Below are 57671 nucleotides of genomic sequence, written 5' to 3' on the forward strand. Positions count from 1 at the left end.
CAGAATGCTCATGGCATCAACTCCTTTCAACGTGCTTGTAGCAAAGTACTGGTGGTAAAGAACCGACCTTAAAGAACTTTGGATTCGTTTTTCAGTTTGTCGATCAGCTCGTCTACCGAGGCGACTTTGACACCGCCTTTACGCTCGGCGGGAGACTCGACTTTGAGCAGACTGACCTTGGAGGCGACCCCGACACCGTAGTCGGCGGGGGTTTTCACCTCCAGCGGCTTTTTCTTGGCCTTCATGATGTCGGGGAGCTTGGCGTAGCGCGGCTCTCTACTTTGAGCAGACTGACCTTGGAGGCGACCTCGATGCCGTAGTCGGCGGGGGTTTTCACATCCAGCGGCTTCTTCTTGGCCTTCATGATGTCGGGCAGCTTGGCGTAGCGAGGCTCGTTGAGGCGCAGGTCGGTGGTGACGATCGCCGGTAGCGTCAGTGCGATGGTTTGCAGGCCGCCGTCGATTTCACGGGTCACATGCACCTTGTCACCGTCCACTGCAACTTCCGAGGCAAAAGTGCCTTGGGGCAGACCGGTCAGCGCGGCGAGCATTTGGCCGGTCTGGTTGTTGTCGGTGTCGATGGCCTGCTTGCCCAGCACCACCAACCCCGGCTGCTCCTCTTCGACCACTTTGGCCAGCAGCTTGGCCACGGCCAGGGATTCGGCGCGCTCGTCCCGCCACTTCCGAGGCAAAGGTGCCCTGGGGCAGCCCGGTCAGCGCGGCGAGCATTTGGCCGGTCTGGTTGTTGTCGGTGTCGATGGCCTGCTTGCCCAGCACCACCAACCCCGACTGCTCTTCTTCGACCACTTTGGCCAGCAGCTTGGCTACGGCCAGAGATTCGGTACGCTCGTCGGTTTCGATATGCAGGGCGCGGTCGGCGCCCAGCGCCAGCGCCGTACGCAGCTGCTCTTGGGCGGCTTTGGGCCCTACCGTGACGGCGACGACTTCTGTCGCCACGCCCTTCTCTTTCAGGCGTACCGCCTCTTCCACGGCAATTTCGCAGAAGGGGTTCATGGCCATTTTGACGTTGGTAAGATCGACGTCCGAATGATCCGCCTTAACGCGGATTTTGACGTTATAGTCGATGACGCGTTTCACCGCGACGAGTACTTTCATAGGTTCCTCGCTTGGCTTGTCGTAAAGCCGTTACCCTGAGACGGCACCCGCCCAGCGGATACCCCTTTTTAAGATGTGTGGTGTATTGAAGACTTACCGGCAATCGCTCAACAGCGATTCGCCTGCCCCAATACAGGCGCTGCCAACAAAAAATGGCGGCGCTTTTAAATTCAATGCATAAAATTCAATCGAGCGTTTGATAGGTGCGCAATTGAAAAACCCTCCCAATTTGCCATAGCCTGCCACAAAGCGACAATACCTAATGCTTAATCATCCACTACGGCCTTAGTCGTAGCACTGAACGAGGGTTAACAAAGCATACCGTCAATAAATGCTCCTTTCACCATCGTAGGCGTGACCTGACACAGGTATTATGCCTATCATGGGGCATAACCAGAAGCAAACGACCGTTTTAAATTAAGGCCGACTTTTTATAAGCTAGTTCCCTGGAGTTAACCTTAGATTAGCTTTGTAAACGCTGGCACTTAAAGAGAATAAGGAGAAACCGGGTGGAAACTGTAGAACGCGATGTAATGGACTTTGATGTCGTCATTGTCGGTGCGGGCCCATCTGGGCTTTCCGCCGCATGCCGACTAATGCAGCAAGCCAACGAGGCTGAGCAAGAGCTCACGGTTTGCGTCGTTGAGAAAGGCTCAGAAGTTGGCGCACATATTTTATCGGGCGCGGTCTTTGAACCTCGCGCACTGGCGGAACTGTTTCCAGATTGGGAAGAGCGCGGCGCACCGCTCAATACCCCGGCGATTCGCGATGACGTTTTCTTGCTCAAAGACGCCGAAAAAGCGCAGAAAGTGCCCAACGCCTTGGTACCTAAAAGCATGCATAACACCGGCGGCGAGCTTACCCGCTATGTAATCAGTGCAGGCAATCTGTGCCGCTGGCTGGCGGAACAGGCAGAGGGCCTCGGCGTAGAAATTTTCCCAGGCTTCGCCGCTCAAGAGGTCATTATTGAGGACGGCGCCGTGCGCGGCATTCTGATTGGCGACATGGGTGTCGCCGCAGATGGCACCCCCAAAGATGGTCATATGCCGGGCATGGAACTGCGCGCCAAATACACACTGTTTGCCGAAGGCGCGCGGGGGCATTTGGGCAAGCGTTTAATCAAAGACTTCTCACTGGATGCAGGTCGCGACCCACAACACTACGGTATCGGCCTTAAAGAGCTGTGGGATGTGCCTGCCGACAAGCATGAGCCTGGGCTTGTGTTGCATGGCTCTGGCTGGCCATTAGATAAAAACGCCCACGGTGGCTGGTTTCTTTACCATGCGGAAAACCAGCAGGTGGTGGTGGGTTTGATTATGGATCTGGGCTACCAAAACCCATGGCTCTCGCCCTTCGACGAATTTCAGCGTATGAAGCACCATCCGGTACTTAGTCAGTATCTGGAGGGTGGCAAGCGCGTGGCTTATGGTGCCCGGGCAATTACCAAAGGGGGCTTTAACAGCCTGCCCAAAATGACCTTCCCCGGCGGGCTATTGATTGGCTGCAATGCGGGCACCCTCAACTTCTCCAAGATTAAAGGCCTGCATACCGCCATGAAGTCTGGCTTGGTTGCCGCGGAGAGCGTATTTGAGGCGATCAAAGGTGGCGATGAAGGTGCCCAGGAACTAACGAGCTTTACCCAGAAATGGGAAGCCAGCTGGGCCTACCAAGAGCTTAAAGAGAGCGCCAGCTTCGGCCCCGCGATCCATAAATATGGCACTGTGGGCGGCGGAGCGTATAATTTTGCTCACCAGTTGCTGGGCAACAAGCTGCCTAACGTTCACGACACCACTACCGACTATGGCGCCCTCAAGCCTGCGGATGAGTTTGAAAAGATTAACTATCCCAAGCCGGACGGCAAGCTCTCCTTCGACAAGCTTACCTCGGTGTTTCTGTCGAACACCAACCATGAAGAGGATCAACCGTGTCATTTGCGCCTGGACGATCCTGAACTACCGATCCGTGAAAACCTGCCCAAATACGCCGAGCCGGCGCAGCGCTACTGCCCGGCTGGTGTTTACGAAGTGGTGGAAGATAGCGCAGGGCAGCCACGCTTTCAGATCAATTTCCAAAACTGTGTGCACTGCAAAACTTGTGATATCAAAGACCCTGCTCAGAACATTACCTGGGTAGCTCCCGAAGGTGGCGGCGGGCCCAACTATCCTAATATGTAAAGTAGTCGGCTAAAACCTGTGCACTGCTTGCCCTACATTGGCTGTAAAAGGGTAAGCGGTGTCTGTCTGGGCTATTTCTCCCTTTGACAGCTCTCCTCTGCTGACAACGGTCTATTACTATAAAAGCCGTGAAAAGGGAGACTGGAGTGGCTGCCTATGAAATGGGACTGCTCATGAGAAGCGACCCCTTTCGCGAACACCTGCATCCCTAGACGCTTACCCAACTCAATGACCGATGACGATAACTGCTGGTCGCGACGAGTGCCTGATAAGCGCTTAACTAAAGAAGAACTTACTTTTAATGTATCGACAGGCAAAGCGTTTAAGTCAGATAAAGAAGAATACCCTGTACCAAAATCGTCAATGACTATCTTAACCCCGAGTTTTTTAATCTCGGCAAAGATACTCGCCGTACGCTGAACATCCTGCAGCAGCATGCTCTCTGTCATTTCCAACTCAAGTAGCCAGGGATCCATTCCAGTAGTGGCTAATGCCTCCTTGATACTCTCCACAAAGCTGTTGTCGTAGAATTGGCGTGCAGAAATCTTGACCGCCATCGTTAATGCGGGAAACCCTTCTTGTTGCCACAGCATGTTTTGCCTACAGGCATTTTCGAGCACCCATTGAGCGATAGGCATGGCCAAACCGCTCTCTTCAGCCAGGGGCATGAATTGGGCGGGTTCCAGCAATCCAAGCGTTGGATGCTGCCAACGAAGCAATGCCTCCATGCCAAGCGTGCTACCTACTTCGACGTCATGCTTTGACTGGAAGAACAACCTAAACTCATGACTCGCAAGCGCACGATGCAGGCCAGACTCCAAGGTTAAACGCACATCCATTTCCGCACTTAATGCATCGGTATAGAACTGGACAGTGTTTTTGCCCAGCAGCTTCGCCTGATACATCGCCATATCAGCGCTTTTCATTAATGTTTGCTCGTCAAGCCCGTCACACGGATACAGCGAGACACCAATACTTACCGAGACATGGCACTCCTGGCCCGCTAGCATAAAGGGCTCTCTGATGGCTGAAAGAATTTTTTGGGCGATGGGCTCAATCTGGTCTCGTCGACTAACCTTACTCAAAAGGATGACAAATTCATCGCCCCCTAACCGAGCGACGACATCACTTTCACGCACCGAAGTGGTCAGTCGACTTGCTGCTTCTTGCAGGAGATGGTCTCCGGCATCATGACCCAAGGTGTCATTGATTAGCTTAAAGCGGTCAAGATCCAAGAAAAGCAGCGCGAAGGATTCACTATGGCGACCGCCAAGCTTCACGGCCTGAGTAATCAAGTGGCTCAAAAAGGCTCGATTAGGCAAATCGGTTAGCGTGTCATGGAAAGCTAAGTGTTCGACCTGCTGAGCATGTGATACACGCTCTTCCATTACCCGCCGCCGCGCCCACTGAAGTTGCCAGCTCAAACGACCGAGTATAGCCAGAATGATGAGTAGCAGGCCGCTAGTCCAACCGGCCCGCTGCCAATAGTTTCGCGCAAGCTGGTGAGCTGCGGCCAACTGCTCCTGGGCAGAGAGCCCTACCACGATCGAGAGTGGAAAATCATACAGCTCGCGCACCAGTGTGTAACGCTCAACCCCTTGCCAGTGGGTCATAAAGGGCGCACTAACAGCATCCAGTGTGCTACTTTTCCAGGCTCCTATATCCATTAACTCGCCTGAATGGATCACATCTCCAGAACGCCTGACCCGTACGATGCCATCCGCACCGACGAGTGCCAGCATGCCCTGCTGGCCCAAAGACCGAACTTCATAACTGCTCACAAAGTAATTGGCATCAATAGCGATGATGACCCAGCCTGAGCCTCCCCCTTGCGCAGATTCTTGCTCAGGCCTTAATGGCCGAGTAAAGGTAATCTGGTTAGCATCCTTTTCTCCCACGGCTAAGTAATCATCGTCCAGCATTGCTTGCGCAGGAGGCGTTAGGCGCTGCCCAAGCAGCCCAGGATCAGTGGTCTCAACAACCATGCCCTGCGAATCAACAATACTGATGGTAAAAAGCAGTGCGGGAGGCAGCAGCCGCTGCTCATTTAACACACTGAGCACGCTCGAGTGATTGCTGCTATTGGCGGTAAAACGTACTAACTTCAGTGTCGTGTCAATTTCCCTGAGGGCCCTTACAACCCTTGCTTCGTAGGTGTCGGTGATTTCACCTACGGACAGCTCTGCCTGGCGCTCAATGGACATACGCTCTTTATTGACTAAAAAATAAGTACTTCCCCATATAACCAGTAACATCATAAAAGCCACGATGCTAAAGAGTACCAGTGGCTCTACAAGATGATGCGACCATCGATGAATAAAGGCTCTGGATGAGCTGACCCGGCTCGGGCCTCTTGGATCATTGAGACTACTCAATTGTCACCACTCTCAAACGCTCATCAAGAAAGGAAGGGTCTATATAGCCCAGTGCTTTTGCATCACTGACTAATCGCTCTACCACTGCGCGACTATTAGCCAGCGCTTGGGGCGGCTGCCCTCGCCCGGTAAATATCTGCCTGGCCCAGTGTGCCTTGATCTGCGCAGGGGTTTGCCCCGTGTAGCGGGTGTAGAACTCACTTCTCGCTGCCGTACCTTCAGTCAGATCCAAGGGCACCACCTGTGCTCCGTTAACTATTAGCGTGCGGCGCCCTAAATAAACATCCCTTAAATCGCTGCTGGTAAGGCGAGTAAAAGGCGCCTCGGCTGATACCACCACCAATACTTCGGCTGAAGCAGGATGATAAGTCATGCTCAACATCGCCCCCAATAAGAGGCTGATTCCGGATCCAGTTAGACGTTTAAGCATGGCCACTCTCCTTAAAACACAAAGTCGAGCGAAAGGCTGAACAGGTTAATACGTCCACCTGGGGTAAACTCGGGCTGTTGATTAATCAGCCCCCCTGATGTCCCTGAGCGCATATCGATGTGATCATATTGGGCCGTAAGAGCCATACCCGGTCTGAAATCCCAGCGTGCACCAACCGTTATGCTTTCTTGCTGTATTCCGCTGGATAGTAGCTCATTCAACATCCCGTTAAGGAGCTGGGCACCTTCTGCAAAGGGCGATGGATACAGGGCAGCATTCAGCCCAGGCTCTGACGTATTGCTGGTGACTTTTGCTCGCGCCACACCTACATACGGTGTCCACTCGGCGACACGGTAACCTAACGTCATGTAGGCTCCTTCGCTCTCCCCTAACAGAGAAGGCGACGAAGAGCGTGCCCACTCGCCCATAACAAACCATGACCCGGGGTCATAACCTAACCCTAAGCTCAGCAGGCTCGTACGCTTACCATCAACTTCGTAGCGGCTAGCAAGCTGTTCACCGGGTAGACCAAAGAGGCGGTAAACATCGAAGAATTGTGAGAGTTCATCTGCGCTTACTTTCAGTTCGCCGTAGCTGGCAAACAGGGTGGCATCCCCCCAATGAGTACGGTGAGAAACGCCCCAGGAATCGCTGGCGTCGATACTACCCGTTGAGTAATCAACGCTGCCACCACCAAAATTCAACTGCAATTCATTGGTAGTCTCCCCTACTGGGTATCGATAGCGCATATCAACACCGTCAAAATTAGCCACCGGAATTAGACGATAAACTTCTTGCGGAGGCCGCACCCATGGAGTGGCGTAATTAACTTTACGATGTTCAGAAGCCATGAATGAGCTCTGCACCATACGCCCAACGCGGAAACTAAGATTAGGGGTAATGTCGTATTGAACATTCGCCCATTCAATCTCAGGTGCGTAAGAGCCGTCATACCGCTTCTCGCTGACTACTTGAACAACCGAGGAAAGTTTAGGCGTGAGATGCAGCGTAGCTTGAAGCCCTAAGCGGCTATCAACTTCTGCGCTCCAATCATGGCTGTATCCAGCACCTTGTGAAGCAAAAGGGTCATTAACGAAGTCAGCATTTTGCTCGTCAGAGTGAACGACCCCCAGCGTGCCAAAACCATTGAATTCAAGATTAGGTAGGGAGTTATCAGCAAGCAAGGCGCCGCTTTGGGTAACGATCAAAATGGCGCAAAGCCAAGTGACTTGCCTTACCATGCTCGTTCCCTATTTCATTAGTTATATACTATGAGCTGCTGAGTATTAACTCGGTAGAAGTGTGGGTATTAAATCGGCAGGGCGATGCTAAGTCAAACAGCTCTAAAGCTTAATTTGAGTTCAAATGTGAAAGAGTGTGTACTATTAGAAAATCAATGACTTACCCAGCAAGCGTTGAGCCATTTTCGAGTAGCTCAATGGGTGCGCGGCGGGCAATGAGCCGCCTTCGCCCTGCCTGATCAAAACGCACATCAATGACCGGGTCGCTGGCGCTTCCCTCCACCGCCGCCACTTCGCCTACGCCAAATACCGCGTGATGAAGCCGTTGACCAGGGTAGAAATTTGCCTCTGCTGAATAACCCGCTTTGGACTCATCAACCTGTGCCGGCGCAAGCGCAATGTCGTCTCGCCCCAGCCGCACCAGATAGCGTTCAACCAGGCCCACCGATGTCACTTGCAGGGTCGCCGCGGGCGCACTGGTACTGGCCAAGCAGGAGGCAACCCGCATGCTATCCTGCCAGGCGCTTTCGGCAATAAAGCGACTCGGCCGGTGCACGCCCCCATCATGAAGCACTAATAGCTGCTCCTGGGCGCGGGTAATTGCCACGTAGAAGAGCCGCCGCTCCTCCTCAAGCCGCTCATCGCTGAGCGGGTTATCGCGGCTATAGTGAGGAAAGTCTTCTTCGTTAACACCGGCTACCGCTACCAGTGGCCACTCCAGCCCTTTGGCCCCGTGCACAGTGCTAATCAGCACACCACCCGCCTGATTTTCTACCGGGCGCTCAAGAAGTTCGATAAAGGCATCCGGGTCTTGCACGCTTTGCGCTTGTTCGATCAGCACGTCGAGTAAGCGTACATCCTCTTCGCCTTTATCCCGCCGCGCTGCCGCACGCTTAAGCGTTTTTTCAGCATCAATGCTTTCCACCACATGGCGTAGCAACTTAGCGGGTGGCCATGCACTCAGCTGTGGTAGCTCACAAAGCAGCAGCCAGCGCTTTTTCAGCGTGCGCCGCTGGATTGGCTTTAACGCCGTAAGCATGGGGTCATGCCGCTCGGGCCACTGCTGAGTAGTCGCCAGTTGGTGTGCCAAACGCTGAAGCCGCTCACGGGCAACGAAGGGTGTTGGTTGAGAAAGCAGCAGTAACAGCTGCTGCGGATCGCGCAGAAGATCAGGGCGACGCGACAGCTTTAAATACCCCGCCAAGGCCTGCACCAACGGCAGACGAAAAACAAAGCGATCCTCGCGCTGAAGCCGAAATGGAATCCCTGCTTGTAGCAGCGCCAGTTGAAACGGCACCGAAAGCGCCCAACTGCGTACCAGCAAACTAGCTTCGTTAAACGCTCGCCCCTGAGCCTGCCAGTCCATCAACGCATCAAGTAGCAAACGGCTCCCCTGCCCGACTGAGACGCGGGTCTCCGGGTTATTAGCCGCTGCAAGGCATAGCTGATTAGGACGCCGCTGGTTAGCGGCAATGGCATGGTTAGCAGCCAGCGCCAACGCATGACCGTGCCGGAAGGTGGTTGATAGTGGGTAATCGGTCGCTTCGCCAAAGGTGGCGGCGAAATTTTCCAGCATGGTGTCGGGCTTGGCACCGCGCCACTCGTAAATACACTGGTTGGCATCGCCAACTGCCATTACCTCGGCACGAGTGCCCACCAACACGGATAAAAGTCGCTGCTGTGCGGCGTTAATATCCTGATACTCATCAATAATGACATGGTCGAGGAACCCTTCGACGCGACCACGTAAAGCACTATCTGCTTCTAGCGCCAACAGCGGACGATAAAGCAGATCGGCATAAGTCATCACGCCTTCCGCTTCCAATAGCCTCTCTGCTTCGGCAAACGCCGCTGGGAAATAGTCGGTGTCTGGATCAAAATTCAGCCGCTCATAGAGCGCCTCTGGGGTGATCATTTCTGCTTTAACCAAGCCGCAAAAGTGGGCTAAGGTTTCTAGCCGATCCCCTTCCAGAGCAGCATCTCGGCGCTCAACGGCATCACGCAGTACATTAATACTTGCCTGACGAAGCAGCCTCTCTAATTGCCAATCGGCGGATAATAGCTGGCGCGGCGCTAGCGCCCCCCAGCGGCAGAAGCTTTGAGTCAAGCGGTGCCCCAGGGAGTGGAAGGTGCGGACATCGGGCAATGCCTGCCCGGCAGGTGCCATTGCGGCTAAACGACGCTGAAAATCATCCTTTGCTGAGCGGTTAAACATCAGCACTAAAATACGTTTTGGCGGTACACCGCTGGCCAATAGATGCAGCACCCTAGCGGCCATGGTGGTGGTTTTGCCTGCCCCGGCCACCGCTGCCACGCGCGCATGCCCGGCCTGATGATTAACAACAGCTTGCTGTTCAGCAGTTAACTTCACGGCGCCTCGCCACGTAATTCATCATCCACCTGACCCAGCGCAAACCACTGACCGGCACTCGTTAGCCCCAGTTCACTCTTGCCACCGGCCACATCACGGCTTTCAGCCGCCTCAACCAACTGGTAATAGACATTACGGTGCAAGCGGGCAGCTAGCCCAAAACGCACCGGCAGCTGTGGCACCGCCTCGCCTTGGGGGGTTGAGGTGACGGTGAGCGGATGCTCGGCATCTAAGCGAACAACGTCGTCAAACTGGGTGGTAAACCACCAGGCACCGTTACGGAAGTCAGCCTCTACCACCACCAACGGCAGGTCTTCGACCTTTATTCGCCAGCGCTCTACCGGCGTAACTAGGCAGTAACCCTCGTCATCCAGGCGCAGCAGCGTTGCCAATAGGCGTGTCACCTTGGGGCGGGCAAACGGCTGGCCTTCGTGCGACCAACTACCATCGGCGTGAATGATGATGTTCATATCGCCAGAGAGCGCAGGCTGCCACTCATCGAGTGGAGGAATAGCGCCAGTGCGCCCTTCATCTCCATTACCTTGCTGCAGCAATCGATCAATATTCATCTCACCCACCTCGCTTGAGCGTATTCAAGGCACTTCAGGCTATAGAAGCCCTGAGTGGGCCAACGCCTCTTTAACGTGTTCCGGGGCATCGGGAGCGGCGGCACGAAAAAGCTGATAAAAGTTAGCGGTCGTCTGCATGGCCACTTCATCGACACTGATACCTCGCTCCTTGGCGATGCACTCAGCTACTTGCACCACCCAGGCAGGCTCATTGGGCTTGCCGCGATGAGGAACGGGTGCTAGATAAGGGCTATCGGTCTCAATCAGCAGGCGATCCAGCGGCAGCTGACGGGCAAGTTCACGCAGCGGAGCGGCGTTTCGAAAAGTAATAATGCCCGACAGCGAGATATAAAAACCCAGCCGCACCGCCTCACGGGCCATCGCCAAGTCTTCAGTAAAACAGTGTAATACACCGCCCACCCGCGGGTCGCTATATTCACGTAGCAAGGCCAAGGTTTCCTCTTTGGCTTCGCGGGTATGAATAATCACCGGCAGTTCTAACTCACGCGCGGCGATTAAGTGACGCTTGAAGCGCTCGTGCTGAATCTCGATAGGTACGCTGTCGCGATAGTGGTAATCCAGGCCAGTTTCGCCGATTGCCACCGCACCATACTGCTCAGCGGTGTCTTTTATATCGGCAACGCTGGGTTCATTCTCACTATGGTGCAGGGGGTGCAAACCAGCGGAAATCGCCACATCGTGATGTTCGCGTGAAATGGCCGCAAGCTGCGGCATGTCTTCTAGGGTAACCGCTACAGCAAGAAATTGGCTGACATGGGCAGCGCGGGCGGCGGCCAAAGTGGCGGCAATATCGCCCCCATGGGTCTGGTCGGATAAACGATCTAAGTGACAGTGTGAATCAACAAACATACGGTTCTCAACAAATAGGTCAAAACAGATAGGCCATAACGACTGGATCAGAAAAATGGCATTCAGAGCGTGAACGATGGAGCTGCTTTATCTAATTGACCGGCAAGCAGCGCCTCAATGCGGTCACGCACGGGATAGTCCTGCTGGCTGAAGTGAAGGCCAATGCCTGGCATACGGCGGCCACTCACCCCCTCTGGAGATACCCACACCACCTGGCCGGTAATTGAAAGGCGCTCGCTTTCACCCGGCAGCGTAAGCAGCAAAAACACTTGCTGGCCAAGTGCGTAAGGGGTTTGAGTAGGTACAAAAATCCCCCCGCGATCCAGAAAAGGCATATACGCGGAAAGCAGTGTCGGAACATCCGGAACGGTAAGAGAGAGCGCTTTCTGAGCTGCCATGACGACCTCGCTGCACTGTTTTGAACAGCCGTGGGGGATTGAATAAACACCACTATGAACGCAGCAGCGCCGCCCAGCGCACCAGCCATGCTTCAAGCACTAGCTGAGGATTGGGGTTTGCCCCCACCGCCAACAACCGTCGCTGCTCGCGGGCATAATCGAGCAGGCGAAACCAATCCTGAACACGACCATTTTTCACCGCTTGGCGGTAGAGCGGTTCTAAATCAGGGTTATGCAACACCGCCGCCTCCCCAGACAAACCTAGACGAATCAGGTCTTCCAGCCAGGCGATACCGTACCACAAGATGGCATCAATCGCCTGGCGATCCAGACGGGCCGCCTCTGAAACGGGCTCGGCCCCGCGCACCAGCTGTTCGAAACTGTCGTGAATTTGATGGCGTAAAGCGCGCTCTTCGGGCGCTGCCAGCTCCACGGCGAGCAGTGGTAGCCCACCCGCTACCTGCCACCAGAAGTAGGCTTCGTCAGTGCTGCCCAATTGCTCAATCAACCAACCACGACACGCCTCAAAGGCAACGCTGGGTAGTGACCACTGCTGACAGCGCGAACGGATCGTCGCCAGCATCCGCGACGGCACGTCGGAAAGCAGAATAAACAGGGTTTTGTCACCGGGCTCTTCAAGGCTTTTGAGCAGCGCATTGGCGGCGGCAACGTTCATTGCCTCGGCGGGGGAAACCACAATCACTCGATAACCGCCCTGCTGAGCCGTTTGCGACACAAAGCGATTAACCTCGCGGATAGGGTCAATGCGGATTTGGCGCTTTCCCTCTTCTGGTGAAACCCGCAGCAGATCCGGGTGATAGCCCGATTCCAGCATCGAGCAGCTATGGCAATGGCCACAGGCTTGATCAGCGGGCGAGGCGCATAGCGTTCGGGCAATTAACGCCTCCGCTAACTGCTGCTTACCCACGCCGTGGGCGCCGTGAATTAACAACGCGTGGGGCATCCGTCCACCATCAGCCAAGCGGGTCAAATGCTGCCAGGTGGCTTGGTGCCACGGCATTACGCCGGTTAACGCCATGCCGCGACCTTTGTTAATAGGACTTGTCGGATTTGGCTTTGTACCTTATCCAGTGTGTATTGTGCATCGATCACCGCAAAGCGCTCGGGCGCTTCTTCCGCTCGTGCCAAATAGCCATCCCGCACAGCCTGGAAAAAGTCAGCCTGCTCCTGTTCAAAACGATCAAGCTGCTCATGGCGATCACGCAGGCGCGACTCTAAGCGTTGTCTTGCAGCCTCTTTGGGCATATCGAGCAGTAGGGTTAAATCGGGCGAAAGCCCCTGCTGAACAAAATTCTCCAGCACGGCGATACGCTCCTTGGGAATGCCCCGCCCCCCGCCCTGATAGGCAAAGGTGGCATCGGTAAAGCGATCACACACTACCCACGCCCCTCTTGCCAAGGCGGGGAGTATTTTTTCCGCCAAGTGCTGCGCTCGCGCGGCGAACATTAGCAGCAGCTCAGCGTCGACATGTAGCGGCTCTTGGGGTACAGGATCCAGTAACAGTGCGCGAATAGCTTCACCACGAACGGTGCCGCCCGGCTCGCGGGTACGCACCACTTCCAACCCCTGGGCCTCCAAACACTCGGCCACAAAGCCCACATTGGTGGATTTACCCACACCTTCGCCGCCTTCCAGCGTAATGAAGCGTCCACGCTTACTCATCATGCTCCCTTACAGTGGTCATCAATCATGGGTGATGTGTCATGGCGATTAGCGATTGCGGATATAGCGATTAACGGCATTGTTATGCTCCCGCAGCGTACGCGAGAAATGGTGCGTGCCATCGCCACGGGAAACGAAATAGAGCGTTTCGCCAGGCAGTGGATTCACCGCTGCCTCCAAGGAGGCACGCCCAGGCATGGCAATCGGCGTGGGCGGTATGCCGTCAATGACGTAAGTGTTATAGGGCGTGGCCTCGCGAATATCGGCGCGGGTAATTCGCCCTTCATAACGCTCCCCCATACCGTAAATAATCGTCGGGTCGGTTTGCAGGCGCATGCCCTGCTCCATGCGGCGCTTGAACACACCGGCAATTTCGCGCCGCTCCTCGGGCGCACCGGTTTCCCGCTCGATCAAGGAGGCCATAATCAGCGCTTCGTAGGGGGAGTCAATGGTTAGGTCGTCCGCGCGCTCCTCCCACACCTCTTCCAAAATGCGCTCCATCCGCTCCAATGACTGGCGCAGGATATCGACATCGCTCATACCCAGATGATAGCGATAGGTATCGGGAAAGAACCAGCCCTCGGGAAAGGTGCCTTCTCGATCGAGTAACGTCATCACCTCTGCATCGCTCAACTCCGCCGTGCGGTGGTCGAGTTTCGGCGCCGCATTGAGTAATTCGCGCATCTGCCGAAAAGACCACCCCTCAGGAATGGTCAGCGAGTAGGTAACCACCTTATTGCTACCCAGCAGTGCCATCATTTCCAGACCACTCATATTCGGCAATAGCTGATACTCGCCGGTACGCAGTTGTGGCACGCGTTCCGGCTCGACCCGCGCTAGCAAGCGAAACGCCCAAGCATCCTCCAGCACGCCCTGCTCTTCCAATTGCGCCACGACCTGATTAAAGCCCGCACCAGAGGGCACTTGGTAAAGCATTGGCTCATCGAGCGCTAGCGGTGCCTCTAATCGGCTCTGCCAATAGAAATAACCGCCTGCTGCACTTGCAGCCCCAACCACTACTAACACCAATAAAGCGGTTAATAACCGTTTCACCATGACACCTCTAAAAAATTGCAGAGCGATATCTAAACACTGGCGTTTAAACAACGCCCAATAGCTGATGTGCCAAACGCTGGAACGGGTCAGGCTGACTCAGAGGCCAGCGCTGCAGCAGTGAACCATCCGCGGCAAGCAAGGTGGTAACAGGCCATACACCCTGAACAGAGTTGGCCACCCATAGCCGCTCGACATCAACAAGTTGATGAAGCGTCAGCGACGCCTGAGCGGCGGCACCTTGGTCAAGCAATGCAGCACGCAACGTGCCAGCCACGCCGCACTGGTCAAGCAGAGGCGTTAACACTTCCCCCGCCTGTTGCCAAAAAACATTCATACTGGTGGCTTCTACCACAAGGCCTTCACTGTCGGCGAGCAATCCTTCGGCAATAGTGGCATCGACCCACTCTTGGCGGGCCAGTACGTTTTCCAGTCGATTTAGGTGCTTGATACCTGCCAACCGAGGCTGACGGGCCAGCCGCAAATCGCAAAGCCGCACTGTCACGCCTTCCTGCCAGCGCTTAACCGACGGTTGAAACGGCGTTCGACGACTGAGCAGCCGCGGCGTGATCTGATCGGGCTGGGCATAGCCACGCCCGCCGCTGCCTCGGGTCAGTATCAGCTTAAGCACTTCGAACTCAGCAGTGGGATCGCCTTGCCAGGTGGCGTCAAGGGCCTCCTGGCAGGGTAGCGGTAGCCCAAGCCGATGACAGCCTTGTGCCAGGCGCTCCTTATGATAGCGCCACAGCATAGGCTTTCCCGCCCGCAATAGCACCGTTTCAAACAGACCATCACCATACGCCAGCCCACGATCATCAAACTGCACAGATTGATCATCACATAACGTAGGCGGCAGCATCGCTAACTACACCTTCTTAAATAGCAGCGAGCCGTTGGTACCACCAAAACCGAAGGAATTTGAAAGCGCCATATCAATGCGCATATCCCTCGCAGTATGCGGCACATAGTCCAGATTGCAGCCTTCCTGCGGGTTATCCAGATTAATCGTGGGCGGCGCGACCTGATCACGAATAGCCAGAATACTAAACACCGCCTCTACCGCACCGGCGGCGCCCAACAGGTGGCCAATCATCGATTTGGTGGAGCTCACTGCCACGCTGCTTGCAGCGCCACCCAAGACGTTCTCAATGGCACGACTTTCGGCCAGATCGCCTGCCGCAGTGGAGGTACCATGGGCGTTGATGTAGTGAACCGAAGAAACGTCAACCTGGGCATCTTTAATCGCATTGCGCATGGAGAGCGCTGCGCCACGTCCATCTTCCGGCGGTGAAGTCATGTGATAAGCATCATCGCTCATACCAAAGCCCACCAGCTCGGCGTAGATATTGGCACCCCGCGCCTTGGCGTGCTCATACTCCTCAAGCACCAGCACACCGGCACCATCGGATAACACGAAACCATCACGGTCGGTATCCCAAGGGCGGCTTGCCGCTTGTGGATCGTCATTACGCGTAGAGAGCGCGCGAGCCGCAGAAAAACCACCCAGGCCCAGCGGCGTGGTGGCCATTTCAGCCCCACCACAGATCATCACGTCCGCATCGCCATAGGCGATGGTGCGTGCGCTATAACCAATATTATGAGTACCGGTGGTGCAGGCAGTCGTAATGGCAATGTTCGGGCCTCTGAAGCCGTGCTGAATCGCCATATTGCCCGAAATCATATTGATGATAGAGCCCGGCACGAAGAATGGCGATATCTTGCGAGCGCCACCTTTGTTGAGTGCGTTGTGGTTATGCTCAATCATGGGTAGGCCACCAATGCCTGAGCCGATAGCCACACCGATGCGATCGGCATTCTCTTCGGTGCACTCAATCCCCGAATCTTCTACCGCTTGGGCGCCCGCCGCCATGCCGTACTGAATAAACAGATCCATCTTGCGGGCATCTTTAGGATTCAGATACGGGCTAATATCAAAGTTTTTGATCGATCCACCAAAACGAGTGTTAAAACCGCTGGTGTCGAAATGCTCAATAGGCGTAATACCGCTTTTACCGGCCACAATGTTGGCCCACGACTCATCAACGCTATTACCCACTGGGGTCACCAGGCCTAACCCAGTTACCACTACCCTTTTCCGTGCCATCAGCTTTCCTCCAGGCATCCATGGTGACGCGACCCACTTGGGTCATTTGCTGCTTAAATTTGGTCAACAGTATAACGGAGATTGAACGTTATAAGCATTGTGGCAGCAAAGCAAAAAAGCCGTCCTGGAAAAGGACGGCTTTTAAGGCGGGTGGCTAGCACCCCACCCTGGTTCGATGCATCGACGCAGCCCTTACTGGTGGGCGTTCACGTAATCGATGGCTTCTTGAACCGTGGTGATCTTCTCAGCTTCTTCATCGGGAATTTCAGTATCGAATTCCTCTTCCAAAGCCATGACCAGCTCAACGGTGTCGAGCGAATCAGCACCCAAGTCTTCTGTAAAAGAAGAGCTGTTTTGGATGTCTTCTTCTTTAACGTTCAGGCGCTCTGCTACAACTTTCTTAACGCGCTCTTCAATAGTACTCATTAACGTACTCCAGTCGTTCACATTAGCCGTTTTTGATAACCAGCTATTTGGAAACCGCAAGCCAAAAGCTGCGGGGTAGTTTATAGACGCCCTTGGGTAGACGCAACCGCCAAGCCCAAGGCCATCAACGCATATTCATGCCGCCATTCACGTGAAGCGTCTCGCCAGTGATGTAACCGGCTGCATCACTGGTCAAAAAACCCACTGCTGCGGCGATCTCTTCCGGCGCCCCTAAACGGGCCAGCGGAATTTGCTTAAGCAGCATTTCGTGCTGTGCTTCAGGTAGCGCTTCGGTCATATCAGTCGCAATAAAGCCCGGTGCCACTGCGTTAACCGTAATCGCACGAGAGGAGACCTCACGCGCTAGCGCGCGGCTAAAACCTTCCATACCGGCCTTAGCTGCAGCATAGTTAGTTTGGCCCAGGTTGCCCATGGTTGCCACTACAGAACTAATCGACACAATACGCCCAAACCGCGCCTTGGTCATACCCCGTAAACACGCCTTGCTAACACGATAGACAGATTTCAGATTGGTATCCATGACGGAATCCCACTCATCTTCTTTCATGCGCATCAGCAGATTATCACGCGTGATACCCGCGTTGTTGACCAAAATAGTCGGCGCACCAAAGCGCTCAGTAATCGTTTTCAATACGCTATCGATACTGGTCTGGTCGGTCACGTTAAGACATAGACCTGCCCCTTCAATGCCGTGCTCTTTCAAATCGGCATCAATTTTTTCAGCGCCAGACTCACTGGTCGCGGTGCCAATGACGATACGGCCCTGGCGACCTAGCTCGCGAGCAATGGCCTGACCAATACCACGACTCGCCCCTGTTACCAGGGCAACTCTACTCTCTTGTGTCATAACGTTCTGCCTCTAACCGTGTAATCAAGCAAGGATAGTGGATTGCAATCTCTCTTGGTCACGCCTTATCAGCCAAGGTTTCACGCGCCAGCTCAAGCGCGGCTTCCAGACTGTCAGGATCATTCACCGCCAATCCCTTGCTACCCTTCACGATACGCTTATTGAGGCCAGTCAACACCTTTCCTGGCCCGCACTCAATGAACACCTCCACGCCTTGATCCGCCATGGCTTCAACACAGGCGCTCCAACGCACCGGCTGATAGAGCTGCTCGACTAGCCGCGTGCTCAATGTCGCGGTATCGGCATGGGCCTGGGCATCGACGTTTTGGATGACACTGTAGCGCGGCGCCCGCAGCTCGATAGTTTGTATCGCCTCTGCCAGGCGCTCGGCCGCAGGGCGCATCAATGCACAGTGCGACGGCACGGAAACCGGCAATGCCATGGCACGCCTGGCACCGGCCTCCTGGCAAGCAACAATAGCTCGCTCAACGGCCACTTTAGAGCCCGCTATCACCACTTGCCCAGGGGAATTGTAGTTGACCGCTGAAACAACGTCGCCCTGGGCAGCCTTTTCACAGGCGGCTTCAACCGCATCGTCTGCCAAGCCCAGGATCGCCGCCATACCGCCTTCGCCAGCAGGCACCGCCGCCTGCATGGCTTCTCCGCGCAGACGTACCAAGTTGACGCCTTCGGCAAAGCTCATGACGCCTGCGCACACCATAGCGCTGTATTCGCCCAGGCTATGGCCCGCCATAACCGTCGGCCGCGGCCCTTCCAGCTCTTGCCACACACGCCAAATGGCGACGCTGGCAGAAAGCAGCGCAGGCTGGGTACAAGCGGTTGCATTAAGCGACTCTTCGGGGCCTTCTTGGACGACTTTCCACAAATCGTAGCCCAAAGCATCCGACGCTTCCTCAAATGTCGTTCCCACCACACTATAGCGCTCGGCAAGCTCTCGCAGCATTCCAAGCTGCTGAGAGCCTTGCCCGGGAAAAATGAGGGCAAGGGGTTGAGACATGTCGTTCACCTTTGCTCTTGTAGGCATTTGCTCATATGAGCGATAGGCGAGGTTATTGGCACATCCTGATGCCACCTATAAACCCGCAAAAAAGTTAAATCGTTATTATCTGATCATGGCTGGCCTGTGCCATCGTTTTCACTTGATGGCGCTTGCCAGCGGCCTGCGATCCGCGCAGGTAAGTTATGTTCTACTTCCTGCAGGGCGCGATGAATAGCGTAGTAAAACCCATCGGCATGAGTACTGCCGTGACTTTTCACTACGATACCGCGCAACCCCAATAAACTGGCCCCGTTGTAGCGCACGGGGTCAAGCTCTTGCTTTAAGCGCTTTAACACAGGCTTGGCCAGTAGGCTTGCCAAACGACCACTTAGGCGCGACTCAAACGCCATCTGCACGCGTTCAACCAACATACTCGTCAAACCTTCGCTCGCCTTGAGGACAGCGTTGCCCACAAAGCCATCACACACCACCACATCAAGCTGGCCTTTAAACAGGTCGCCACCCTCAGCATAGCCTTGATAGTCGAAACCACTACCACTGGCATACTCACGCAGCAGACGATCAGCCTCACGTACGCTCACACTCCCCTTGGTGGCTTCAGCGCCAACGTTGAGTAGCGCCACGCGCGGCACCGCAGTGCCATCGATACACTGCGACATCGCCGCCCCCATCAGTGCAAAATCGACCAGTCGATGGGCAGGGGAATCCACGTTGGCGCCTAAGTCCAGCAAATAGCAGCGGCGCCCTTGGCGGGCTGGGATCGCGGTACTGATTGCCGGACGAGAAATCCCCTCGACCATCCCCAGTTCGCGCCTTGCCAAGGCAACAAGCGCTGCCGTATTGCCTGCGCTTACACCAGCCACAGCTTCACCCTGAGCGACGCACTGCAGCATGCGCGCCATGCTCGTTGCCTCGCCTCTGCGCAACGCCCAGGCCGCTGTTGCCCCCGGCATTACGCTATCGGGCGAATCACGCGCCACCAAACGTGACGTTGCCGCAGCCAGAGGCTGCGGCAAGCGCGAAAGCTCAGCAATAATCTGCTGACGCGGGCCAAACAGAACCAGCTCAAGACCGGGGTGTTCTAACACCGCCCTTGCGGAGCCTGCGATAATCGCATGAGGGCCTTGGTCACCCCCCATCACATCAATCGCTAAGCGCATACCGCACTGAGTCCGTTTAACCGCTTAGTAATGCAGTTGAGGCTTATACCTCAACCACTTTACGACCACGGTAGAAACCGTCTGGAGAAACGTGGTGACGCAGGTGAGTCGTACCGGTTTCTTTGTCCTGAGACAGCGTCGGAGCGGTCAGCGCATCGTGGCTGCGACGCATGCCGCGCTTGGAACGAGTTTTACGGTTCTGTTGAACTGCCATGGGGGTTTACTCCAAGGTATTTAAGGTAAAGGGTGCTTATTTTTTGCCTTTCAAGACATTCAGCACCGCGAAAGGGTTCGTCGCTGGCGCTGTATCTGACGCCGCGCCTTCTGTTTTGCTGACCAGCTGCTCCGCCGAGACATGACATTCGGCTTCATCGTGATAGACCACCTGGGGCAGGCTGAGAATCAATTCATCCTCAACTACCGTCAGAAGATCCAGCTGTTCCTTTTCCACCAGCACCGGTTCATGACTAGCAGGCAACTCGGCCGCCAAGGCTTCATCAGTGACCATTCCAAGCAGAAAGTCACTACTCACCTCTTGAGGCAGCGGCACTAGGCAGCGTCGGCAGGCAAGCGCCAACGTCGCTTGCAAGTGGCCACGAATTTCACGACGGCCTTGAGCATCGACACCAAACTCAAGCACGACATGACAGTCGCCGGTTTGGTCACCCGCTTCTTCGGCAAGACGTGGCAGCTTATCCAGCGCTACCAGGCCTTCGATTCGTTCGTGGCGGGCTGCGAGCTTATAAGGCTCCACCCGACTGGGGAGTTGTGAGGTCAACATAGGCGCGCAATGATAGGCACTCCCCCTGCTGGTGTCAAAGCTGTCGGTGTATTTCTTCATCGCTTCCTCAATAAATAACCAACATAGGCCTCGGTAAACAGCCGACATGGGCACAATTCGCAGCTTTCGCTACACTCTACTGCTTTGCCGTCCCACTAGCGCAACCACATTAGCCAGGAGTTTTCTGTGACCTCACCCGCCATGACCGAGCCCTCAAGCACCCAGTCATCAACTGCTCAGTCCTTAAATACAGAGCTGGTGCTTGCCTCAAGCTCACGCTGGCGGCGTGAGCTGCTGGATCGCCTACAACTCCCCTACCAGTGCCATTCACCGGATATTGATGAAACGCCGCATGATGGCGAAACACCACACGCACTGGTACATCGCCTAGCACTTAGCAAAGCCAACGCCGTGTCGGCTCACTTCCCCCACCACTGCATTATAGGCTCCGACCAGGTGGCGGTATTTGAAGGCGACATTCTTGGCAAACCACATACCACAGAAAAGGCCTGCGCTAACCTTACCCGCTTTTCTGGCCAGCGCGTCACCTTCCTGACCGGTTTAGCGCTACTGGATACTCGCCACCAGCGCCATCAAGTCCATGTCGAGCCCTTCGAGGTCGTGTTTCGCACTCTTAGCACGCAAGAGATCGAAAACTATGTCACCAAAGAGCAGCCGTTAGATAGCGCTGGCAGCTTTCGGATGGAAGGCCTGGGCATTGCGCTGTTTGAAAAACTGGAAGGCCGCGACCCCAACGCGCTGATCGGGCTACCGCTGATCGCGCTCTGCGACATGTTGCGCCAAGCGGGCTTGGATCCGCTTGGCGCGCCCTAGGGCCCAGGACGTGAATTGGCGATCAGAAACGAAGCGGGGTGTTAGGCGCCCTAATACCTAGCACTTCAGCGGCAACCTCGGTAAAACGCCGAGTAAAGCGCTCAAATGGATCAAGACTCGGCGTATAGTCCACCCAGTCGATGTTACCTACTTGATCGCGAGACAGCTGTTCGAGGCTACCCAACTGATCGACCAACCCTAGCTCGATGCCCTGCTCGCCACTCCAGATCAGGCCTGAGAAAATATCCGAGCTATCACTGAGCCGTTCGCCGCGACCCGCGCGGACGTCATCGATAAATTGGCGATGGGTTTGGCTCAGCACACCTTGCCAAAACGTCTCTGCATCATCGTCCAGCGGCTGGAATGGATCTAAGAAGGCCTTATTCTCTCCTGCCGTAAGCACGCGGCGCTCAACGCCAAGGCGCTCTATCGCCTCCTCAAAGCCAAAACCAGCGTAAATCACACCAATCGAGCCCACTAAGCTCACCGGCGAGGCAATAATCTCATCTGCCGCTGCAGCAATGTAATAAGCGCCGCTGGCACCGATATCCTCAATCACCGCGATAATCGGCTTATCACCCTGCTCGCGCAGGCGCATGATTTCCGCATAGATACGCTGAGACTGAACGGGGCTACCACCGGGACTATTAATGTGCAGCACCACAGCAGCAGCGCTTTCGGCATCCCAGGCTCGGTTTAACCCTTGGATGATGCGCTCCGCATTGGCTGGCGAATCGCTGGCGATTACGCCATTAACCTCAACAATGCCCAAGTGGCGTTGGGTGGGCGTTGCGACACTCGGCGAATCCCAGAACAGGCTATAAAGTGCGGCAGACAGCGCCACCAGCACAACAGCGAGAAACATCAGCCGGAAAAACAGCTTCCAGCGGCGGGTACGCCGTTGCTCGGTCAAGACACCGCCTATCCAGTGATCCATCATTTCCAGCTGCGCTAATCGCTGGCGTTCGCGCAGGGTTTCGGCATCATCACCTGGCGCTCCTGAGGTCTGCTTAGCCCCCTTACCAGGCGGAACCTCGGGCCCTTCAGTCCAGGGATCCTCCTTGAACTCGTTGGTCTGGTCACTATTAACCGGGCCATCATGACCCTCTTGCGTACCCTCTTGGCGGGTTGGATCGTCACTCATAAAATGTCCTTATAACCGATCAAAAAGCTCGTCTACGCTATGGGCAATCCACTTGGGTTCGCTCATTGCCAGGCGCTCAGGCGCATGCACCCCATAGCTTACCCCCACCCGATCCATGCCCATCGCCCTAGCCATTTCCATATCATACTCAGTATCGCCGACCATCACCGCCCGCTCGACCGGCACCGCAAGCTCAGCCAGTAACTCTGAAAGCATCTGCGGGTGCGGTTTAGAGCGGGTTTCATCCGCGGTACGGCTGGCATGAAACCACGCGCCGCTACCGGTCTCAGTAAAAATACGGTCAAGCCCGCGACGGCTTTTACCTGTTGCTACTGCTAAACGCTGTTGCTCATGCCCACGCAAACGGGCGATATGCGCTTCGACACCGCTAAAAAACGCCATTGGCGTGGTATCAGCCTGCACAAAATGGTGCGCGTAACGCTCGCGAAGCCGCTCGGCCTGAGCAGGCAATATACCTGGGCAGAGCTTGGCAATTGCCTCGGGCAGCCCCAGGCCAATAATATCTTCCACCTCAGCCGCTGTAAGCGCCCCCCACTCAGCCTCTAAAGCAGCCGCCTGCATACATGACACAATCCGCGGCACTGAGTCCATCAAGGTGCCGTCCCAATCAAATATAATTAGCTCGTACTGCATGGCAGCTCCCTGTAAAAGGCAACGCGGTGAAGAAAGAAGTTATTGACGGGCGCGCTTGAGCGCTTCTTCCAGGGCTTCTGGCAGCGGCGCTTTGACGGTAACCGGGCGGCCGTTAGTGGGCTCAGGAAAGGTCAGCGCTCGCGCATGAAGGAACAAACGCCCCAGACCTAACTGCTTGGTGAGCAGACCACTTTCACGGGTAGCGTACTTATCGTCACCTAATAACGCATGGCCTGCGTGGGCGGCATGTACGCGAATCTGGTGGGTACGGCCCGTGACCGGCTCAGCCTCTATAAGGGTTACTTTTTCGAAGGTTTCGACCACCGAAAAATGGGTGCGCGACACTTTTCCGTTGGGATCTACCCTTACCCTCCGCTCGCCGTTACCGGCATCAAAGCGGTCTAACCGAGCACTCTCATAGGTTTTCCGCGCTGGCCAGCGCCCACTGACCAAGGCCAGATAACGCTTATCCATACCGTGCTTTTTCAACGACTCGTTCAGCGTCACCAGCGCATCGCGTGACTTGGCCAGCAGCAAACAGCCCGACGTATCGCGATCCAAGCGGTGAACCAGTTCCAGAAAGCTCAGATCATCGCGCACTTGACGCAGCGCTTCTATTAAACCAATTTTAACCCCACTGCCGCCATGCACTGCCAAACCAGAAGGTTTATTAAGCACCATCCAATCGGGGCCTTCCATAATAACGCTGCCTACCAGGAGGTCGCGCAAATTATCACTGACTTCCTTCACCGCTTCGCGAGGCGCCAAACGCAGCGGCGGAACGCGTACTAAATCCCCCGCTTGCAAACGGTAATCCACCTTCACGCGTTTTTTATTAACGCGCACCTCGCCTTTACGTACGATGCGATAAATAAGCGCGCGAGGCGCCCCTTTAAGCCGCGTCATGAGAAAATTATCAATTCGCTGCCCTGCTTGCTCCGGGGCGATATCCACCCACTGCACTTCACGCCCTTCGGACATTACTACTTACTCCTGCTTAAAAACGGCATTCTAGCGTAGACCCAAGGGCATTGCGTCAATTGCTGGTCGTAGTCTTTACTGTTATATTCGAAATCGTTCACCAGCTAAGCGCAGAAAGCTGTCTTGTCTAGCGCTAGTGACTAGCTGTTCGATAGCTAATTGATTAAATTTGTTAGCAGAGAGCATCACCGCTGAGCTTGGTTAATGCGCCTGCCCGACTAACACGCAGGCCTGAACGCAAAAACGGCACCAGTGTACGCATTGCCCGTTTTCCAGTATTAAAACTGATCTTAAAAATGCAGTAACTCTGCCGCCCGTTTTTTATGCCGGCAGAGGAAAATAAGCCTTGCCCTCAACGGCAGGCAGCAACTAAACAACGCCACGTCCTGAGCAGCTCCGCCTTATTCGTCACAAGGCGATGACTGTCTCCGGGCGAAAAGTTCAACGCTGTGCCGGTGGCCGGCGTTGGTGAATCGATGAATGCCAGGTGTTGGCGGTGTCAGCAGGGCCGGATGGACGTGACAGCCACCGGAACACGTCCTGCCTCCGCCACGTACTCAACGCCCTATCGGCCGGGTTGGCGATGATGCCTTCCCGGCTTGACGCGTCAGCATTGCAATGCGCCGAGCACAAGCACGCAGCACCCAGCGATTCGCCTACGTCACCCAATAGGCAGTTCGCCGGCACGCAACGCTATGCGAGACACTATGAAACGGATGCTTATCAATGCGACCCAGCCCGAAGAGCTGCGTGTCGCTTTAGTTGATGGACAACGCCTATACGATTTAGATATCGAATCCGGCGCAAGAGAACAGAAAAAAGCCAATATCTATCGCGGTAAAATCACCCGCGTAGAGCCCTCCCTGGAAGCTGCCTTCGTTGACTACGGCGCCGACCGTCACGGCTTTTTGCCCCTCAAGGAGATCTCTCGCGAGTACTTTGTCAAAGACGTTTCCGGACGTCCGAGCATTAAAGAAGTGCTTAAAGAGGGTCAAGAGGTCATCGTCCAGGTCGATAAAGAGGAGCGTGGCAACAAAGGTGCCGCGCTAACCACCTTTGTCAGCCTGGCTGGTCGCTTTTTGGTATTGATGCCCAATAACCCGCGTGCAGGTGGCATTTCTCGCCGTATCGAAGGCGACGAGCGCAGTCAGCTCAAAGACGCCATGGGTCAGTTGACCGTGCCGGATAAAATGGGCCTGATCGTGCGCACTGCAGGCATTGGTCGCAATCCGGAAGAGCTCCAGTGGGACTTGGACTACTTGGTTCAGGTGTGGGAATCGATCACCACCGAAGCTGCCAAGCGCCCTGCCCCGTTCCTGATCTACCGTGAATCCAACGTCATCATTCGCGCCATGCGCGACTACCTACGCCAGGACATCGGCGAAGTATTGATCGACAGCCCCGAGATTCACGCCGAAGCGCTGAGCTTTATTCGCCAGGTAATGCCCTCGTACCAGCAGAAGATCAAGCTCTACGCGGACGAAGTACCGCTATTCTCGCGCTTCCAGATCGAATCACAAATCGAAACCGCCTATCAGCGCGAAGTGAAGCTGCCTTCTGGCGGCTCGATTGTGATCGATCACACCGAAGCGCTAGTCTCCATCGATATCAACTCCGCACGCGCCACCCGCGGCAGCGATATCGAAGAGACCGCCCTACAGACCAACTCTGAAGCCGCCGATGAAATCGCCCGCCAGCTGCGCCTGCGTGATATCGGCGGTTTGGTGGTTATTGACTTTATCGACATGGGACCTGCACGCAACCAGCGTGAAGTTGAAAACCGCATGCGCGATGCCCTCAAGCTGGATCGCGCACGGGTACAGATTGGGCGTATTTCACGCTTTGGCCTGATGGAAATGTCCCGCCAGCGCCTGCGTCCCTCGCTGGGAGAAACTAGTGGCGTGGTCTGCCCGCGCTGTAATGGTCAGGGCACCATTCGCGATGTTCGCTCGCTCTCCCTCTCTATCATGCGCCTGATTGAAGAAGAGGCGATGAAAGAGAATAGCGCGCAGATTCGCGCCATTCTACCGGTACCCGTGGCGACTTACCTGCTCAATGAAAAACGCAGCGTGTTGGCAGATCTTGAGTCTCGCCAGAATGTTCGTGTGGTACTGCTGCCCAATCCTGATATGGATACGCCCCACTACGACGTGCAGCGGCTGCGTGATGACCACCTGGACGAGGATGACACTCAAAGCCTATCGAGCTTTGAGCTCTCCACCGACACCGAAGTAGGCAAAGAGCCGACACCCAGCTTCGTGCCGCCCGCTCAACGCGCCGAAGCCGCCGTCAAGAGTGTCACCCACAACGCTCCCGCCCCGGCATCGCTGCAAACGGAAGAGAAGGCGCCCGCTGCAGCTCCAGCGGCCAAAGCAGCACCGGTGACCAGCGAGCAACCCAGCGTTATTGGGCGCTTTATCCGCGGCTTCGCCAAACTGCTCGGTAGCGACGAAAGCAATACCGAAGCCACGCCAGAGCCCAAGGTTGAAACACCGGCTCCGCGCAAGCCAAGCGAGCGCAAAACCAATCAGCGCAGCAGCGAGTCGCGGCAAAAATCGTCGCGTGGCGACAACGCAAGCCGTAACGAGTCGCGCAGCGATAATAGCGCCCGCCCTGAGCCAAAAGCTGAACAAAAAGCCGAGCAGCGCAGCAGCACACCGCGTCCTGCCAGTGACGACAATAGCGATAAGCGGAGCGGCCCCAGCCGTACCCGCAACCGCCGTCGCCACCCTCAGCAGGACGATGCTAACGGTCAAGAGTCAGCCAAAGCGCCTCGTAAAGAGAACCAGGCTGATAGCTCTTCCAAAGACAGCCCTAGCAAAGACAGCTCCACGAAAGAGGGCTCTAAAGAGAGCACCAGCGGCAAAAGTGCAGCGCAGAAAGAGTCGCGTCGTGATGGTGGTGACAAAAACCGCGACAGCCAGCGCGATGCAACGGCCAAGAGCCCAGAGTCCAAGAACTTAGAGACCAAGCAGGATGACGGCAAGCCGAAGCGTACGCGTAACAACCCGCGTAACCGCACGCGCACCCAGGCAATCAACCCTCAGGCAGAAGCTGAGCAGTTAAAACTGCAGGCCGAGGCTCAGAATGAAGCGTCAGCAGTAACACCAGAGCCGGCCGAAGACCCTGCGGCAGAAGAACAGGTGGGTAAAGCAGCGACAAATGACACAACGATTGCATTAGGATCGGACGCGGGGAATACCGCTGAGCCAGAAGCGGCAGCAGCCGATGCGCCTGAATCCAACGCCGAGCAAGCGGACGACGCGACGACCGCCAACCGGCCCGTGGCAGAAAACGCTAAAGCGCGCAAGTCGACGCACCAGCGCCGCCAGCCTAAAGCGACTTCACCGGCGGAGCAAACGTCAACTGCCAGCACCGTTGAGCAGGATGAGGCCGCCGCCAAGCCAAGCGAACCGGAGGCCACAGCCAGCGAAGAGCCGTCAGCGCCATCTGAGGTGACCTCAGCAACGGCCAAAGCCAACGCCGAACCAGCTGAAAGTAAGAAAACCGCCGATAGTCAGCAGCCCAGTGCTAACGAACAGGCAGCGCCTGAAGCCGTCGAACCGCCTGCGACCAACGCCGTTGATCCAGCCGCAACTATTGAAGAGGCGGCCTCCCCGGCACCTTTCAATAGTGCGGGTACGGATCAAAGCAGCGACGAGCATCAGCCCGAAGCGCCAGCTAGCACCCAAACTCGCCAGGAAGCGGCAAACCCAGATGTTGCTGAGAGTACTTCTGAGAACGCTTCTGAGAGTGTCGCCGCAGCCCCTTCAACTGAAGAGCCTGCCAACAGCGAGCCAAAGCAAGACAGCGCAGAAAAAGGTGATGAGCCTAAGAGCGTTAAAGACACAAACGCTGAAGACCGAGTCGCTGAAGAAAGGAGCATTGAAGAGAGTAGCGCTGAACCGAATAGTTCTGAAGACAGTCCTGAAAAGAGCAGCGACGAACTAGCAGCGACTGAAACGCCTGTGACTGCTCCCCCTGCAACTGAAGCAGACGCTCAGCCCACTCAACCGGTCACCAGTGAAGCACCCGCTGAAGCCGCAGTAACTGAAGAAGCGCCTAAACCCCGCCGCCGTCGCACACGGGCCCACAATGACCCGCGTGAGAAGCGCAAACAGGCGCAGCAAGACACACGCTCCGAATAGATCGTTCGCGCGTATTGCAGTAACAAAAATCCCCGCTTCGGCGGGGATTTTTGCGTTATGTGCACCTTAGAGGCAGGGCCTAGAGATTAACTAATAGAAATTAACTAATAGAGATTAACTAACAGGGATTAATTAACCGCGGCTCGGGCTCTAAACGCACCCCAAAGCGTGCCTCGACCTGGTCAGCGATATAGCTAGCTGTTTTCATTAGCCCTTGACGATCACCGCCGCCAAAGTGCACCAGCACCAACGCTTGATGCTGGTGTACTCCGAAGGCACCATCACGCATCCCTTTCAAGCCACACTGGTCGATTAACCACCCCGCCGCCAGCTTTGTTTGCCCTCCTTCCTGGGGGAAATGGGGCATAGCAGGATACTGCTGCAACAACTGCGCTGCCAGCACATCAGCTACCAGCGGATTTTTGAAGAAGCTCCCCGCGTTGGCCAGCACCTGTGGGTCGGGCAGCTTCTCGCGTCGAATACCACATACCGCTTCGGCTACCGCGAGCGGTGTGGGAGGGCTTGCTAAACGTGCGGCGAGATCGCCATACCCTAGCCGGGGTGCTGGCGTGCGTGACAAACGCAAGACTAACTGAGTGATCACAATGCTACCTGCCAACTCGCCTTTAAAAATACTCTCACGGTAACCAAAGGCGCACTCTTGCGCGCTTAGCCAATTTACCCGCCCGGTGGCAAGCTCCATTACCTGCACCGCTTGCAGCGTGTCGGCAAGCTCAACGCCGTAGGCGCCAATGTTCTGCACCGGCGCTGCACCACAACTGCCAGGGATCAGCGCCAGGTTTTCAATGCCCCACAGGCCGTGTGCAGCAGTCGCCATCACCAGCGTATGCCAATTAACTCCCGCCCCTACATGGGCAAGCACATGCCCTTGACGCTGACTGAGCCAGTGCTGTTGCAAATCAGGCCGCACCACCAAACCTGGTAGTGCCTCGGGAAGCAGAACATTGCTGCCGCCACCGAGCAGCGTGACGGGCCAGCCTTCATGGCGTGCCTCGGCTAACGTTTGGCGTAGAGCTGTTAATGTCTTTGGTGACGCGAAGCGCTCTGCTTGGCAGGGGAGCCTAAGTGTATTAGCGGCGGACAAATCCACATTGCTGAGAATATTCATCTGTGCAGCCACACCATTAGCCCCATTACAGCTCTCGCTTAAGGTGTCGAATCAGCCCTTCTGATGCAGCTTCAATCATATCCAGAGCCTTCTCAAATCCTTCATCCCCGCCAAAATAGGGGTCTGGGACTTCAGCACCGGGGGTACCAGCAAAATCTAAAAACAGCCCAACATGCGCCTGGCTATTGGCAGGCTTCAGCTCGCGCATGGCGCGTAAATTGTCCTGATCCATGCCTAGCACGTAGTCGAATTGGGTAAAATCGTGTTCGCTTAGCTGGCGGGCATGCAGGTCGCTTATATCGATACCGCGCAGTAGTGCTGCCTGCTGCGCGCGGGCGTCTGGCGCTTTGCCCAAATGCCAACTGCCGACGCCGCAGGAGTCTATCTCGACCTCATCGGCCAACCCTGCTCGCTCAAGAGCACGACGAAAAACACCTTCGGCGGTCGGTGAACGGCAAATATTTCCTAAACATACAAATAATACTTTCACGATAGCTCCTTAAAAACTGAGCTGCCCAAGCAAGCGCCCGCCCCTGCGCTAAACCGGCAACACCCGAACCCGCGCTAGGCCAGCAGCGCCCGAATCCGCGCTAGATCCTCGGCCGTATCAACACCGGCAGGGTTTGCTTCGCAGGCCAATGCCACTTGAATAGCGTGACCATTCTGCAGCGCACGCAACTGTTCTAGCTGTTCAAGCTGTTCGAGGCTTGAGGCAGGCCAGTCCCGATAGGCGGCTAGAAAGCCAGCACGATACGCATACAACCCGATATGGCGCAGCCAGGCATCGGTTGCCAGCATGGACGGTGGCGTTTTGAACTGCTCACGATCCCAGGGGATAGGGGCCCGTGAGAAATACAGCGCGCGGCCTTGCAGTGTGCGCACCACCTTGACCACGTTGGGATTAAACAGCGTGTCCACGTCATTGATAGGCTCCGCCAGCGTGGCTATCGACGCTCCGGGATCGTCGGCTAGGCGCAGAGCCACCTGGTCGATCAGCGCGGGAGGAATCAGCGGCTCATCGCCCTGCACATTCACCAGCAGCGCATCATCCGTCAATGCCAATATACCAGCCGCCTCGGCTAATCGGTCGGTGCCCGAGGGGTGATCGTCGCGGGTCATGATCACTTCGGCGCCGTAGGGCAGCATGGCATCACGAATACGGCTATCGTCTGTTGCCACGACCACTCGGCTGGCGTGGCTTTGGCAAGCACGGCGCCATACGTGAGCGACCATCGGTTCCCCGGCAATATCAAGCAGTGGCTTGCCGGGCAGCCGGGTAGAGCCGTAGCGAGCAGGTACGACGACGGTAAAATCAGGCACCTTGAAATCAACCATGTCATCAAAGACAGCCATTAAGCGTCTCCTAAACGCTCTTGGGAACGTCCTGGAGAGCGTCCTGGAGAAGTAGGCAGCTTTTCATCAGCATCCATCACGCGAGCCTCTTCCGGCAACATCACCGGAATCCCCTCTTTGATCGGATAGGCAAGGCCATCGTAGTGGCAGCGCAGCTCTTGAGCATCGCGATCATACTTCAGCTTACCGTTACACAACGGGCAGACCAGCATTGCCAGCAGTTCCTTATCCATGCGCTTATCTCCTTTAGGAAAGTGCCGACAGCCGCGCTGCCAGCCAGTGCTCAAATTCGGGTGGAAGGGATGCCTCCACATCTAATACCCAACTGTTAGGCGGGGCCAGGGCGTAACACTTAACGGCGTCTTTAGCGGTCATAATCACTGGGCGGGTATCTGCAAAGCTTAGCGCGCCCGCACTAAAGTGCTGGTGGTCGGCCAACGGGTGCCACTCGCCCTCAACACCCAACGCGGAGAGTGTACGAAAAAAGCGCTCGGGATGCCCGATACCTGCCACCGCGTGCACCGGCAGCGTAAACGGCAGCGGCGCAAGCGGAAAACGTGCGCCGTCATCAAGGCGGCGCCAGCGCAGCGGCGCCAGCTGCATAGTAGTGGCTGCCTGCATAATAGACGGAGTAAGCGACAAAGAGGGCGGTGAGTCGCCGTTAATGATCACCGCGTCAACACGCTGCAACCGGCTGGGCGACTCGCGCAGCGGCCCGGCGGGCAGGCAGCGCCCGTTGCCCAATCCACGGTCACCATCCACAACCACCAACTCAATATCTCGATCCAGTGCCAAGTGCTGTAAACCGTCGTCGCTCAAGATAATATCGCAGCCCTTCTCGATCAGTGCCTGAACACCGCGCACGCGATTGGGGTCTGCGGCCACTGGCAGTCCCGTCTGCTGTGCCAGCATCAGCGGCTCATCACCGCTTTCGACAACGTTCGTGTCGGCGGTGACCAGCAGCGGGTAACTGGGCGCTTTTCCGCCATAGCCGCGGCTAACGATACCTGGCGACCAGCCTTGGGCCACCAGCCAGCCAGCTAGCCACGCCACCAGCGGCGATTTACCCGTCCCCCCCAAGGTGATATTGCCTACCACGATAACCGGCACCGGCGCCTTCCAAGTAGCTTTTTGGCCGCTAGAGTATTCCCGCTCCCGCCGCGCCATGGCCCACTGATAAAGCGCCCCTAAAGGCCTCAGCGGCGATAGCCAGCGGCTGCCCTGGTAAGCGCCTTGCAGCCAGCGCTCCGCCAGCGTTCTCTTGGCAAAGCTCATAACGATAGGCTCATATCAAAAGGCTCATATCGATAGCCTCATGGCGCTTCTTGAAACTGCAGCTGATGCAGCGCTGCGTAGGCGCCATCGGCATCCAGAAGCGACTGATGCGACCCCTCTTCGATAATGCGCCCCTGATCCATCACCACAATCCGGTCAGCCCGCTCTATGGTAGAGAGGCGGTGGGCGATGACCAGCGTGGTGCGCCCTTCACAGACTCGCTCAAGGGCTTTTTGAATATAGCGCTCGGACTCTGTATCCAACGCGGAAGTAGCCTCATCCAGCACCAGTAGCGGCGCATCCTTGAAGATCGCCCGGGCAATCGCCAGCCGCTGGCGTTGGCCGCCCGAGAGCATCACGCCATTTTCACCCACGGTGGTGGCATAACCATTGGGAAGCTTATCGATAAACTCATGGGCATAGGCGGCTTCAGCTGCAGCCTGAACAGCCTGGGGATCAGGATTGGCCACCCCGTAAGCAATATTATCGGCAATCGAGGCGTTAAATAGCGTCACCTGCTGCGACACCAGAGCAATCTGCTGGCGCAGTGGGCCAAGCGCGTATTCATCAACATTAATGCCATCGATAGTAATACGGCCTTGAGTGGGGCAGTAAAAACGCGGCAGCAAGCTGACCAGAGTGGACTTGCCGCTCCCCGAACGCCCGACTATCGCCACCAGTTCGCCCGGTGCTATGCGTAGATTAATATCGTGCAGGACTTCGGGCTGGTCGTCGGCATAGCGGAAGCTAACATGATCGATCACGACATCGCCGTTTAAACGGCTGGCAATATGTTTGCCACTATCCTCTTCAGGGGTCATATCCAGCAATCCGAAAAGCTCTGACGCGGCCGCCAGGCCTTTCTGAATTTCACCGTTAATCTCGGTCAGTTGACGTACCGGCTTGATCATCAGGGCAGCCGCGGTAATAAAGGCCACAAACTCACCAGGCGTCATGTTCTCCATCAGCGAGGGTGCCATGGCCAGCCAGACCAGTAGCGCCATGGAGATGGCCACCAACATCAGAATCACAGGGGAACTGACCGCACGGGTCATGGCTTCTTTCATACTTTGGCGGCGATTCTCTTCACTGACCCGCTCAAAGCGCTGCTTTTCATACGGCTCTGCGCCGTGGGTGCGCACTACCCGATAGCCCGACAGCGCTTCCGAGGCAATATGGGTGACATCGCCCATGGAGTGCTGAATGCGTTTTGAAATGCGTCTAAAGCGCTTGCTGACGTAGCTTACCACCACGGCAATGATCGGCGTCACGCCCAGAAACAGCAGTGTTAGCATCCAGTTAGTCCAGAGTAGATAGAGCACCAAGCCGACGACGAACAGGCCTTCCCGAAGAATAATCGTCACCGCTTTGGTGGCCGCCCCCGCGACTTGCTCAACGTGGTAGGTCACCCGTGATACCAGTTGACCGCTGGAGTGATGGTCAAAAAACCAGCCCGGCAGATGGAGTAGATGGGCAAACACGTCGCAACGCAGGGTATGAATCACGTAGCGGCCCACATAGGCCATGAAGTAGGTGCTTAAAAAAGTACCTAACCCCCGGGCGGAAAACATAATAATTACAAACAGCGGTAGAAAGAACCGAAACGCCGCATCTGGGTTTTGAATGCCATCAATTAATCGCTTCATCATTTCCGCCAGCGCGGTACTCGACGCGGCGTAAACCACAAAGCCCACTATCGCTAGCGCAAAAGCTCGCCAATGCGGCTTCACATAGCCCAACAACCGCTTATAAATACCCCAACCTGAATCAGTCACACGCGCTCCTGGCCATAGTGTGCAATCGGAGAATTCTACCTGATGGCGACGCGCTTCAACACTGGTTGCGTCGCCCTGGCAATGGTCGCGTTGTTTCAACCTGGATGGGCTGGGCCGCTTTTAGCCAAAAACGCAGTGCGCCGTCATGCGCCGTGTTCCATAGACAGCTGCCCTGCTGGCGAAAACGGCGCACGACAGAATCTACCGGATGTTGAAACGCATTACTCCGCCCGGCGCTAAATATCACATGCTCAGGAGCGATGGAACGTACGAACTGGATACCCGAGCTGGTGCCGCTGCCATGGTGCCCTGCCACCAATACACTAACAGGCGGCTCCACCTCTCGCAGAAAGCGACGCTCTACCTCAGTGCTCACATCCCCCGTAATCAGCAGTCTCTGCTCACCAGCGCTCACCTCAAGTACGCAGGAGCGATCGTTGGCAGATAAATCGTTATCACCCGCGGGCGGCCAGAGAATACGGTAACTCACCCCATCACGCTGCCATGTTTGACCACGCTGACAATCAATACCGGAAATTGGCAGCGCCTCACCTGCAGGAGCCATCCACTGTTTGACCCGATGATCGGCTAACAATGCGCTGATACCGCCCGCATGGTCATTATCAGCGTGGCTGACTAACACTTGATCAAACAACTGCCCCGGTGACCAAAGCGCCTCCAGAGGCATAAAACCACTACGAAAGCGAGGGCCGGTGTCGTAGAGCAGGCGATAATGCGCGCTGCGCAGTTCTATCAACTGCCCCTGCCCCACATCATGGACGCTGACTCTGAGCGCATTGGGGGGAATCGATGACGGAAGCGACCACCAGGGCAGCGCAACGATCAGCGCGGTAGCTGCCAGCCGTAAGCTTGGCAGCACGGCAGGTAGGCCCCAGCATAACGACAGTAGTAACAGTGCGAGGGCGAGCGGATACGCTAACGACCGATCAGGTTCCCATAGTGGCCAGTGCTGCACCACAAGCGTCAGCAACAGGTGGAAAACGCTTAGCGCCTGCTCAAACAGCCACCATACCGTCTCTCCCACCATGGGAATAGGTGACAGCAGCCACCCCAGCAGTGCGGTCGGCACCATCACCGAGCTTACCCAGGGTACGGCGACTAAATTGATCAATGGAGCAGCGGGTGCCACTCGCCCAAAGGCCACCAATACGGCGGCGGCCATTAGCGGGGCTAGCAGCAGTTGCGATCTCACCAGCGCCCAGCACCAGCCCTTTATCCCTTGAGGGCGCCGCCGCCCCTGCCAAATAATAATCAGCCACGCCACTGCCACAAACGATAGCCACATCCCTGGGCGCCATAGCGCTAGCGGATCGACAATAAGTACCAGCGCGAGAGCCAGCCACCAGCCCTGCCAAGCCCCCGGCGCATGCCGACCACTCAGCACCCACAGCCCGATCAATGTCATCACCATCGCCCGCATAGCCGGTGGCGCCATCCCGGCAAGGGTGGCGTAACTGACACAAGCTAGCGCTGCTAACCACCACGGCCAGGTGCGCATACGCCAGTTGGTGGGCGTTGCAAACCGAGCGACTGACTTGGCTAGCAGCAGTACAAATGAGGCCACCAGCCCGACATGCAAGCCTGAAATCACCACCAGATGCGTGGTTCCGGTGGCATTCAGCAGCGACCAGTCGTCTTGGGTAAGCTGTTCGCTATCGCCTAACGTCAATGCGGCCAGCCAGCGTTTGGTTCGATCGTCGAGCGGCTGACGGGCTAAAAAATCCAGCGCTAGCTGGCGCAACGAGGGATCAGCAGAAGAGAGCCGAACCGGCGCTGGCTCCTGGCGCAAGTAGCCGGTGGCGTGAATTCCCTCACGCCACAGCCACTGCTCATAATTGAAGGTATCAGGATTGGCAAAGCCACTTGGGGGACGCAAACGAAGCGTCATTTGCCACTGCTCGCCGGGCCTAAAGCGAACATCGCTATAAGCGGTAATGCGCACCTTGGTGAGCGCGGAACAGCTGGGCCGTTGCGCCAGGCTAGTCGAAGAGCTTTGACACTGATCAACGCTTAACAGCAGGCGCGTGGCGTTACCCACCGGCTGGGCGGCCAACACGGTTGCCTCAACGGCAAGGTCTTCTCCGCTTAGCCCCGCCGGTAAGCGACTCCCCCACTCTTCTTGTACGCCAGTGAAGACCCAGGCGCCGATCAGCAGCCATATACTAAATCGCGGGCACCGCCCCACTACCAGCAACGCGGCTACCAACACCCAGCCAAACGCGTTTGGAGCCCCCCCTGCGGTGTGGAAATACCAGGCAAAAACACCTCCTGCAAGTGCAGCAAGCGCCGCTGGCATGGCAACACCTAACCGCATAGAGCCCTCCAGCGAATGTTCATTAATGGCCTAGCATAGCCGAAGAGTGGCTCTATATGGATAATGAGCCACATCGATAGGCAAGAGTATCCGCCATGCCGCGCAGATTCCTGCAGCGCTACATGCCCAAACCCGACACTATAAGGAAACAGCGCTCGCTACGCTTTATTGCACCGCTGATTGCAGACCCGGGGTTGTGGCTTCTAACTCGCCGAAGCGTTGCCAATGCGTTTAGCGTGGGCGTGTTTTGCGCGATGCTGCCCATCCCCTTTCAGATGGTCGTTGCCGCGCTAGGCGCGCGCCTAACACGCTGCAATTTAGCCCTCTCGGTAGGCTTGGTATGGATTACTAATCCATTAACGATGCCGCTGATTTTTTACGGCAACTACTGGATTGGCACCTTTATCCTCGGCGCGCCCGTGCGGGAGGCCCCTTCGCGTATTTCAACGCACTGGATCGCCGAACAGATGCACGACATTATGCCGCCACTGATCGTCGGCTCGTTGGTAACAGCGATCATATTAGCCATCGTGGTCAATATTGGCATTCGCTTGATCTGGCGCTGGCACGTCTCCCATAACTGGAAACGCCGCCGCCAGATACGTCGGCAGCGGCGTGCGCAGATAGAAGCAGAATTTGACGATAAGGTTTAATGATTGAACCCGACGGTTAAAGCGCCGGCGCCTGCTCGACCAACTTACCCGCATCCAGTTTAAGCACGCGGTCTTGATGGGCCGCCAGGCTAACGTCGTGGGTCACAATCACGAATGCACAGGCGCTCTCTTTGGCCAGTTCATCCATTAGCGCCAAAATGGTCGCCGCTGTGGTTTGATCCAGATTGCCCGTGGGCTCATCCATCAGCACCAAACTAGGATCGGTGACCAACGCACGGGCAATCGCCACGCGCTGGCGCTCCCCGCCGGAAAGCTCACCCGGCTTATGATCCGCCCGCGGCTGCATGCCTACCCGCTCAAGTATCTGCATGGCACGCTTCTCGGCCGCCTTTTTCGACTGACCGCGAATAATCAGCGGTAACGCCGCATTTTCGAGTGCAGTGAATTCCGCCAATAGATGGTGGAATTGATACACAAACCCGATGTAACGGTTACGAAAGCTGCCAAGCGCTGCTTCATTCAGCCCTGATAGCGGCTCACCGGCGATAACGACGCTGCCTTCACTAGGGCGGTCAAGACCGCCCAGCAGGTTTAACAGCGTTGTCTTACCTGACCCCGAGCTGCCGACGATGGCCACCCGTTCCCCGGCGCGCACCTGCAAATTGAGCTTATCCAGTACCGTCAGATCCTGGGGGCCTTCGCTGTAGGTTCGTGTCAGCGTCTGGCAATCGAGCATGACGGCAGCTTCTTGCCCTGTATTTATCGACATCGTGTCATCCTTATTCCTGAAGCCATTATTCATAGCGCAATACATCCGCCGGCTGAACTTTTGCCGCCCGCCAAGCGGGATAAAGTGTCGACAGGAACGTCAGACCAAAGGCGGCCAATACGATACGACTGACATCATTCCACTGCAGGCGTGAAGGCAGGTCGCTAATGAAATAGACCCCAGCATCCAGGAACTGAATCCCCAGCGTTCCTTCCACCCAGCCAATCAGATCCGCAATGGTCAGCGCCAGCAGCACACCCACGGCCACCCCAACAGCGATACCAATCAGCCCGATGGCCATGCCCTGAACAATAAAAATCCCCATAATAGAGCTCGGTTTAGCACCGATAGTCCGCAGAATGGCGATATCCGCGCGTTTATCGGTGACGACCATGACCAGCGTCGAGACGATATTAAACGCCGCCACGGCGATAATCACAGTTAACAGTAGCGCGATCATGCGCTTTTCCATCTGTATCGCCTGGAAAAGATTGCCTTGAGAGAAAGTCCAATCGCTGCCCCGATACTCCGGGCCAAGCTCATTGAGAATCGCCTGGGTCTCGCTACTGGCAGCAAACAGATCATCCAGCTGGAGGCGAAGCCCGCCAACCGCATCACCCAGGCGCGCAAGAGTCTGCATATCTTCAATATTGGCGTAGGCCAAATTAGCGTCTAGTTCGGCACCGACGCTAAAAATACCGCTAACGGTAAAGCGTTTTAAGCGTGGAAAGACCCCGGCGGGGGTAATTGATGCTTCGGGTACCAGCAGCGTTACTCGATCCCCCACGCCAACGCCCAAGTTGCGCGCCAGCATTGAGCCCAGCACCACATGCCACTCTCCGGGAACCAGATCGGTCAATTCACCTTGGCGCATGTGCTCACCAATAATTGACACTCGGTCTTCCCATTCCGGGTTGATGCCATTGACCATGGCTCCCTGATTACGCCCGCCCACGGAGAACATACCTTGTTGCTCAACGTAGGGCGCCGCACCAATGACCCGCTCCCTTTGCATAAGCTCTTCAGCCAGAGCCTGCCATTCAACCATGCCCTCCCGGGACTCAATTTTAGCGTGGGGCACCATGCCTAAAATACGTGTGCGCAGCTCATGGTCGAAGCCATTCATCACCGACAGCACCAAAATAAGTACGGCGACCCCCAGCATTAGCCCCAACATCGAGGTGAGCGAAATAAACGAAATAAAGTGGTTCCGGCGTTTAGCGCGCACGTAGCGCAGCCCCACCAGAAAAGGCAAACGATCAAGCATGGCGTCATTCCTTATCAATAAGCGCTCATGGTACGGTTTTTTTAGTCTCTCTGCATGTTCAAACGGCCATTAGAGCGGCCTTCGCCGTGAGCGTTCAGAATAAAAACGTTACGCTTGCAACTTGCCCCGCCACACCCTACATTGCGCCGATTTACTGCTGACAGTGGGGCTGCGCTTTTATGACGTATCGTTTGCTACCCGAATGGTATCCCCAAGATGGGATACAACTGACCTGGCCACGCCCAGACGGCGATTGGGCGCCTCTGCTTGCGCGCATCGAAGCCACCCTCGAGCGTATCGTGATGGCCACCGCGCGCTATCAGCGTGTGCTTATTTGCGTACCAGACGAACTAACCAAGCAGCGCTTGGCCGATACTTTTCACGCCTACGCTGTGCCCGCTGAACGCCTGCAGCTTATTGTCGCACCCACCGACGATACCTGGGCGCGGGATCATGGCCCGATCAGCGTGGTCGATGAAGATGGCCAATGTGTCTTGCTCGACTACACGTTCACCGGCTGGGGTGGAAAATTTCCCGCCGAACGCGATAACTTGCTCACCCAGTGGCTTGCCGATGCGGGGGCCTGGGCCTGCCCGGTGGCCTCGCGGAATCTGGTACTGGAAGGCGGCGGTATAGAAACTGACGGCGAAGGCACCCTGCTCACCACCGAAGCATGCCTGCTTAACCCCAACCGTAACCCCACGCTATCCCGAGCAGAGGTAGAAGCGCAGCTTGGCGAAGACTTCGGCGTTGACCGTGTGCTGTGGCTGGCCAACGGCCATTTAGAGGGCGATGATACCGACAGCCATATTGATACCCTGGCACGCTTCTGCAACCCAACCACCATCGCCTATGTGCGTTGTGACGACCCTCACGACCCGCACTACGCGGCCTTGGCGGCGATGGAGCAAGAACTGCAGTCTTTCCGGCAACGCAATGGTGAACCCTACCGGCTTGTTCCACTGCCCTGGCCCCAAGCCTGCTTTGACCCGGAAGATGGCCACCGCCTGCCCGCCACCTACGCAAATTTCCTGATCATCAATCAGGCCGTACTGGTGCCTACCTACGGCGACCCGGCGGATGTCACTGCACTGAACGCGCTAGCGGTTGCTTTTCCTGAGCACACGCTAATTCCGATTGAGTGCGTAAGCGTTATTCGCCAACATGGCAGCCTGCACTGTTTAACCATGCAGCTTCCACAAGGCACGCTTGCCCGGGGCACGCCTGCCACGACCGCTATTTGCTAAAGGAGTCACCATGTCGACAACGCTAACCGTCGCTGTTGTGCAGCAACCCGCGTGGCCGGACAAAGCCCAAAGCCTGTCAGCAAGCGAAGAAGGTATCCGTAGCGCCGCTAAACAAGGCGCGCAGTTGGTACTGCTACAAGAACTGCACGCCACCCACTACTTCTGCCAATTTGAAGACCCTGCCCTGTTTGATCTAGCGGAACCGCTGGATGGCCCTACCGGCCAGCGCCTGGCGGCGCTCGCTAAAGAGTTGAATATTGTGCTGGTTGGGTCGCTATTTGAACGCCGCGCTCCAGGGCTATACCACAATACTGCGGTGGTCTATGACCGCGCCAAGGGCCGGGTAGGTCAGTATCGTAAGATGCACATTCCCGATGATCCCGGGTTTTATGAGAAGTTTTACTTCACGCCGGGTGATCATGACAGCACCCGCGGAGAAGGCTTTACTCCGATCGAAACATCCGTGGGCCGTCTCGGCGTCTTGGTCTGCTGGGATCAGTGGTACCCCGAAGCCGCCCGTCTTATGGCGCTAGCCGGTGCCGATTTACTGCTCTACCCCACGGCGATCGGCTGGGATCCCAATGACGACGGGGAAGAAAAGAGCCGCCAAAAAGATGCCTGGACAGTGATTCAGCGCGCCCACGGTGTCGCCAACGGCTTGCCGGTTCTAGTCGCCAACCGGGTTGGCTTTGAGGCGGATCATTCTGGGGTGGGAGACGGCATTCAGTTCTGGGGCGGCAGCTTCGTCTGCGGACCACAAGGTGAACTATTGGCCCATGCGGGGGAAGAGACTGAACAGTTAGTCGTTCAGCTAGATATGGCGCGCAGTGAAAATACCCGCCGCATCTGGCCCTATCTGCGCGATCGTCGTGTGGACGCTTATGGGGATCTGACTCGCCGCTACCGCGACTAGTAGGCTTGGCCTTAGTCTTAAAGATGAAAACGTAAAAACGCCTGCCTTGGCTAAATACCGAGGCAGGCGTTTTTCATTATATAACGCTCTTTTTATGCGTTCTGGCTTGGCGTGTTATTTCCAGAAATCGCGGATCGATGCGATTCCTTGAGCGCCCACGGCACGGGCATGATTGGCATCAAAGCGCGTCATGCCACCCAGTGCGAATACCGGCATGCCTGCGCGCTCTACCAACTGCTGGAAATCATGCCAGCCGAGCGGGAATACTTCCGGGTGTGACGGTGTGGTGCGCAGCGGCGATAAGCTAACAAAGTCGCAGCCTAACACCGCCGCCTGGGTAAGCTGCGTTTGGTTGTGTGTTGATGCGGACAGCCACTTGCTTTCGGCAATCGGACGACGTTCGAGCTGCATCAAACGCTCGCTGGTCAAATGAATGCCATCGGCGTCAATGTGATCAAGCAGCGTCGGCTCACCATTGAGCAGCAGTCGCGCGCCGTACTCACGACACAGGCTCAAGGCACGCTGGGCACGAGCCAGATAAGCCGCTTCATCCAACTGCTTGGCGCGCAGTTGTACCAGGCGAATTTTGTCTTCACGCAGCGCGCGTTCCAAAAACGCATCGAAACGCGCCTCATCCAACTCTTCCCCGGTAATTAAATACTCGGTAGGCAACCTTACCGCTCGCAGAATCGGCAAATTAGCCGCCGGGAAGGGGTAGTTGGAGAGCTCGCTCATGGGCACCCAGCGCACCGCCTGCCCTTCACGACCAAAGGGCTCGCCAGCAAACTCATGCACTTGCCATACATCGAGCAAGATATGCTTGTCGGGGTACTCATGGTGGACGCGAATCAACGGCTGGGCACAAACAATCTCAACGCCTAGCTCTTCGTGCAGTTCACGCTTTAACCCTTCAAGACCTGTTTCATAAGGGGCCAGTTTGCCGCCTGGAAACTCCCAAAGCCCGCCATGATCTACGTTTGATGGCCGACGAGCGATCAGTACTTGCTGTTGATCGGCGCTGATAATCGCTGCCGCCGCGACGTGAACCCGTCGTTTTACCTTTATGCTCATAGACTCATATACTCGTTACGTCTTTATCCACTGCGTGCACCAATGCTAAAGGCATCGGTGCTATATCGCTGCGTGTGCCCACTACCCCTGCCAACCAACGCCCCACACAGGGGGAGACTGATTAGCTGCGGTAATCCGCGTTAATAGACACATAGTCATGGGAGAGGTCGGAGGTCCATACCGTGGCACTTTCCTCGCCGCGCCCCAAGTTAATGCGAATGGTAATTTCTGACTCGGCCATGACGGCGCTTCCTGCCGCTTCGGTATAGCCTGCAGCACGCCCGCCATTTTCAACTAGACGTACATCGCCTAAATCAATCACCACACGGTTGACATCAAAGTCGCTTACAGGCGCTCGTCCTACCGCGGCCAAAATACGCCCCCAATTAGCATCTGAAGCGTAAAGCGCTGTTTTGACTAGCGGTGAGTGCGCAACAGTAAAGGCCACATCGAGCGCCTCTTGACGACTTTTCGCTTCGTCGACCTGAAGGGTAACGAATTTGGTTGCGCCCTCGGCGTCGCGAATAATCGCCTGCGCCAGCTCGGTCATTACCCGCTGCAAGGCGTTGCTGAAAACGGCAATCTGCTCATCGTCGGCAATGCGGGAGCCTGTGCCGGTCGCTGCCAACATACAAGCGTCATTGGTAGAGGTATCGCTATCCACCGTGATGCAGTTAAACGAGCGATCGACGGTTTCACGCAGTAGCCGATCCAGCAGCGGTGCTTCGATAGTTGCATCGGTCACCACAAAGCCCAGCATGGTCGCCATATTGGGCTTAATCATGCCAGACCCTTTCGTGATGCCGTTAATCGTTACCTGCTGATTGCCTATTTCAACCGTGACACTGGCGCCTTTGGCACGAGTATCGGTGGTTAAAATACCTTGGCCTGCGTGTTCCCAGGCAACACTGTCGCTGGCCATGCTTTCAAGTGCCGGTGCCAATCCCGCTAGCAGACGCTCCATCGGCAGCGGCTCGCCAATTACGCCGGTTGAAAACGGCAGCACGTCCTGCGACGACACACCGGCTTGTTTAGCCAGTTCTGCACAGCTAGCCCTGGCATCCCGCAAACCTGCTTCACCCGTACCTGCGTTAGCATTGCCAGTGTTGATCAGCCAAAAGCGTGGCGAACGGTGTTCTGCCCGGCACTGCTCGAGGTGTTGCTTGGCCACCAAAACGGGCGCTGCGCAGAACGCATTACGGGTAAAGACCCCAGACACCGTCACGGTCTCGGGCAGTTCAATCACCACTACATCACGACGATCCGGCTTTTTGATACCCGCCATTGCAACCCCCAGGCGCACCCCTTTTAGGGGTGGCAACTCTGGAAAGGGAGTGTTTCCAACCGCCATGATTTTCTCCTTTAGACAAAGACCGTTTCACAGACCGTCTCAAAAAACGGTCTCAAAACGGGCGCCGTTAGCTTAGTTTTCCACAGCACTGCTTGTACTTTTTACCCGAGCCACAAAAACACGGGTCGTTGCGGCCCACTTTCGGGCCTTCGCGACGCACAGGGCGGCCATCAACACCAGGCGCTTCCTGCTCAGTTTCGGGCTGCTCCTGGGTCGGGGTGTCATGACGGCTTGCCGCCGTGGCGGTTTCCCGCGCCAGCGCTTCGCGGCGCTGTTGCTCAAGGGCGTCTACTTCCTCGGGCTGACGAACCTGTACGTGGCTCAGAATACGCGTCACATCGGCTTTAATGTGCTCTAACAGCTGCTGGAAGAGTTCAAAGGATTCACGCTTGTACTCTTGCTTGGGGTTTTTCTGAGCATAGCCACGTAGGTGGATACCGCGACGCAAATGATCCATCGACTGAAGGTGTTCTTTCCAACGCGTGTCCAGCACTTGCAGCATGACCTGCTTCTCAAAGCGACGAATCAGCTTCTCGCCAGCCGCCTCGATTTTGGCTGCATAGGCCTCGCGGTGCATCGTCTGCAGCCGTTCACGCAACTGCTCTTCACTAAAGCGATCATCTTCGGCGGCCCATTTAACCACCGGTGCGTCAAGGTTGAACTCCGTCTTCAAGTGCGCTTCCAAGCCGGGCAGATCCCACTGCTCGGGCAGGCTTTGGGGCGGCACGTAGTCGCTGATGGCCGTCTCCATCACCTCTTCGCGGATACCAATAACGGCATCAGCCACATCGTCCGCGGCCAGAATCTCATTGCGCTGGTCGTAGATCACTCGACGCTGATCGTTGGCAACATCGTCGTACTCAAGTAGCTGCTTACGAATATCGAAGTTACGCCCTTCAACTTTCTTCTGGGCACGCTCAACGGCGTTAGAGACCATTTTATGCTCAATGGCTTCGCCATGCTCAAGCCCCAATGCCTGCATCAAGCGTTTGACGCGGTCAGAGCCGAACAGGCGCATCAGACTATCTTCAAGCGACAAGAAGAAGCGCGTTGAGCCGGGGTCACCCTGGCGTCCGGCACGGCCACGCAGCTGGTTATCGATACGCCGGGACTCGTGGCGTTCAGAGCCCACCACATGCAGGCCGCCAGCGGCGAGCACACCATCGTGGCGCGCTTGCCACTCGACTTTTAACGCCTCAACCTGTTCTTGGATAGGGTTTTGCAGCTTGGCGACTTCAGCCTCCCAGTTACCGCCTAGAACGATATCGGTGCCACGACCGGCCATGTTAGTGGCGATCGTAATCGCCCCTGGGCGGCCTGCCTGAGCAATGATCTCCGCTTCACTCTGGTGCTGCTTGGCGTTAAGCACATTGAACGTAAGGCCCGCCTCGCGCATCAGCTTGGCAAGGTACTCGGATGTCTCAATAGAAGCCGTACCCACCAGCACTGGACGCCCGGCTTCGGTCTCGGTTTTGACATCTTTGATGATCGCTTCGTACTTCTCTTCCGCGCTCAAATAAACCAGATCGTTGAGGTCTTTACGGGCCAGTGGCCGATTGGTGGGAATCACCACCACGTCGAGGCCGTAAATTTGCCGAAACTCAAAGGCTTCAGTATCCGCCGTACCGGTCATCCCGGCGAGTTTTTCATACAGACGGAAGTAGTTCTGGAACGTCGTTGAGGCTAGCGTTTGGCTTTCGCGCTGCACCGTGACGCCCTCTTTGGCCTCGACGGCTTGGTGCAACCCTTCCGACCAGCGGCGCCCGGGCATAGAGCGGCCGGTGTGCTCGTCGACGATCACCACCTGACCTTCAGAGATGATGTAGTCGACATCACGGTTATAGAGATGGCGGGCGCGCAGCGCCGAGTGCATATGCTGAAGCAAGTTAAGGTTTTGCGCGGCATACAGCGACTCGTCATCGCCCAATAAACCTTCAGCGCGCATCAGCTCTTCAACTTTATTATGCCCCTGCTCGGTTAACTCTACTTGCTTCTGCTTCTCGTCGACCAAGAAGTCACCAACAACCGTGGCTTCCTCATCTTCAATCTCTTCGCCTTTTTCAAGCTGCTGGGCAAGTTGATTGACGACTTTATAGAGGTCGGTATTCTCATCGACCGCACCGGAAATAATCAGCGGCGTACGCGCTTCATCGATAAGAATCGAGTCAACTTCATCGACAATCGCATAGTGCAGGCCACGCTGAACTTTATCTTCTAACGAGAACGCCATGTTATCGCGTAGATAATCGAAGCCGAACTCGTTGTTGGTGCCATAGGTAATATCACACTGGTACGCATGACGCTTCTCTTCGCCTGTCTGGCCGGAGAAAATGACGCCAATGGTAAGGCCCAGAAATTCATACAGCGGACGCATCCACTCAGCATCACGGCGAGCCAGGTAGTCGTTCACCGTGACCACGTGCACCCCTTTACCCGGCAATGCATTCAGGTACACCGCCAGCGTCGCCACCAGCGTTTTACCCTCACCGGTTTTCATTTCAGCGATGCGGCCACGGTGCAGGGTCATGCCGCCTACCATCTGCACATCGAAGTGACGCATGCCCATAACGCGCTTACTGGCTTCTCGCACGATCGCAAAGGCGGGCGCTAACAGCGAATCAAGCGATTCACCGGCTTCTAAGCGCTGGCGCAGCTCGGCGGTTTTACCTTGCAGTTCAGCATCGCTAATCGCCTCAAGCTCTGCTTCTAATGCGTTAATCTGCGGCACCTTCTTGTGCATGCGTTTGACATCGCGGTCGTTTTTAGAGCCCACGACTTTTCGTAATAAATTATTAAGCATGAAATATCCAAGTATTCACGAGCGTCCCAGCGGACATTGCCCTTTCAATGCATGCTGTTTATCTCTAGAGCATGCACAAAGTAGATGTATTATCGACAGACTTAGCGGGAAGGCGGGCCGCGCTGGGTCAAGACATCCCGGGCGGCGACCAGCATAGCCATCGGGGCTAGCCAGAGACATAGACGCCGAACAGGCGCAAAGCGCTGGGGGCTTTGAGCAAAACGTTGCAGCGCGCGCCGACGCCTGGCCACCCAGTGGGACTGGGCGCGTAAAATCGCGGGCACCCAGAAACAGATCGTGACGCTACGCTCACCGCCGCGGAATGCATCTGCAGGGCCTAAACTGGCGGGTAAAAGACAACTCACCAACAGACCGGCCAGCCACCAACGCGCTAAACCGTAACGGCGATGGCGCCGCGGCAAAGCTGATTGAACATCAAGCGTAGGTGACATGCTGTAGACCGGCTCCTGAGCGTGGTAGAGTTTACTAATCAGCCATCGGCGAAGGTGGCCGACGTCATTAGTAGCGGTGCCTAAACAGCAGCACCCTAGGAATTAAGCGTATGAGTATAAAGGTTAAGCGTTCTCGCGCACAGCCCATCGCCCGTCTGCTCTCCAAGTCGGGTGATATTAATCAGTTAATGCGCCTATCTCGTCTCATCGATCAGGCCCAGCGACACTTGCGCGCCCACTTGCCCGAAGAGATGCGCGAACATATTTTTGTGGGTGGCTTTAGCGAAGGTCGTTTAACCCTGATTAGCGGTCAGGCGAGCTGGCTGACGTGGTTACGCTTCGAACAGCGGCGCTTATTGGAACTGCTCCATCAACTGCCTGGCTTTGAAGGAGTCAGCGGCTTTACCTTTAAGGTACGCCCTGTACGCCCTATTGTGGCACCAAAGCGTAACACGCGTAGTCTGTCGGCCGACGCGGGCAAAACCCTTTCCGAGTGCGCTGAAGATACTACCAATCCAGCGCTAAAACGTGCCTTGGAACGGCTTGCATCTCATGCTCGGCCAGCCAAGTAACGCTCACACCATTTTCTCTTCCCATCAGGCTTAGTGCCTTATCGCCACACTCTTAAAAGCATAAAGCACCGCCTAAGCGATGCTTTATGAATCAAAAAGTAAAAAAGCGCTAATATAAAAAGCGAAGCCTAGCTACATCACGCCATTGCAGGTGCGGCATAAGAGATCGGCGCAACCGCCTTTTCCTCTTCAAAGGTGACAATTTCATAGGCATCGGGCTGCGCCATCAATTCGCGGCAGAGCTGATTATTGAGTGCGTGGCCAGATTTCACCCCACGGAACTCGCCGATCAGGCTATAACCCAGCTGGTACAAGTCACCGATAGCATCCAATACTTTGTGCTTAACAAACTCATCTTCGTAGCGCAGGCCGCCTTCATTAACGATGCGGTAATCATCCACCACAATGGCGTTGTCTAGACTTCCGCCTAGCGCCAGATTGTTAGAGCGTAAGAACTCTAGGTCACGCATAAATCCAAAAGTACGTGCACGGGAAACTTCTTTAACGAAGGACGTGGTCGAGAAATCGATCAACGCGGTCTGTTTCTGCTGCTCAAAAACAGGATGATCAAAGTCGATTGCAAAGGAGACTTTGAACCCTTGATGGGGTAAGAACACCGCTTCTTTATCGCCATCGGTCACCGCTACACGGTGCTTGATGCGAATGAATTTCTTCGCAGCATCCTGCTCTAAAATTCCCGCTGATTGGATTAAAAACACAAATGGACTCGCACTGCCGTCCATAATAGGCACTTCAGGTTCACTAACATCCACATAGGCGTTATCGATACCCAACCCAGCAAAGGCCGACATCAGGTGCTCAACGGTAGCTACCTTGACCCCGTTAAACACAAGAGCAGTACATAGCTTGGTATCTTCAACCAATTCTGCCCGTGCGGGAACGTGCGCAACGGGATCCAGATCGGTTCTAACAAACACAATCCCAGTATTGGCCGGCGCCGGACGCAGAGCTAAGTGGACTTTTTTGCCAGAATGCAGGCCCACTCCGGTGGCGCGAATGACGTTTTGTAGGGTGCGTTGTCTGATCATGGATAGTAGCCGAGCTCTAATGACGGTAATAACCGCAGGGGAAAAGTTATCAAACAGTGTTCACTTTAACAGCAAACGAGCGTTTTAGCCAATAAAACGCTCGCTCGCTGTTGCAATGAGCCTGATAGCGAGAATCAATCCGCCTGGCGGCGTAGAAACGCGGGGATGTCCAGATAGTCATCGGCTTCGGAAGCGCGACGCTTTTCAGGACGCGGTTTTGCGGCCGCTTCGGGTGCTTCAGCGCGTGCTGTTGCCTGCTGACGCATTACCGTTGGCTGTTGCAACTTGCGGTAATCCGAGGACTCTGCAGCTGACCGACGGGCAGGCTCGCGCGCGGCCGCCTTAGGCTTTTGCCCGTCCAAGCCGGCGGCAACAACAGTGACACGCAGCTCGTCGGACATTTCCATATCAATGGAGGTGCCGACGACAATGGTGGCATCTGGAGACGCAAACTCCTGGACGGTAGCGCCTACATCGTTGAACTCGCCGATCGACAAATCGGGGCCTGCAGTAATGTTGACCAAGATACCGCGTGCGCCGTGAAGGTCGATATCTTCCAGCAGCGGGCTGCGGATCGCTTTCTCGGCGGCTTCGCGAGCACGATTTTCACCCGTGGCACCACCGGTACCCATCATCGCCATGCCCATTTCAGACATAACGGTGCGCACATCAGCAAAATCGACGTTGATGATGCCCGGGCTGGTGATCAGTTCTGCGATACCTTGAACAGCCCCCAGCAGCACATCGTTCGCCGCACTAAAGGCCGTCAGTAGCGTGGCACTCTTGCCCAGCACAGAAAGCAATTTTTCATTAGGAATAGTGATCAGCGAATCCACGTGCTCAGAGAGCTCTTTCATGCCCTCTTCAGCAGCGCGCATACGCTTTGGCCCTTCAAAGGGGAAGGGGCGCGTCACTACCGCAACGGTGAGAATCCCCAGTTCCTTGGCGACCTGGGCAACCACCGGCGCACCTCCTGTGCCCGTACCACCGCCCATACCAGCAGTGATGAAGACCATATCGGCACCGACCAGCAATTCCGCAATGCGTTCGCGGTCTTCCATTGCGGCTTGGCGGCCCACGTCGGGATTGGCACCTGCGCCTAATCCTTTAGTGATTTCGCTACCCAATTGCAACACCGTCTTCGCTGCACAGCGTTTCAGCGCCTGGGCGTCCGTGTTGGCGCAGATAAACTCAACGCCTTCAATATTGCTTTCGACCATGTGGTTAACAGCATTGCCGCCACCGCCGCCAACGCCAACCACTTTGATGACCGCACTGCTCGAGGGTGCGTTATCTACCAATTCGAACATAAGCCCCGTCTCCTGAACCGCGCTTGCGGCCCTGTCAGAAATTTCCTTTGAACCAGCCTTTAATTCTTGCCAGCGCCGAATGGTCTTCCTTGATATCACGCCGGGCAAGCTCGTTACGGCCCTTATGGGCTGCAACCACTCCCCCGTGGCTTCTTAGACCTTGCCCATGACGCGTTTCCTGCAAGGCATAATGCAGCAGACCAACGCCCGTCGCATAAATGGGATTACAAACGACGTCAGCCAAACCTCTTACATTCTGCGGACATGCGATACGAACGGGCATATGGAAAATCTCTTCTGCCAATTCGCTAACCCCTTCCATGCGCGAGGTACCGCCGGTAAGCACTATCCCAGCAGCCACCATGTCTTCATAGCCACTACGGCGCAATTCGTCTCTCACTAGCGTAAATAGCTCTTCGTAGCGTGGTTCTACCACTTCAGCAAGCGCTTGGCGCGATAGATCACGCGCTGGACGATCACCTACGCTAGGTACTTTAATCATTTCATCGCTGGCGGCTAAATGGGTTAGCGCGCAAGCGTATTTAACTTTGATCTCTTCAGCGTGCTGCGTGGGTGTTCGCAACGCCATGGCGATATCGTTAGTGACTTGATCCCCGGCGATAGGAATCACCGCCGTATGGCGTATGGCGCCTTCGCTGAAAATAGCCATGTCGGTGGTTCCACCACCAATGTCGACCATACAGACGCCCAGTTCACGCTCATCTTCAGTCAGCACGGCCATACTAGAGGCGAGCTGCTCTAAGATAATAGCATCAACTTCAAGACCGCAGCGGCGCACACACTTCTCAATATTCTGCACCGCGTTTAATGCGGCTGTCACTAAGTGCACCTGTGCTTCCAAGCGCACACCGGACATGCCAAGCGGCTCACGAATGCCCCCCTGGGCATCAATCGAGAACTCTTGGGGCAGCACATGCAGCACTCGCTGGCCTTCAGAGATGGCACGCGCCCGCGCGGAGTCAATCACACGTTCAATATCGGAGGGCGTTACCTCACGCTCTTTAATAGCGACAACGCCATCCGAGTTCATTGAACTGATATGGCTGCCTGCCACGCCAACGTATACCGAGTGAATATCACAACCAGCCATTAATTCTGCTTCTTCAACGGCGCGCTGGATAGACTGCACAGTCGATTCAATATTGATCACTACGCCACGCTTCATGCCACGCGAAGGATGCGAACCAATACCTGCAATTTCAATTCCGCCGTCGTCGGTAGGTTGACCGACTATCGCGACGACCTTGGACGTTCCAATGTCCAGCCCGACCACCATATTGGATGCGTTGGGTGAGCCTGCCATGAGTCGGGAAATCTCCTTGCGTCATTGTTAAAAATAAATATAAATAGGGTGGCGCTTAATCTAACGCTTAACATTGAAAGCGTGCTACCCAAAATAATCAGTGCTGCTTTTCAGACAATCGCTAAGTACCAATAGTCGAAATTAAAAACTATTTAACCCGCCTCTGGCCCATAGTATAGAAACAATAGTCGCAATACGACTAGTACAAATCCACAATAATAGGCTTGGGTAGCAATTTAAAGCCGATTACTGGCTTTTTCAACGATGGCAACCACTCACTTTTACACCTTATTTGCATCAAGTAATAGAAGAGCTACTCATCTTGCACCGTAAATTCACTTTCTCCATGCCAAGCAACAGCAACACCGTTAGGGTAGCGCAGGTCAATATAACGAATCTGATCGCCCAGAGACGACAACTCACGCTGCCATGAAGCCGACAATCGTGCTAAGCGCACTTCATGCTGACGCCGACCTAACATCACCCAAGCGCCATCGTTTAATTGTAGCCGCCAGGCACCGCGCGGCTCTAAACGAAGTTGAGTAAGATTCAACGATAACTGTTCAAAGTGAAGTTTTAACCGGTGGTAATAATCCAGCACTTCTTCACTGCTTCCAGCAGGGCCAGCGAGATCGGGTAAACCTGCAGGTGGTGATAATGGCGCAAAAGCGAAAGGCTCACCTTCAGGGTTAAGCAAGAAGTCATCATTCCAGCGTGCGACAGGCTGCTGTTCAACCAGCTCAAACACCAGTGCATTCGGCCACTCACGGGAAATGCGCACTTCGTTTAACCAACCCACTTGCAGTGCACGGTCGCGTAATTCACCCAAATCAGCTGATAACCAGGTGGCATCAACCACCAGGGGCGCCAACTGAGTACGCAGGTAGTCAGCGCTGACGTACTCCCATTCACCGCGAATAGACACACGTTCAATCGGACGATCCAGCCACAGCCAAAGCGCCCGCCCGCCAGCTCCCATAAGTAGCGCCAGCAGGAGAATTCCCAACCAAGCGTTACGCTTTTTCATAAGGCACTTTTTAAAAAGGCGCTTTTAAACAGGTCATTACTCATGCTGCGAACTGCTCGCCTGCGGTATTGAGTATTCGTAACACTAGATCATCAAAGCTAATGCCCGCATGAGCCGCCGCTTGAGGTACCAAACTATGATCGGTCATACCTGGCACCGTATTGACTTCCAACAGCCAAAAACGCCCTTCACTATCACGCATGACATCAACCCGGCCCCAGCCGACTCCACCGATAGCGGCAAACGCCTGCTGGCAAAGCAATGCAAGCTCAGCCTCATGTTGCGCCGACAAACCGCAGGGCAAGTGATACTGGGTGGTATTAGCGATATATTTGGCCTCGTAGTCGTAGAAACCACCCGGTACTTCAACACGAATCGCCGGCAGCACCTGATCACCTAGCAGCGCAACGGTATACTCTTCACCCACCACAAAACGCTCTGCCATCACGCGGGCGTCGAACTGGGCCGCCTCGTGATAAGCCGCTTCAAGCGCTGCCTGGCTTTTTACAATGCTAATACCCAGCGTCGACCCCTCATGCACAGGCTTCACAATCAACGGCAAGCCAAGTTGCTCGACCACGGCGGACCACTCCGCCGTTGCCTCCAACATAATACTTTCCGGAGTGGGTAGCCCAACTGCGCTCCATACCTGCTTGGTGCGCTGCTTATCCATCCCCAGGGCCGAAGCAAGCACCCCGCTGCCGGTATAAGGAATGTCGAGCAGTTCTAGCGCGCCCTGTAGGGTGCCGTCTTCCCCGCCGCGGCCATGCAGAGCCACAAAGACAAGCGAAGGAGCCAGTTGTTCCAAGCCCACTAGGCCGTTGTCGCGGGGATCATAGCCGCAGGCGTTGACACCTTTACGCTGCAGCGCCGCAAGCACCGCCGACCCGCTTTTCAGCGACACCTCGCGTTCAGCAGAGGTGCCACCGTAAACGACAACGACTTTTTCAAGAGACTGGGGGGTTGCTACGTCAACACTCACAGATCCACCTCGTTCATCGCTAGCTGTGCCTGGGCCAGGCGCAGGGAGATCCCACCCACATCACCGGCACCCTGGGTTATTAAAATATCGCCTGGGCGCAATACGTTGGTTAACAGCGCAGGCAGTTCGTGTTTATGCTCAACAAATAGCGGGTCGACGTCACCACGCTGACGAATGGAGCCCGCCAAGGTTTTTCCTTCGGCACCAGGAATAACCGCTTCACCGGCACTGTAAACATCAAGCAGCACAAGCGTATCGACTTGAGAAAGCACCCTGACAAAATCTTCGTATAAATCGCGGGTACGGCTATAGCGATGGGGCTGATAAAGCATGACTAGGCGACGATCTGGCCAGCCTGCACGAATCGCCTGAATGACCATATCAACTTCACGAGGATGGTGGCCATAGTCATCCACCAGCATGATATCGCCGCCCCCTTGGGGTGCAGGGAAATGGCCATGCACCTGAAAACGGCGACCAACACCGGCAAAACCTGCCAGACCGCTCAAAATAGCGCTATCGCTCACACCGGCATCGGTGGCTACCACAATTGCCGCCATGGCGTTTAGAGCATTGTGGCGCCCCGGCATAGCCAAACGGACATTTAACGGCGCAGCGCCACCAGGGCGTAGCGCCGTGAACGTCACTTCACCGCCACGCTGGGCAAAATCAACAATCCGGTAATCGGCATCGCTATCAAACCCATAGGTCACGAACTGCCGCTTCACCTGTTCACACAGCACGCGCACATGGGGGTCATCGATACACAGCACAGCCAAGCCATAAAACGGCAAGTTGTGTAGGAATTCGATAAAGGTACTTTTGAGCCGTTCAAAGTCGCCGCCATAGGTCGCCATATGGTCAGCATCGATATTGGTGACAACCGACACCATCGGCTGTAGATGCAAAAAGGAGGCGTCGGACTCATCGGCTTCGGCAACTAAATAGTCGCCCTCACCTAAGCGGGCATTGGCACCGGCACTGGTCAGCTTGCCACCAATCACAAAGGTGGGATCGAGCCCCCCTTCAGCCAGCAGTGTTGCCGTCAAGCTGGTCGTGGTGGTTTTACCATGAGTACCCGCCACGGCAATACCGTGACGAAAACGCATTAGTTCAGCGAGCATTTCAGCCCGGCGCACCACCGGCACGCGGTGCTCATGGGCCCAGCGTATTTCTGGATTGGTTTCATCAATGGCGCTCGACACCACCACCACATCAGCGCCCTCGACATTGGCCTCGGCATGCCCGATCGCTACACCAACACCGCATTGCCGCAGCCGCTCCACGACCGAAGAGGTTTTCGCATCACTACCGCTCACGGTGTAACCTTGATTCGCTAACACCTCGGCAATACCGCACATCCCTGCACCACCAATGCCGACAAAATGGAGTCGCCGAATTCGGCGCATGCCGGGGCCAGCGGCAGAACGTGAGGGTGTCATGGTTTTGTCTGAATCGATCACGCAGAGTCTCCTAACGGCACCATCGCCAAACACCCTTCAGCCAAGCGCTTTGTGGCGTCTAAATGGGCGGCCTGACGTGCATTCGCCGCCATCGCAGCCAGGGTATTTGGGACGAGCAATTGATTTAAAAATTCACTTAACCGCTCAACGGTGAGCTCAGACTGAACCACGCACTTGGCCGCCCCCGCCTTGACGAGTACCTGGGCGTTGATCCGCTGATGGTCATCAACGGCAAAAGGAAACGGCACTAGCAGCGCTGGCTTGGCCGCGGCAGCCAACTCCGCGACAGTCAAGGCGCCTGAGCGACACACCACTAAGTCGGCCCACTCATAGGCAGCGGCCATATCGTCAATAAAGGGGCTAACCTCGGCGCTCACGCCGTGCTGCTGATAATTTTCAGCAGTGGTCTTTTCACGGTTTTTACCCGCCTGATGGCGCACCTGGGGGCGACGCTCAATGGGCAGAGCTGCCAGCGCGGGGGCCAAGCGCTCGTTAAGGGCGACGGCACCGAGCGAGCCTCCCACCACCAGCAACCGCAGAGGCCTTGCAGAGAGGCTCTCCGCATCTCTTGGGGTGTTCCCTAAGGCGGCGATATCGTCACGCACTGGATTGCCAATGACATCGGCACGCGCCCCAAAGGCCTCGGGGAAAGCGGCATAGGTACGCTTGGCGAGTCGCGACAGCACGCGATTGGTCAGGCCTGCCACGGCATTCTGCTCATGGATCACTAAAGGAACGCGCGTCAGCCAAGCAGCTAACCCGCCAGGACCACTGGCAAAGCCACCCAAGCCGACCACCACATGAGGCTTGAAGTCGCGAATAACCGCACGCGCCTGCAGTACCGCACGGCTAAGGTTTAGCGGTGCTTTTAGCCAGCCCGTCAAGCCATTGCCGCGCAGCCCGCTAACCGCAATGGTATGTAATGTAATGCCCGCTTCGGGCACCAGGCGGTTTTCAATCCCTCTAGGACTGCCCAACCACTCAACGTCGACCTGCTGCGCCTGCAAAGCGTTGGCGAGTGACAAGGCTGGGAACACGTGGCCGCCGGTGCCCCCCGCCATAATCAGTACTCGTCGGCTAACGTTAGTCGTCACATCAAACTCCTGATAGCACCAAGCGACATAGCGTTACGATAAACGCGGTTCATGGCGCGATTTATAGGGGGTGGACGCGCGTCGGGGGCGATGACGTGTTTCAGCATCCGTGCGTAGCAGTAGTCCAACCATTACGCCTGTTACTAGCAGGCTAGAGCCGCCATAGCTCATCAGCGGCAGCGTTAGCCCTTTAGTCGGCAACAGCCCGGAACTTACCGCCATGTTAATAAACGCCTGAGCGGCTACGACAAAGCCGATGCCGTAGCTTACATAAGCGCCAAATAGGTGCCCTGCCAGCTCAGCTTTGCGCCCTATCCACATAGCGCGGGCAATAAACAGCGTGAACAACAGCACGACGATAATCGCGCCGATCATGCCCAACTCTTCAGCGATGACGGCAAAGATAAAGTCGGTATGCGCTTCGGGCAGGTAATGCAGTTTTTGCACACTGTTACCCAAGCCAGTACCGGTGACGTGCCCCCGTCCGAAGGCGATTAACGCTTGAGTTAACTGGTAGCCGGTCGCAAACTGATCGGCCCAGGGGTCTAAAAAACTGGTCCACCGGGCCAGCCGGTAGGGCTCGATCAACACCATTACAACCGCCCCGGAGCCGAGCAGCAGCCCGCTGCCAACCAGCAGCACCAGCGAGGCACCGCACATCATCAGCATGCCAATCACGCAGACGGTAAAGACCACCATCCCGCCGAAATCAGGTGCTAAAAATAGCAGCCCAACCGGTACGGCCAGCACGGCCAGAGGGCGCCACATGCTGAACGCTCGACGACGCAAATCGTAGGTAAAACGCGACATAAACGCCGCCATATAGAAAATCAGCCCGACTTTGGCAAATTCAGAGACCTGCAAACTCGGCAAGGGCCCCGGCAACGCTATCCAGCGCTTACTACCATTGATCTCCTGACCAACAATCAGCACCAAAACCAATAGAAAAATAGTGGCGAGCAGAATTAGCGCTGCGTTTTGGCGCCACACTTCAAGCGGCACACAGAGCATAAATACGCAGGCGATGATGGCAAGCACCAGGAAAACGCCGTGCTGACGTGAGTAGTGATAGGTATCTTCCAGCAAGCCAATCGACGCCGAGCTGACCATGACCCAACCCAACCCCGCCAAGGCCACCGCCGCTACAATGAGCCACACGTCGCAGGGTAGATCCCGAGTGGTAAGCACCGCGCGCAGACGCTGAATTCGACTCATGGCGCTTCCTCGGCTGTAGTCGATGCTTTATCCAGCACCCAGCGACGAAACGCCTCGCCGCGCGCTGGGTAATTGGCAAATTGATCCAGGCTTGCACAGGCGGGTGAGAGCAGCACACAGTCACCCGGCTGGGCGAGTTCAAACGCTGCCTGCATGGCCTGGGTTAAATCGTCAACTTGCTGGGTCGTTACGTGCCCATGCAGCGCCTCGGCCAGTAGCGGAGCGTCTCTGCCAAACAACAGCACGTGACGCGCGCAGGCTGTTAAGGGTTTGGCCAACGGGGTAAAATCTGCGCCTTTGCCAATCCCGCCCGCGAGTAAAATCAAACGGCCTTCCAGCGTTGCGCCAATGCCGTTAATCGCCGCCAGCGTGGCCCCAACATTGGTGCCTTTGGTGTCGTTAACCCAGGTGACGCCGTTAATTTCTGCAATCACTTCGCTGCGGTGTACCAAGCCTTTAAATTCCCGCAGCGCGCTGCACATGGGCTCAGCCGCAAAGCCCAGCACCTGCCCCATGGCCAGTGCCGCCAAAGCATTGAGATAGTTGTGCTGGCCGGCCATTTTTAACTCATCAATAGCCAACCAAGGGGTGAAGCCCTGCATTAACGTCAGCTTCTCGTGGTGAAGCGCCAGCCCCCACTCGCTCCCCTTTGAGGCTGCTTGCGTAAAGTAAGTCACTTGGTCAACGGGATATTCAGGCCACGTGTTAGGATCATCGGCATTCACCACGGCGTGCTTGGCACCCATAAAAATACGCTGTTTGGCGGTACGATAGCCGTGCATATCCCCATGGCGATCCAGGTGGTCTTCGGATAAGTTCAGAAAGGCAGCACAACTGGCATTCAGGTGGGGCGTCATTTCAAGCTGAAAGCTTGAAAGTTCTAA

50 protein-coding genes and 2 pseudogenes (1 of these 52 cut by a window edge) are annotated in these 57671 nt (G+C 55.9%); 7 read left to right on the forward strand and 45 right to left on the reverse strand.

All coding sequences use genetic code 11. From position 1 onward, the window contains the following. Positions 1-68: 68 nt before the first annotated feature. Both HALA3H3_RS27970 and HALA3H3_RS27975 read right to left on the reverse strand, forming a co-directional pair. Positions 69-484 (reverse strand): annotated as a pseudogene (locus tag HALA3H3_RS27970) (electron transfer flavoprotein subunit beta/FixA family protein); the annotation flags it as partial. A gap of 193 nt (positions 485-677) precedes the next feature. Next, positions 678-1115 (reverse strand): annotated as a pseudogene (locus HALA3H3_RS27975) (electron transfer flavoprotein subunit beta/FixA family protein); the annotation flags it as partial. A 509-nt stretch (positions 1116-1624) separates the two neighbouring features. On the opposite strand from HALA3H3_RS27975, the gene HALA3H3_RS22805 reads away from it, so the two are divergent. Beyond that, positions 1625-3289, forward strand: coding sequence for an electron transfer flavoprotein-ubiquinone oxidoreductase (locus HALA3H3_RS22805; RefSeq protein WP_022523863.1), 1665 nt, complete (start codon positions 1625-1627; stop codon positions 3287-3289). 71 nt (positions 3290-3360) lie between these two features. Here the strand turns inward: HALA3H3_RS22805 and HALA3H3_RS22810 are convergent, their stop codons facing one another. The 18 genes from HALA3H3_RS22810 to HALA3H3_RS22895 all read right to left on the reverse strand — a co-directional run bounded on the left by HALA3H3_RS22810 (position 3361) and on the right by HALA3H3_RS22895 (position 20639). Continuing rightward, positions 3361-5547 (reverse strand): putative bifunctional diguanylate cyclase/phosphodiesterase, encoded by a 2187-nt coding sequence (locus tag HALA3H3_RS22810; protein WP_022523864.1) that lies wholly within the window; start codon positions 5545-5547, stop codon positions 3361-3363. 109 nt (positions 5548-5656) lie between these two features. Next, positions 5657-6094, reverse strand: a complete 438-nt coding sequence (locus tag HALA3H3_RS22815; RefSeq protein ID WP_022523865.1) for a hypothetical protein — start codon at positions 6092-6094, stop codon at positions 5657-5659. An 11-nt stretch (positions 6095-6105) separates the two neighbouring features. Further along, positions 6106-7335: a hypothetical protein gene (locus tag HALA3H3_RS22820; protein ID WP_022523866.1), complete on the reverse strand. Its 1230-nt coding sequence runs from the start codon at positions 7333-7335 to the stop codon at positions 6106-6108. A 160-nt stretch (positions 7336-7495) separates the two neighbouring features. Next, positions 7496-9706 carry an ATP-dependent helicase gene (locus HALA3H3_RS22825; protein WP_022523867.1) on the reverse strand — a complete coding sequence of 737 codons (2211 nt, stop codon included), beginning with the start codon at positions 9704-9706 and terminating at the stop codon, positions 7496-7498. Then, entirely contained in the window at positions 9703-10275 is a 573-nt protein-coding gene (locus tag HALA3H3_RS22830; protein ID WP_022523868.1) for a DUF1285 domain-containing protein, read from the reverse strand. The genes HALA3H3_RS22825 and HALA3H3_RS22830 overlap by 4 nt, the downstream gene beginning before the upstream one ends. 39 nt (positions 10276-10314) lie before the next feature. Beyond that, a complete protein-coding gene (locus tag HALA3H3_RS22835; RefSeq protein WP_009286419.1) occupies positions 10315-11145 on the reverse strand; it encodes a TatD family hydrolase in 831 nt (276 codons plus the stop codon). A 62-nt stretch (positions 11146-11207) separates the two neighbouring features. Next, positions 11208-11543 (reverse strand): PilZ domain-containing protein, encoded by a 336-nt coding sequence (locus HALA3H3_RS22840; RefSeq protein ID WP_022523869.1) that lies wholly within the window; start codon positions 11541-11543, stop codon positions 11208-11210. 52 nt (positions 11544-11595) lie between these two features. Next, the gene (locus tag HALA3H3_RS22845; protein WP_022523870.1) at positions 11596-12582 is read right to left on the reverse strand and encodes a DNA polymerase III subunit delta'; all 987 of its coding nucleotides are present in this window, start codon (positions 12580-12582) and stop codon (positions 11596-11598) included. Beyond that, a complete protein-coding gene (tmk, locus tag HALA3H3_RS22850) occupies positions 12573-13226 on the reverse strand; it encodes a dTMP kinase (protein ID WP_022523871.1) in 654 nt (217 codons plus the stop codon). Before tmk ends, HALA3H3_RS22845 begins: the two co-directional genes overlap by 10 nt. 48 nt (positions 13227-13274) lie before the next feature. Next, complete coding sequence (gene mltG, locus HALA3H3_RS22855; RefSeq protein WP_022523872.1) at positions 13275-14282, reverse strand: endolytic transglycosylase MltG; 1008 nt, start codon at positions 14280-14282, stop codon at positions 13275-13277. Positions 14283-14325: 43 nt separating this feature from the next. Next, on the reverse strand, positions 14326-15138 hold the full coding sequence (gene pabC / locus HALA3H3_RS22860) for an aminodeoxychorismate lyase (RefSeq protein WP_022523873.1): 813 nt from the start codon (positions 15136-15138) through the stop codon (positions 14326-14328). A 6-nt stretch (positions 15139-15144) separates the two neighbouring features. Next, entirely contained in the window at positions 15145-16383 is a 1239-nt protein-coding gene (fabF, locus tag HALA3H3_RS22865; RefSeq protein ID WP_022523874.1) for a beta-ketoacyl-ACP synthase II, read from the reverse strand. Positions 16384-16575: 192 nt separating this feature from the next. Further along, positions 16576-16809, reverse strand: coding sequence for an acyl carrier protein (gene acpP / locus HALA3H3_RS22870; protein WP_008956801.1), 234 nt, complete (start codon positions 16807-16809; stop codon positions 16576-16578). Between the two features lie 124 nt (positions 16810-16933). Further along, positions 16934-17677, reverse strand: a complete 744-nt coding sequence (gene fabG / locus HALA3H3_RS22875) for a 3-oxoacyl-ACP reductase FabG (protein ID WP_022523875.1) — start codon at positions 17675-17677, stop codon at positions 16934-16936. Positions 17678-17735: 58 nt separating this feature from the next. Beyond that, positions 17736-18695: an ACP S-malonyltransferase gene (gene fabD, locus HALA3H3_RS22880; RefSeq protein ID WP_022523876.1), complete on the reverse strand. Its 960-nt coding sequence runs from the start codon at positions 18693-18695 to the stop codon at positions 17736-17738. 113 nt (positions 18696-18808) lie between these two features. Further along, a complete protein-coding gene (gene plsX / locus HALA3H3_RS22885) occupies positions 18809-19858 on the reverse strand; it encodes a phosphate acyltransferase PlsX (RefSeq protein WP_022523877.1) in 1050 nt (349 codons plus the stop codon). A gap of 43 nt (positions 19859-19901) precedes the next feature. Further along, positions 19902-20072, reverse strand: coding sequence for a 50S ribosomal protein L32 (rpmF, locus tag HALA3H3_RS22890; RefSeq protein ID WP_007114757.1), 171 nt, complete (start codon positions 20070-20072; stop codon positions 19902-19904). Positions 20073-20108: 36 nt separating this feature from the next. Further along, a complete protein-coding gene (locus HALA3H3_RS22895; protein WP_041158158.1) occupies positions 20109-20639 on the reverse strand; it encodes a YceD family protein in 531 nt (176 codons plus the stop codon). Positions 20640-20840: 201 nt separating this feature from the next. Here HALA3H3_RS22895 and HALA3H3_RS22900 point away from each other — a divergent pair, with 201 nt between their 5' ends. Further along, positions 20841-21473 carry a Maf family protein gene (locus HALA3H3_RS22900; protein WP_053857254.1) on the forward strand — a complete coding sequence of 211 codons (633 nt, stop codon included), beginning with the start codon at positions 20841-20843 and terminating at the stop codon, positions 21471-21473. Between the two features lie 22 nt (positions 21474-21495). Here HALA3H3_RS22900 and sppA read toward each other — a convergent pair whose 3' ends face one another. The 3 genes from sppA to HALA3H3_RS22915 are packed head-to-tail and all read right to left on the reverse strand — an operon-like array spanning position 21496 to position 24252. Beyond that, positions 21496-22617: a signal peptide peptidase SppA gene (gene sppA / locus HALA3H3_RS22905; protein ID WP_022523880.1), complete on the reverse strand. Its 1122-nt coding sequence runs from the start codon at positions 22615-22617 to the stop codon at positions 21496-21498. A 9-nt stretch (positions 22618-22626) separates the two neighbouring features. Next, positions 22627-23271 carry an HAD family hydrolase gene (locus tag HALA3H3_RS22910; RefSeq protein WP_022523881.1) on the reverse strand — a complete coding sequence of 215 codons (645 nt, stop codon included), beginning with the start codon at positions 23269-23271 and terminating at the stop codon, positions 22627-22629. Positions 23272-23310: 39 nt separating this feature from the next. Then, on the reverse strand, positions 23311-24252 hold the full coding sequence (locus HALA3H3_RS22915) for an RluA family pseudouridine synthase (RefSeq protein WP_009286408.1): 942 nt from the start codon (positions 24250-24252) through the stop codon (positions 23311-23313). Positions 24253-24959: 707 nt separating this feature from the next. Between HALA3H3_RS22915 and rne the strand changes: the two genes are divergently transcribed. Continuing rightward, on the forward strand, positions 24960-28400 hold the full coding sequence (gene rne, locus HALA3H3_RS22920; RefSeq protein ID WP_022523882.1) for a ribonuclease E: 3441 nt from the start codon (positions 24960-24962) through the stop codon (positions 28398-28400). A gap of 118 nt (positions 28401-28518) precedes the next feature. Here rne and murB read toward each other — a convergent pair whose 3' ends face one another. The 7 genes from murB to HALA3H3_RS22955 all read right to left on the reverse strand — a co-directional run bounded on the left by murB (position 28519) and on the right by HALA3H3_RS22955 (position 36267). Then, on the reverse strand, positions 28519-29529 hold the full coding sequence (murB, locus tag HALA3H3_RS22925; RefSeq protein ID WP_022523883.1) for a UDP-N-acetylmuramate dehydrogenase: 1011 nt from the start codon (positions 29527-29529) through the stop codon (positions 28519-28521). Positions 29530-29554: 25 nt separating this feature from the next. Further along, the gene (locus HALA3H3_RS22930; RefSeq protein ID WP_022523884.1) at positions 29555-30019 is read right to left on the reverse strand and encodes a low molecular weight protein-tyrosine-phosphatase; all 465 of its coding nucleotides are present in this window, start codon (positions 30017-30019) and stop codon (positions 29555-29557) included. Positions 30020-30093: 74 nt separating this feature from the next. Further along, complete coding sequence (gene kdsB, locus HALA3H3_RS22935) at positions 30094-30882, reverse strand: 3-deoxy-manno-octulosonate cytidylyltransferase (protein ID WP_022523885.1); 789 nt, start codon at positions 30880-30882, stop codon at positions 30094-30096. Beyond that, positions 30882-31115, reverse strand: coding sequence for a Trm112 family protein (locus HALA3H3_RS22940; RefSeq protein WP_022523886.1), 234 nt, complete (start codon positions 31113-31115; stop codon positions 30882-30884). Before HALA3H3_RS22940 ends, kdsB begins: the two co-directional genes overlap by 1 nt. Positions 31116-31128: 13 nt before the next feature. Beyond that, a complete protein-coding gene (gene lpxK, locus HALA3H3_RS22945; RefSeq protein WP_022523887.1) occupies positions 31129-32157 on the reverse strand; it encodes a tetraacyldisaccharide 4'-kinase in 1029 nt (342 codons plus the stop codon). A gap of 38 nt (positions 32158-32195) precedes the next feature. After that, a complete protein-coding gene (gene msbA, locus HALA3H3_RS22950; protein ID WP_022523888.1) occupies positions 32196-33932 on the reverse strand; it encodes a lipid A export permease/ATP-binding protein MsbA in 1737 nt (578 codons plus the stop codon). A 55-nt stretch (positions 33933-33987) separates the two neighbouring features. Beyond that, complete coding sequence (locus HALA3H3_RS22955) at positions 33988-36267, reverse strand: DNA internalization-related competence protein ComEC/Rec2 (RefSeq protein WP_022523889.1); 2280 nt, start codon at positions 36265-36267, stop codon at positions 33988-33990. A 95-nt stretch (positions 36268-36362) separates the two neighbouring features. On the opposite strand from HALA3H3_RS22955, the gene HALA3H3_RS22960 reads away from it, so the two are divergent. Beyond that, entirely contained in the window at positions 36363-36920 is a 558-nt protein-coding gene (locus HALA3H3_RS22960; RefSeq protein ID WP_009286403.1) for a DUF2062 domain-containing protein, read from the forward strand. 16 nt (positions 36921-36936) lie between these two features. On the opposite strand, the gene HALA3H3_RS22965 is transcribed toward HALA3H3_RS22960, so the two are convergent. Next, positions 36937-37650, reverse strand: coding sequence for an ABC transporter ATP-binding protein (locus tag HALA3H3_RS22965; RefSeq protein WP_022523890.1), 714 nt, complete (start codon positions 37648-37650; stop codon positions 36937-36939). 25 nt (positions 37651-37675) lie between these two features. Then, complete coding sequence (locus tag HALA3H3_RS22970) at positions 37676-38917, reverse strand: lipoprotein-releasing ABC transporter permease subunit (RefSeq protein ID WP_022523891.1); 1242 nt, start codon at positions 38915-38917, stop codon at positions 37676-37678. A gap of 179 nt (positions 38918-39096) precedes the next feature. On the opposite strand from HALA3H3_RS22970, the gene HALA3H3_RS22975 reads away from it, so the two are divergent. Both HALA3H3_RS22975 and HALA3H3_RS22980 read left to right on the forward strand, forming a co-directional pair. After that, positions 39097-40164 carry an agmatine deiminase family protein gene (locus tag HALA3H3_RS22975; RefSeq protein ID WP_022523892.1) on the forward strand — a complete coding sequence of 356 codons (1068 nt, stop codon included), beginning with the start codon at positions 39097-39099 and terminating at the stop codon, positions 40162-40164. 10 nt (positions 40165-40174) lie between these two features. Next, positions 40175-41077: a carbon-nitrogen hydrolase gene (locus HALA3H3_RS22980; protein ID WP_022523893.1), complete on the forward strand. Its 903-nt coding sequence runs from the start codon at positions 40175-40177 to the stop codon at positions 41075-41077. A gap of 114 nt (positions 41078-41191) precedes the next feature. Here the strand turns inward: HALA3H3_RS22980 and HALA3H3_RS22985 are convergent, their stop codons facing one another. The 4 genes from HALA3H3_RS22985 to HALA3H3_RS23000 all read right to left on the reverse strand — a co-directional run bounded on the left by HALA3H3_RS22985 (position 41192) and on the right by HALA3H3_RS23000 (position 46751). Further along, positions 41192-42148 carry a Nudix family hydrolase gene (locus HALA3H3_RS22985; protein ID WP_022523894.1) on the reverse strand — a complete coding sequence of 319 codons (957 nt, stop codon included), beginning with the start codon at positions 42146-42148 and terminating at the stop codon, positions 41192-41194. A gap of 121 nt (positions 42149-42269) precedes the next feature. After that, entirely contained in the window at positions 42270-43499 is a 1230-nt protein-coding gene (gene argJ / locus HALA3H3_RS22990) for a bifunctional glutamate N-acetyltransferase/amino-acid acetyltransferase ArgJ (protein ID WP_022523895.1), read from the reverse strand. A 67-nt stretch (positions 43500-43566) separates the two neighbouring features. Next, positions 43567-46299: a preprotein translocase subunit SecA gene (gene secA / locus HALA3H3_RS22995; RefSeq protein ID WP_022523896.1), complete on the reverse strand. Its 2733-nt coding sequence runs from the start codon at positions 46297-46299 to the stop codon at positions 43567-43569. 101 nt (positions 46300-46400) lie between these two features. Beyond that, positions 46401-46751, reverse strand: coding sequence for a hypothetical protein (locus HALA3H3_RS23000; protein WP_022523897.1), 351 nt, complete (start codon positions 46749-46751; stop codon positions 46401-46403). Between the two features lie 110 nt (positions 46752-46861). Between HALA3H3_RS23000 and HALA3H3_RS23005 the strand changes: the two genes are divergently transcribed. After that, positions 46862-47323 carry a DUF721 domain-containing protein gene (locus HALA3H3_RS23005; protein ID WP_009286397.1) on the forward strand — a complete coding sequence of 154 codons (462 nt, stop codon included), beginning with the start codon at positions 46862-46864 and terminating at the stop codon, positions 47321-47323. Between the two features lie 137 nt (positions 47324-47460). On the opposite strand, the gene lpxC is transcribed toward HALA3H3_RS23005, so the two are convergent. From lpxC to murD, 9 genes are all read right to left on the reverse strand, one after another. Then, positions 47461-48372: a UDP-3-O-acyl-N-acetylglucosamine deacetylase gene (gene lpxC / locus HALA3H3_RS23010; protein WP_009286396.1), complete on the reverse strand. Its 912-nt coding sequence runs from the start codon at positions 48370-48372 to the stop codon at positions 47461-47463. 134 nt (positions 48373-48506) lie between these two features. Then, on the reverse strand, positions 48507-49682 hold the full coding sequence (ftsZ, locus tag HALA3H3_RS23015; protein ID WP_022523898.1) for a cell division protein FtsZ: 1176 nt from the start codon (positions 49680-49682) through the stop codon (positions 48507-48509). A gap of 34 nt (positions 49683-49716) precedes the next feature. Further along, positions 49717-51006, reverse strand: a complete 1290-nt coding sequence (gene ftsA / locus HALA3H3_RS23020; protein ID WP_022523899.1) for a cell division protein FtsA — start codon at positions 51004-51006, stop codon at positions 49717-49719. 313 nt (positions 51007-51319) lie between these two features. Then, the gene (locus tag HALA3H3_RS23025; protein WP_009286395.1) at positions 51320-52033 is read right to left on the reverse strand and encodes a cell division protein FtsQ/DivIB; all 714 of its coding nucleotides are present in this window, start codon (positions 52031-52033) and stop codon (positions 51320-51322) included. A gap of 40 nt (positions 52034-52073) precedes the next feature. Beyond that, complete coding sequence (locus tag HALA3H3_RS23030) at positions 52074-53015, reverse strand: D-alanine--D-alanine ligase (protein ID WP_022523900.1); 942 nt, start codon at positions 53013-53015, stop codon at positions 52074-52076. Beyond that, positions 53012-54457, reverse strand: a complete 1446-nt coding sequence (gene murC, locus HALA3H3_RS23035) for a UDP-N-acetylmuramate--L-alanine ligase (protein WP_027959097.1) — start codon at positions 54455-54457, stop codon at positions 53012-53014. Before murC ends, HALA3H3_RS23030 begins: the two co-directional genes overlap by 4 nt. A gap of 17 nt (positions 54458-54474) precedes the next feature. Further along, a complete protein-coding gene (murG, locus tag HALA3H3_RS23040; RefSeq protein WP_022523902.1) occupies positions 54475-55572 on the reverse strand; it encodes an undecaprenyldiphospho-muramoylpentapeptide beta-N-acetylglucosaminyltransferase in 1098 nt (365 codons plus the stop codon). 33 nt (positions 55573-55605) lie between these two features. Continuing rightward, complete coding sequence (ftsW, locus tag HALA3H3_RS23045; RefSeq protein ID WP_022523903.1) at positions 55606-56787, reverse strand: putative lipid II flippase FtsW; 1182 nt, start codon at positions 56785-56787, stop codon at positions 55606-55608. After that, positions 56784-57671: the 3' portion of a UDP-N-acetylmuramoyl-L-alanine--D-glutamate ligase gene (murD, locus tag HALA3H3_RS23050; RefSeq protein WP_022523904.1), read on the reverse strand. 501 nt of this gene lie beyond the right edge of the window; only the last 888 of its 1389 coding nucleotides appear in the window; its start codon lies off the right edge, out of view — the gene reads right to left on this strand; it ends in the stop codon at positions 56784-56786. The genes ftsW and murD overlap by 4 nt, the downstream gene beginning before the upstream one ends.

Source organism: Halomonas sp. A3H3 (assembly GCF_000982975.1).
Lineage (GTDB): Bacteria > Pseudomonadota > Gammaproteobacteria > Pseudomonadales > Halomonadaceae > Vreelandella > Vreelandella titanicae.

Bases quoted from the DNA above. Each gene is read 5' to 3' on its own strand.
- lpxK (WP_022523887.1), bottom strand. From the start codon at position 32,157: ATGAGCTTTGCCAAGAGAACGCTGGCGGAGCGCTGGCTGCAAGGCGCT.
- HALA3H3_RS22955 (WP_022523889.1), bottom strand. From the start codon at position 36,267: ATGCGGTTAGGTGTTGCCATGCCAGCGGCGCTTGCTGCACTTGCAGGA.
- rne (WP_022523882.1), top strand. From the start codon at position 24,960: ATGAAACGGATGCTTATCAATGCGACCCAGCCCGAAGAGCTGCGTGTC.
- secA (WP_022523896.1), bottom strand. From the start codon at position 46,299: ATGCTTAATAATTTATTACGAAAAGTCGTGGGCTCTAAAAACGACCGC.
- HALA3H3_RS23025 (WP_009286395.1), bottom strand. From the start codon at position 52,033: ATGAAAAAGCGTAACGCTTGGTTGGGAATTCTCCTGCTGGCGCTACTT.
- sppA (WP_022523880.1), bottom strand. From the start codon at position 22,617: ATGAGTGACGATCCAACCCGCCAAGAGGGTACGCAAGAGGGTCATGAT.
- rpmF (WP_007114757.1), bottom strand. From the start codon at position 20,072: ATGGCAGTTCAACAGAACCGTAAAACTCGTTCCAAGCGCGGCATGCGT.
- lpxC (WP_009286396.1), bottom strand. From the start codon at position 48,372: ATGATCAGACAACGCACCCTACAAAACGTCATTCGCGCCACCGGAGTG.
- fabD (WP_022523876.1), bottom strand. From the start codon at position 18,695: ATGTCTCAACCCCTTGCCCTCATTTTTCCCGGGCAAGGCTCTCAGCAG.
- HALA3H3_RS22975 (WP_022523892.1), top strand. From the start codon at position 39,097: ATGACGTATCGTTTGCTACCCGAATGGTATCCCCAAGATGGGATACAA.
- HALA3H3_RS22900 (WP_053857254.1), top strand. From the start codon at position 20,841: ATGACCGAGCCCTCAAGCACCCAGTCATCAACTGCTCAGTCCTTAAAT.
- HALA3H3_RS22810 (WP_022523864.1), bottom strand. From the start codon at position 5,547: ATGATGTTACTGGTTATATGGGGAAGTACTTATTTTTTAGTCAATAAA.
- HALA3H3_RS22980 (WP_022523893.1), top strand. From the start codon at position 40,175: ATGTCGACAACGCTAACCGTCGCTGTTGTGCAGCAACCCGCGTGGCCG.
- murB (WP_022523883.1), bottom strand. From the start codon at position 29,529: ATGAATATTCTCAGCAATGTGGATTTGTCCGCCGCTAATACACTTAGG.
- argJ (WP_022523895.1), bottom strand. From the start codon at position 43,499: ATGGCGGTTGGAAACACTCCCTTTCCAGAGTTGCCACCCCTAAAAGGG.
- HALA3H3_RS22970 (WP_022523891.1), bottom strand. From the start codon at position 38,917: ATGCTTGATCGTTTGCCTTTTCTGGTGGGGCTGCGCTACGTGCGCGCT.
- HALA3H3_RS23000 (WP_022523897.1), bottom strand. From the start codon at position 46,751: ATGTCACCTACGCTTGATGTTCAATCAGCTTTGCCGCGGCGCCATCGC.
- ftsZ (WP_022523898.1), bottom strand. From the start codon at position 49,682: ATGTTCGAATTGGTAGATAACGCACCCTCGAGCAGTGCGGTCATCAAA.
- pabC (WP_022523873.1), bottom strand. From the start codon at position 15,138: ATGCTGCCGCCTACGTTATGTGATGATCAATCTGTGCAGTTTGATGAT.
- HALA3H3_RS22985 (WP_022523894.1), bottom strand. From the start codon at position 42,148: ATGAGCATAAAGGTAAAACGACGGGTTCACGTCGCGGCGGCAGCGATT.
- HALA3H3_RS22840 (WP_022523869.1), bottom strand. From the start codon at position 11,543: ATGGCAGCTCAGAAAGCGCTCTCTCTTACCGTTCCGGATGTTCCGACA.
- HALA3H3_RS22965 (WP_022523890.1), bottom strand. From the start codon at position 37,650: ATGTCGATAAATACAGGGCAAGAAGCTGCCGTCATGCTCGATTGCCAG.
- HALA3H3_RS22895 (WP_041158158.1), bottom strand. From the start codon at position 20,639: ATGTTGACCTCACAACTCCCCAGTCGGGTGGAGCCTTATAAGCTCGCA.
- kdsB (WP_022523885.1), bottom strand. From the start codon at position 30,882: ATGGCTGTCTTTGATGACATGGTTGATTTCAAGGTGCCTGATTTTACC.
- mltG (WP_022523872.1), bottom strand. From the start codon at position 14,282: ATGGTGAAACGGTTATTAACCGCTTTATTGGTGTTAGTAGTGGTTGGG.
- HALA3H3_RS22960 (WP_009286403.1), top strand. From the start codon at position 36,363: ATGCCGCGCAGATTCCTGCAGCGCTACATGCCCAAACCCGACACTATA.
- HALA3H3_RS23005 (WP_009286397.1), top strand. From the start codon at position 46,862: ATGAGTATAAAGGTTAAGCGTTCTCGCGCACAGCCCATCGCCCGTCTG.
- ftsA (WP_022523899.1), bottom strand. From the start codon at position 51,006: ATGGCAGGCTCACCCAACGCATCCAATATGGTGGTCGGGCTGGACATT.
- HALA3H3_RS22835 (WP_009286419.1), bottom strand. From the start codon at position 11,145: ATGTTTGTTGATTCACACTGTCACTTAGATCGTTTATCCGACCAGACC.
- HALA3H3_RS22915 (WP_009286408.1), bottom strand. From the start codon at position 24,252: ATGTCCGAAGGGCGTGAAGTGCAGTGGGTGGATATCGCCCCGGAGCAA.
- murC (WP_027959097.1), bottom strand. From the start codon at position 54,457: ATGACACCCTCACGTTCTGCCGCTGGCCCCGGCATGCGCCGAATTCGG.
- ftsW (WP_022523903.1), bottom strand. From the start codon at position 56,787: ATGAGTCGAATTCAGCGTCTGCGCGCGGTGCTTACCACTCGGGATCTA.
- plsX (WP_022523877.1), bottom strand. From the start codon at position 19,858: ATGCGCTTAGCGATTGATGTGATGGGGGGTGACCAAGGCCCTCATGCG.
- HALA3H3_RS22815 (WP_022523865.1), bottom strand. From the start codon at position 6,094: ATGCTTAAACGTCTAACTGGATCCGGAATCAGCCTCTTATTGGGGGCG.
- HALA3H3_RS22830 (WP_022523868.1), bottom strand. From the start codon at position 10,275: ATGAATATTGATCGATTGCTGCAGCAAGGTAATGGAGATGAAGGGCGC.
- HALA3H3_RS22940 (WP_022523886.1), bottom strand. From the start codon at position 31,115: ATGGATAAGGAACTGCTGGCAATGCTGGTCTGCCCGTTGTGTAACGGT.
- acpP (WP_008956801.1), bottom strand. From the start codon at position 16,809: ATGAGTACTATTGAAGAGCGCGTTAAGAAAGTTGTAGCAGAGCGCCTG.
- fabF (WP_022523874.1), bottom strand. From the start codon at position 16,383: ATGGCACGGAAAAGGGTAGTGGTAACTGGGTTAGGCCTGGTGACCCCA.
- HALA3H3_RS22820 (WP_022523866.1), bottom strand. From the start codon at position 7,335: ATGGTAAGGCAAGTCACTTGGCTTTGCGCCATTTTGATCGTTACCCAA.
- tmk (WP_022523871.1), bottom strand. From the start codon at position 13,226: ATGAGTAAGCGTGGACGCTTCATTACGCTGGAAGGCGGCGAAGGTGTG.
- HALA3H3_RS22845 (WP_022523870.1), bottom strand. From the start codon at position 12,582: ATGGCGTTAACCGGCGTAATGCCGTGGCACCAAGCCACCTGGCAGCAT.
- fabG (WP_022523875.1), bottom strand. From the start codon at position 17,677: ATGACACAAGAGAGTAGAGTTGCCCTGGTAACAGGGGCGAGTCGTGGT.
- HALA3H3_RS22910 (WP_022523881.1), bottom strand. From the start codon at position 23,271: ATGCAGTACGAGCTAATTATATTTGATTGGGACGGCACCTTGATGGAC.